This window comes from Gardnerella sp. DNF01180P, from assembly GCF_049244205.1.
GTDB lineage: Bacteria > Actinomycetota > Actinomycetes > Actinomycetales > Bifidobacteriaceae > Bifidobacterium > Bifidobacterium swidsinskii.
In genome coordinates, this window is record NZ_CP058386.1 from 1,499,456 (window position 1) to 1,557,126 (window position 57,671).

Genomic DNA, 57,671 nt, shown 5'->3' on the forward strand with positions numbered 1-57,671 from the left:
GCATGCTTACGCAATTGCCTAATACCTACTGCAAGCACACGACCTGGATGCTTACGAATAATATTCGCATACGTTAAAGGATCCTTTTGACCATCATCGCCAATAAGCACAAAACGCATACCCGGAAAATCATCCATAAGCTGAGTTGCAAATTCTAATTTATGCTGCGGTCCGTTTGGGATAAAAGTTTTAGGACGTGGATCCAAATCACGAAGAAGAAGAGGACCCTCAGGAAACTTTTCGCGATCAATAAAGTGACGAATTGAAGCCTCAACATTCCACGGAGAAGTAGAAAGATAGAAAAATGGAATATCGTCACGTAAACGCTCTAAAGACTGGAAAAACTCAGACATTCCAGTAACTGGCGAACGATGAGCAGGATTCATAATAAGCAAGTTATAAGCAGCACGAATTGGCGAAGGCGCTTGAGTTACCATAATAGTGTCGTCAACGTCCGAAATAACACCAACAGGAACATTTGCGTCAATAGCAAACAAGCTCGCTTTTACAGGCTCACGGTCACTAACAGAATACGAAACAACGTGACGACCAGGCTCTAAAGCGCGCTCAGTAATTAAATCTAAATACCCTGCACGGTCAGAAATACAATACTCTGCACTACCATCGCGCGAACCTTCAGGCTTATCGTATATTTCAGAATCGCCAATTTGAGCTGTTTCTACAGGAATACCGTCAATAGACAAAGCCACGCGCACACGCACAGCAGGAACAACAAGCATCGCGTAAATTCCGCGTTTTAGAGCAGAATGATGACCAAGCTTTGGAGCATACACAGTTCTGCAAATCAAGCGAGCATATCTATGCGTTCCATACCCAATATATGGCTCAACACTTGGAAACCAGCCAAGACGACGAGCAACACGACCAGCAAGACGCATCCACATGCCGACAATAGACGTAACGAGCCTGCGACCAAAACGCACAAGCAATGGCTTATTGTCAATACACTCAGCTTTAGACGGAGTGTCAAACAATGTTGCAGTAACATGCACAGGAATTGGCGCGCTGCTAATTCGTCTAGACGCAGCTAACTTCGGAGTAGATTGTGGACTTTGCACACACTCAAGATTAGAACGCGCAGAAAGCAAAAGTTCTTCGGCGCGTTCATCTTTGTTAAGTGAGTTACCCACAGATTCGCTCATTCGCGTACCGGACCATCTGGAGTCGTGCCAACAATTTGTACAATAGTGCCACGTGGGCAATTTTCAAAAATCCAACGAGCATCCTGCTCATACATGTTTATGCAACCATGAGAGCCGTGATTTGCAGCATCGCCAGTTGCAATACCCTTATAATTCCAAGAAGCAGTGTGGAAGCCTTCTCCACCATGGTAATAGCTAACCCAACGCACTCCAGGAGAGAAGTAAGGAGAGCCATCGCCGTTCCTACCGCGCATATCTTGTGAAGCATAACGCAAGTAAATAAAGAATGTGCCGGAAGCTGAATCATCAGCACCGCGCTTACCTGTGCAAACAGGGAATGTTTTTACAAGTTCATCATTCTTATAAACAGAAGCCGTTTGGGTTGTTTTGTCAACAACAATGCGCATTTCAACAAGCTTCTTTTCAACGGTAAACTTAGTGATTTTCGCAGGAACAGCCATCTTGAAATCATTGCCATTGCGCAAAGATTCTACAGCCTTTTTCGCAACACTATTGGAATAGTTAATTTCAACACCATTAGAACCTTTAAGCGTTGTGAAAATAAACCTACCTTCTTTATCAATTGCATCTTCTTGATTAATTTTTTGCTGATTAAGTTCTTTTGGAAGAACTTGAGACAAATAATAATCTGCTTTATCTGCATCAATTGTGTAAGAAAGCTTACGGCGAGTCGTATCTGCTTTTATACTGATCCAAGACGCAATCGCTTCTTTTGGAACCGTAAAATCTTTACCGTCACCGTTATTAAACGTGATTTTTTTCTCAAGAAGTTTATTTAAATCATTTACAAGTTTCTGCGCTGCATCAAGCTTAATAGGAGCGTCAGTGCGTCGAGATGTAACAGAAACTTTTACTGTTTTACCAGGGTAAGCAATTAACTTTTTTACTGCTTCACGAACAGACATAGTTTCTATAGTGCGACCAGGTATGCCATCCTCTACCTTGTAAGATTCAGAATCCTTGTCGAAAACTGCACTATAAGGTACAGCACGATCCTTCTCACGAATAAACTTATGCAATAAGTACGAATCCAAAGCAGAATCATCACGTACAGCTTTCAAGCTCACAGTTTGATGAACCCAAGGCATAATACGAGTAAATAAATTATCTCGCTTAGCATTCATAATAGCTTTTACAGTTGCGTTCTTATCAATCTTGACACCAAGCTGACTCAAATCTGCATCAATACTATTTCCTTGATCGTCACTAATTTCTAATTCGCTATGATCCACAGCATTCTGAACAGTCTTGCTTACAGAATCTTCCTGATAGCCAGTGAGATTGCGCGTAATAGAAGCATCACCAAAATCAACACCTGGAGCAACTCGATTGTTGAAATACAAATGAAGTGCAAAAAATGCTGCTGCTAACAAAATAACAAAAATAAGAAGCGAATACATCAACGCCATTGCGGAACGATTCGTACGATGTTTCTTTGCTTTCGGCTCTACTACTCTAAATGAATCGGTTGCAGTTGAATCGGCAGGAGTTGCATTTGCATACATGCCATAAGATGCAGCATTATTACCAAACACATTCTTCTTATTACCGGCAATATCTTCAACGATATCGTCAACAATGTCTCCAGAAGTATCTTCTTCATCGGCGACTTCGTCTAAATTATCAGCAAGAGTTCCCTCATAATTAACAGAATTATCAGCTATTTGATCTTCTACATGACTTTGAGGAACCTGCATAAAAGCAACAGTATCGTCACTAGCATCATCAGGCATATTACTAGGTGTAATATTGAGGGATTCATCTCCCTCAAAATTTTGCTGTAATTCAGCCATATTCAAAACCTCTGCTCAATAGTTGTATGCGACAGATACGCTTGCACAGTTTACCACTAGCGACGCACGAAATTAGTATTAGCGAAGCAGGAGAGCATAACTGGTTACATAACTAGCTATATAACTAACTAAATATTTAGTACAGAATTAATGCGAATAATACACGTGAAAAACGAGCAAAGAACAAGCAAAAGCAGCAAAATGCACAATTAACTAGCAACTAGCCGACACCTGATGAGTAACTAATAAACATCTAATACAAGCAATAAACGGTATTTATAAAAACAATACATACTATACAAATGTGTAAAAAACGTAAATATTCGCAATATGCCGCAAAATTTAGTATTGTAGAAAAAATAATGTGCAAGAATAGGAGGTATGCCAACTATGCCTATTCAAGCGACTATTGCTCTTATGATGATTGTATTCGCGCTTGTACTCGCTCCATTCGTCATCATGATTGTTTCGCGCGCTTTAAAACGTCATCATTTGGCAGAAAAACTTGCTCAACGACATGGCGACTCAGTGCATTACGCATTCATACTTAATCCTTCAAAACCACAAGCGAAATCGTATCGCGAAAGTATTAAAAATTATTGCAAAGAACGCAATTTAACCTACGAAATTATTGATACACAGTTAGATAAAGATGGACGCGAATGCGCTTTAGAAGCACTTTCAAACGGAGCTAACGTAGTAGTAGCAGTAGGCGGAGATGGCACGGTTCGTACTGTTGCGAGCGCAGTAAGCGGTAAAGGTCACGCGATGGGAATTATTCCTATTGGAACTGGCAATCTTTTTGCTAGAAATATGGGAATTCCAGTAAACGACGTGGATGCTGCGTTGCGTGTTGCAACTTCTCACGGCTCTAGGCAGGTTGACGTTGGGCGCGTAACGATTCTCGACAATCCAGAAGAAGATCATGGACACGCATTCTTAATTATTGCAGGCATTGGTTTTGACGCGTTAATGATTGACGACACTGATCCAAACTTAAAAAAGAATATTAGTTGGCTTGCTTATTTTGTCTCTGGCGTAAAGCATTTGTTTATGCCAAAATATCGCGCAACCGTTACCTTACAGCGTTCGAATGGCGACGAAAGCGTGCTAAAAGGATTGACTTTCCGCACACTTATGGCTGGAAATTGCGGTCAGATTCCTATGTTTTCGCTTATGCCAGAAGCAGCATATGACGATGGTGTGCTTGATTTTGAGATTATTGACACTTCGGGCGGTTTAATTGGTTGGGCTAATTTGTTCCGAGGAGTAATACACCAAACGCTAACAGGGCGCGCGCTCCAGCAGGATTCGCTTTCTGCAGGCTCAAGAATTGACCAAACGCAAGGTTTTAGCGCAGAAGTGCAATTAGAAAAATCTGCTCCAGTGCAAGTAGACGGCGACATTTTGGGCTATACGAAACATTTGCGCTTCACTGTTGACAAGCAAGCATTGTGCGTAAGAGTGCCAAAAAATAAATAAAATACAAGCACCGTGGCAAAATAAAAAATTATGGTAGCAAAAAATGCGGGAATGCCCGCCACCCCAGAAGATCTAGTCGACGTCGACGCTTTGGTTGGCGCTTACTATGATGAAGTTCCAAATTCCAACATTCCAGAACAGCGCGTGATTTTCGGCACGTCCGGTCACCGTGGTTCTGCTTTGAAAACTTCGTTTAACGAAGCTCATATTGTGGCTATTACGCAAGCTATTGCTGAATATCGCAAGAAAGCTGGCGTAACTGGCCCTCTTTATATTGGTCGCGATACGCACGCTCTTTCTGAGCCTGCTCAAAAAACCGCTATTGAGGTTTTGGTTGCTAACGGAGTTCACGTTCGCGTGGATTCTCGCGGCGATTTCGTGCCAACTCCTGTTGTTTCTCAAGCTATTTTGACGCATAATCGCGCAGCCGACGGCACTCAGCGTTTTAGCGGCGACGGCTTGGCTGACGGCATTGTCGTCACTCCTTCACACAACCCACCAACCGACGGTGGTTTTAAGTACGATCCTGTAACAGGCGGTCCTGCCCCTGCAGATGTAACTAACGCAATTGCAGCTCGAGCAAATGAATTGCTCGACAACTACAAGTCTGTAAAGCGCGTACCTTTCGAGGAAGCAATCAAGTCTGATTTGGTTGAAGGATTCGATTACCGCGAACACTACGTTAGCGATTTGGCTAATGTAATCGATTTTGATGTGATTCGCTCTAGCGGCGTACGTTTGGGAATTGACCCACTCGGCGGCGCAAGTGTAAACTACTGGCCACTTATGAACGAAAAGTATGGCTTGAACATCGGCGTTGTGCGTCCAGAAGTTGATCCAACTTGGCGATTCATGACTATTGACCACGATGGCAAGATTCGTATGGATCCAAGCTCCCCTTACGCAATGAAGGGCTTAGTTGATCAGCTTAACGCTGGCGCTTGGGATAAGTACGATTTGGTTGGCGGCACCGATCCAGATGCTGACCGTCACGGTATTGTGTGCCCGAACTGGGGCGTTATGAACCCGAACCATTACATCGCGGTGTGCGTGGAGTACTTGTTCGGCGGTGCTCGCCCGGATTGGCCAAAGAATACTGCTATCGGCAAGACGCTTGTGTCTTCTTCCTTGATTGACCGCGTAGCTGCTTCTATTAACGCAAAGCTTGTGGAAGTTCCAGTTGGATTCAAGTGGTTCGTTGACCCACTCTTTAGCGGCGAAGTTGCTTTCGGCGGCGAGGAAAGCTCCGGCATGAGCTTCTTGCGCAAAGATGGTCGCGTGTGGACCACCGATAAGGATGGCTTGATTCCTGATTTGCTCGCTGCGGAAATTACTGCAAAGACTGGCAAGAACCCAGCTCAGCTTCACCAGGATCAGGTTGCTCGCTTTGGCGAAAGCTGGTATAAGCGCGTCGATACCCCAACAACACTTGAGCAAAAGCAGAAGTTTGCAGCTTTGAGCGGCAACGACGTTGAAGCAACTAAGCTTGCTGGTGAGGATATTACCGCAAAGCTTACGGAAGCTCCTGGAAACGGCGCAAAGATTGGTGGCTTGAAGGTGACGACGAAGAACAACTGGTTCGCTGCTCGCCCATCTGGTACCGAGAATATTTACAAGGTTTACGCAGAATCCTTCGTTTCTCCAGAAGCACTTGACAAGGTGCTTGAGGAAGCTACTGCTGTAGTCGACAAGGCTTTAGCGTAACGTAATAATCTTGCGTAAATAAAGAAATCTACTAATTGCGCTGGTTGCAATCTGCAGCCGGCGCATTTTTGAAAGGTTTTGTCATGATTGTTGTTTCAACAGACGGTTCCGCGCTCGGAAACCCGAATGGTTCAATGGGTTGGGCGTGGGCAGATCACATTGACGAGTCTGGTAGCTCTAACGAACATCATCACACAGGCAATGCAGATGCTGGAGGCGCAACTAATGGCACAAATCAAATTGGCGAATTATGCGCGGTTTTAGAAGCTTTACGAGCACATCCTGGAAGAGAGCCGCTCACAATCGAAAGTGATTCACAATACGCTATTAACTGCGCAACTACGTGGATTCACGGATGGAAAAAGAACGGTTGGAAAAACTCTAAAAATGAACCTGTTAAAAATGCCGAGCTGATTCGAGCAATCGACGCGGAAATTACTAAGCGCGAAGGCGCCGTAAAATTCGTGTGGGTTAAGGGTCACGCAGGAAACGAAGGAAACGAAAAAGTTGATACATTAGCGCGCGGATATGCGGAAGATTGCCGAAATGGTTTGAAGGACGGATACTTGCCTTTAGAAGGCTGGAAGTCGCTTCTTGCTTCTGAATATGCAAAAGGTACGAATGTGCCAAGTGATGCGAAAATGCTTTTAGACGGCAAAATTTCTCATGCAAAATACCATCTTGAACGCACAGTTGGCGAAGATATTAATCCTGATTTTTCTGCACAAAATAGTAAAAACACTAGTGATCTAACTGAATCTGCAAATGAATCAGCGCGCGAACAAGCGCGTGAAACAAAGCGTGAAACGTTAGAAAATAGCGAAAAAGATGCACTATCAATAGAAAATGAACAAGATGCACACCAGCAAGATGCACACCAGCAAGATGCACACCAGCAAGACGCTATAACTATTGTTCAAGAAGTTCCAAAAACAAAGCAAAATGTTACGCAAACTGCATCTAAACCAGTTCAAGGATTAAGTGTTTCTGGCGTGCTGCAATTTACTCCACCACCAAACACAAGCCCAAGTTTTAACGGCGAGGCGCGCTTTATTTCCGGCACAATCAACGTAAACGGCTACGTAGAACCAGACGGCACCTTGCATTTATCTCCAACCGCCTTCTACCTTTCATAGGTTACTTTGGAATTTGCTCGGCGTTGAGCTCCAAACGTAGTAGATCGCTCGCGCGGTCTAGGCGCGCTCGCTACTGAGCTTGCGTTGAAAGCACACCGTGCTTTCAACTTGAGCAAGCTCACGCTCCGAGTTGCTTTCGCGCGTTACACTTTGAGCGCGAAAGCAGGTCGTCACGCCCGCGTTTGGAGGGTGCGAGCGCCCAGCTCCGTTCAAAAAATCTGCACGCAGACTAATATGGAAATGTACGAAAACGAGGCACGCATAAAAGCATAAGCGCCTCTCCCGCAAATGCGATGGAAGTTCATCGACGAACTCGGGAATAACAAAACATAAGAAAGCAGGAATAATGGATAAAGCACAACAAGACGCGCTTAAAAAAGCAGCCGGCATTGAAGCCGCAAAGATTGTAAAGAATGGAATGATGGTTGGTCTTGGCACCGGCTCTACAGTGCGCTTCTTGGTTGACGAGCTTGGTCGCAGAGTTAAGGAAGAAGGCTTGAGCTTCACAGGAGTCACCACTTCTCGTCGCACACAAGAGCAAGCAGAAGGCTACGGCATTAAGATTCTCGACATTAACGAAGTGGATCACATTGACGTTACAATCGACGGCTCCGACGAAGTTGACAAGAATTTCAACGGAATTAAAGGCGGCGGCGCAGCTCTTCTTTGGGAAAAGATTGTGGCTATTAATTCCGATAGCATTGTGTGGATTGTTGACGCAAGCAAGGTAGTCGACACGATTGGCAAGTTCCCACTTCCTGTTGAGGTGATTCCATTCGGCTCCGCGCAAGTGATTCGTAAGTTCGAAAAGCGCGGATATAAGCCAGTTTTGCGTCTTGATGCAGACGGCAAAGAAGTTCGCACCGACGAGAACAACTTCGTGGTTGATTTGCATATGGAGCGCATTGAGCATCCACAGGAGTTGGCGAAGGATTTGATTGAAACTGTTGGCGTTGTGGAACACGGCTTGTTCTTGAACATGGTTGACACCGTGATCGTCGGCGATCCTAACGGCCCTCGCACGCTTACCAACCCAAATAAGTAGCGAAACTAAGCGAAAAGTAGAGTCCGTAAACACGGGCTCTATTTTTTTGTATATAAAAAAGCGCCGGGAAAACCGACGCTTCAAAAAAGTCTTACGTGCCTAAACGTTCAGACACGCATCAACGCATAGCAAGAAAATTACTTGCGCTGGTGACGAGTCTTACGCAGCAGTTTGCGGTGCTTCTTCTTGCTCATCCGCTTGCGGCGCTTCTTGATGACAGAACCCATCTGAAGCCTCCATTCCTATGTAAAGTGTGCAACTTGCCTAATGTTACACCGTTTTAACGACTTTGTGGAGTGATATTACAAAGAACATCATTTTTTACAACAATTTACATTGGGAATCTGTGATAAAAACGCTCTACTGCTTGCTTTGCGCCGTTCACTTCAAAAACAGCGGTATCGTTCTGCCACAATGCACTAGCCTGTGATTTATCATTTTCATCATTTCGCAACACATAGCTACCGGAAGTCTTGCCAGAAACTTGAATTTTTCCACTTGCGATATCAGAACCCTTAAGTCCATCAACTAACGCCTCATACTGTTTGTTTGCAGAATCGCGATTCGACCATTGAGCAACAGTTACAGACACTTCCCCATCTGGCTGACCAGTTGAGTACTTAACAGAATATTCCTCCAAAGGCGACGATTCAGTCCAAGTTGCACTAGGTATAGCGTCAACACGAGCGAAATCAAGTACGCTATCTGGCATAGCCTTAAGCAATGCCGTAGAAGATGCTGGCAAAGGTTTCGATGGTATAGAAGGCGTTTTAGGCATTACCATATGATTTTTGCTCGCAACGTTTTCGTGATTTAATGCCCAACCTGGCCACATAAATGCTGAAATTAGAGCCAAAACCACAATTACTGCAGCTGAAGTCAACACAACTAATAACTTGCTGTGTGATGAATTATTGACACTTGAGGAATTCATATTCAACGCACCCATCTTTGAAGCATTCATACTTGAAGCATTCGATTTCGACATACTTGCATTATGTCACATCGCGATGACGCTTTTAGTACGCAAAAGCGCTTTACAATCAAAAACAAATACAAAATATGATTGTCTAATAAAGCGTATAGCGTCGAGATATGGCTAGTAAATCTACTCTTCACTATTTATGCTCTGAATGCGGTTGGAGCGGCTCAAAATGGTACGGTCGCTGCCCTGAATGTGGCGAATGGGGCACAGTGAACGAGTTTAGAGAGGCGCGAGTTAGCGGATTATCTCGTACAACACGTACACCGCGCGCAACAACAGCATCACGCGCATATTCACCAGATAACATAACTACTTCTAATCGCAATATCGCACATTCAACTCTCGATTCAGCAACATCCGCGCAACCAATTAGCGAAATTCAAGCAGACGACGCAATGCGCATCCACACTGGTTTTAGCGAATTCGATCGAGTATTAGGCGGAGGACTTGTGCCAGGCTCCGTAACTCTTATAGCAGGAGAGCCAGGTATCGGAAAATCAACACTACTTCTAAAAACTGCAGCTTACGTATCTAAACAATCAAAAGAAAGCAACACTCCCCCTGTATTGTATATTTCCGGCGAGGAATCAGCAGCACAAGTTAAATTGCGCGCGTCTAGAATTAACGCTGTAAACGATTATTTATTACTTGCAACAACAGGCGATCTTGACACTGTACTAGATCTTATTGAAACGCATCACCCTACGCTTGCTATTGTCGATTCTGCACAAACGATTTCCGCACAAGAAGTAGATGGCATTACAGGCGGTTCTACACAAGTTAGAGAAGTTGCGAGCGCACTTATAGACGTTGCTAAAACTAACAATATTCCGATACTTTTAGTTGGGCACGTTACAAAAGATGGTTCAATAGCAGGACCGCGGACGCTTGAGCATTTAGTTGACACAGTATGTCAATTTGAGGGCGACACACAAACAGCACTACGCATGCTAAGAGCCGTAAAGAATCGCTTTGGACCTACAGACGAAGTTGGCTGCTTCGACATGAGCGGTGAAGGAATTGAGGAAGTGCCAGATCCTTCCGGACTGTTTTTGTCTTCTACAGAAAACGATAATCAAGGTAAAAATGCGCAAGATGGCACAAACGACGGAACTTGCGTCACTTTTACACTTGAAGGACACAGAAGCCTGCCGATTGAAATACAAGCACTTGTAACGCAATCAGCCCTGCCCACTCCTCGCCGTGCAGTTTCTGGTGTTGATTCTAACCGTCTTGCAATGCTTACAGCAGTTTTGTATCGTCACGGACGCGTTAATTTACTTGCAAAAGATTTGTACGTATCTACTATTGCAGGAGCGTTGGCAAAAGAGCCGTCTTGCGACTTGGCAATCGTAGCAGCTTTAGCTAGCGCTGCTGCCGGGAAAGCAGTAACTCCTAAAACTTGCGCAATTGGTGAAATGAGCTTAACTGGTCAAGTTCGCCCAGTGCCAAGAATAGAGCCGCGATTGCGTGAGGCTGCACGAATAGGATACAAGCGCGCAATAGTTTGCCATATGCGGAAAAACGTTAATATTCCAGGATTAGAAATCATTGAAGTTAACACAGTGCGAGAAGCGTTAAAAGCACTTGGGCTATAAGCTAAGCAAATGCCCAAGTGCTACTACTTTAAAGAATTTCGCTTGTGCTGCACACTGTTATAAGCGGCGTAAAAAGCTCCATAGTTTTAAGAGCTAGCTTATGATTTTCTGGCGTGCTTCCTGCACAAGCATCTTCTGCGATACGCACAGCAACGCCATTATCTGCTGCAGCTAAAGCGGTTGTTAGTACGCAACAATCTGTTGCGACTCCGCAAATTGTTATTTTGTGACATTCGCCTAATGCAGCTTTAAGCTTCGTACCCCACTTTCCAAAAGTTTCGCAAGTAACTACAGTGTGACCTTCCGCAAGTTCTGCTGTTTCTGGAGTGAAGTCATACATTGGGTCGTCAGGTTTTACGAGGAATTGTGGCCAATCTTTAAAATAGTCAACCCAAGCGTTTTCTGGCTTAAGCGGTGCTACATAGCGCGTGTAAATTACTCGATTACCGTAGGCTTTTGCAAGTTTTGTAAAAGCTTCGGTTGTTGAATCGTAAGTGTGATCTGCGCACGCCCAAGTCGACCACTCACTTTCGCAAAAAACGCGCTGCCTGTCGATTACCACTAACCATTCGTCTTCTTTAATCATTTGAATATCCTTTCATACGAATATCCTTTTTTATTTTTATTTTTATTCTGCAATTTCGCTTGTTGACAAATCTACTTCACTTGTTGGCAAATCCGCTTCCTGCTTAGCAATATCTTTGCGCTGGAAAATTAAAGAGCCGATTAAGCCGATTAGTAACGCAACTATTACGCCCAGGTTTGCACCAGCCCAGCTACTTGATTTTCCGCCAACAAGCCAAAGCAAATAACCTTGCCATGTAAGCCATTTCGCTGCAGAGTTTACGACCAAACCCCATCCAACAATCGTTCCAACGCAAAGAATCGCAAAAGCTTTAACATTCCAAGCACCGTAGCGACCTTCCGGCTTATACAAGTCCTCAGTGCAATAATCTTTTTTGCGAACAAGCACATCCGTAGTAAACATTCCAGCCCAAACAGCCATCGGCACTCCCAAAGTCGTTAAGAAGCCTTGGAATGGTCCAATAAATGTGTCGGAGAAGAACGTGACATAAACAACGCCAAGAGTAGTTAGAATTGCAGTAATAATTGCTGCAACAGTTCGAGGAATACGTATTCCAAAAGATAGCAGCGCGAGACCATTTGAATAATTGTCCATAATTGCTCCAGACATAAGTCCTAGAACCGCTACAATCGTATACGGAATCAAATACCACGCTGGCAAGATTGCAGCAATTGCTCCAATCGGGTCGTTTCCAACGTTTTGAGCTAATTTCATATTAGAAGCTGCGAGTAGAAGACCGTAGAAAATTAGGAACACGTTTGCAATTGACGCTCCAAAAGTAGTCCAAAAAACGATTCCGCTATTTGAAGATTTTCTAGGCAAGTATCTAGAGTAATCAGCCGCAACATTAACCCAGCCTATGCCGAAGCCAGTCATAACGAAGAAGCAGCAACCGAGCATTGCAGGAAGAGATCCGTTTGGAATTTGACCAATCGCAGCAAAGTTTATGTGTCCCCAACCTAGTACGAAGAATCCAAGAGTGATTATTCCCGTTACAATTGTTATAACTTGCTGGCACTTCATAATTAAGTCGTAGCCGTAAATTCCAACAATTACAATTAATCCAACTACGATGATTGTGCTCACGATTTTAACACTCGTGCCACTACCCCAGCCGATCTTTTCTGCGGCTGTTGCCATTGCAAGAACGGCAGTTATTGCTAGCGAAATCTCCCATCCGAGCGTTGCAATCCAACTTAGTGCTGCTGGAATGTTTGCTCCACGTACGCCGAACGTTGCGCGAGTCAATACCATTGTTGGAGCGTTTCCGCGTTTGCCGGCTATTGAGATTACCCCAACCAGCAAGAATGATACGATTACGCCGATTATTGTCATTAATGTTGCTTGCCAGAAGGATATTGCAAAACCTAATGCCCACGCTCCGTACGACATGGCAAATACTGAAATATTTGCTGCAAACCACGGCCAGAATAAGCTTGCCGGCGTTCCTTTACGCTCGCTTTCACTGATTGTGTCTATGCCTTGTTCCTCAATGCTTAAGGAACTTTGGGTTTGTTGAGCTTTAGCTTCATCTACTTTAACTTTACTCATTGTTTCACCTAGTTTCTTTTTTAGGTTGATTTGCTTGTCTTTGCACAACGTAAGAAAAGTTAACAAATGTTGGTGTTAATAAACATTTGTTTTAATAAAATCTTCTATCTCCTTTTTCGTAGGGCACGTTGCAGGCCCGTATTTGGTAACAGCAATGGCTGCCGCAGCGTTCGCATACAAAACTGCTTGCTTAAGCGTCATTTTGTAGCCTATGCAAGCCGCAAGTACGCCAGTATGCGCATCTCCAGCTCCATTTGTATCTACTGCTTTTACTTGAAAACCTTTAATATGCTCGGCTTCTTTGCCTAAATCACACACCCAAGCTCCGCAAGATCCTGCATGAACGATGAGCGGAGCTTTTAACACACGCTGTAAACGCTCGATTTTGTATTTTGTAAGTTGATTATTAGTTGCGCAAATAGCATCTTCACTAGCACCTTCGCTAGCTACTTCGCTAACACCGTCACTAGCACATTCGTTGCATTTAGCATCATTCCAAGCGTTAAGCCTTTTTGCTAAAATCTCAGCTTCTCTAGCATTACACAACCAAATTGGCGCGTAGTCAATCAAGGCTTTTAAATCTTCATCTGAAATATTTGCAATCATTGGAGACGCATCAAAAATCGCTGTAAACCGGCGCTTGTGTTTATCAAAAGAACTCTCTAAAGCACTACTACCTAAACCGCACAAACCGCTTGTTCTTAGCATAAACCGCAAAAGCGCGCGCTTTATAGGACTTACAAACGTGTATCCGCTAATGTACACAACATCTTGCGGATTTGGGTTTACTAAGTCAAAAGCATGCTCGTCACCACTAGTTTCCGCACCTTTAGTAGATATAAAAGTTCGCTCTGCGCTTTTATCCGTAAGAGCTATGCAAAATCCTGAATCAAGCATGGAATTTTTTGTGCCAATATGCGAAATATGTGCTTCGTTTAAAGCTTTAGAAATAATATTTGCAAAATATCCTTCACCCAAAACGCCAGCCCATTGCGCTTTAGCTCCCATTTGACTTGCAGCAAATAGCATGTTGTAACTTGCACCAGCGCTCATACTATACGAGTTTGCAAATATGTCTTCACCTGGTTTAGGAACGGAATTAACTTTCATAGTTACATCTACGATAATTTGACCAAGTGAGATTACTTGCGGCACGACCAAACTTGCTTTTTCATTCAAGCTTATGTTTGATTTGTACATTGCAATCGCCTCTAAAAGCTACTATGCAGCATATTCTCTACTTTTCTCAATCTTCTAATTTTTTCTCATTAAGCACAAAGCATACACCATCTTTTCTACGTCGTAGCAGTGTTCAATTCGCAAATTCTCTAAAACGCGTTCTCGTATTTTTTCATCGAACACTTGCAACCCATACTGTGAGCCCAACATCGCAGAACACATTGCAGCAATCGTATCGGTATCTCCGCCAATCGATGCTGCAAAACACGCAGCTTTGGTTGGTTCATTTGCAAAGCGAGTTGCAATTGCGAAAGCTGCAGCTACGGATTCATTAGCTTCAACACTTGTACCACAATCATTTTGCAACATTTCAGCAAAATCATCGTCACTTGCAGATAAGCAACTCAACTCCTCAGCTTTTTTAGTGAAAAATTCGACCCTACTTATAACGCTTGCTTTTGCGCTCCAATTACCATATTTTGGAAGCGATTTTACGAATTTTATTGCTTCTTTAAGCGGATTTTCACAACCTTCAATACCTAAACTTACTGCCACAGCAACGAGTGTTGTAGATTCAATTCCTTGAGTCGTATTGTGAGTAATTAAGCATGATTTTCTGGCTGCCTTAGCAAGCGATTCACCTGGTTTGAAAGCAATGCCAATTGGTGTCGCGCGCATTGCACCACCATTAGTTGTGCCAAATTTGCCTGTTTCTTCAGGACTTACTCCATTTACAAGCGCTTTTAAAGCTGACTTAGTTGACGGTCCTAACAAATCCAAAGAACCTTTTTCGCGCATTACATCTTCCCAATCTAGAAGATTTTGCGCATACTTGTTGTTGTCAATATTGCCATTATCTGCGATTATGCGTTCAGCAAGTAAAAAAGCTTGCTCCGTATCATCTGTTACAGAACCTGCTTTCATATTTGGCGCGATTGGCTGCTGACTTACAGCATCCATTAACCTTGTAATTGGACCGCCATAAAAACGGCGTATGCTTTGAGCACTCATACTCTGAGTTGGCATTCCAAGCGCATCGCCTATAGCAAGACCAACAATAGCTCCAAACGCGCGATTATATGTTTCACTTTGCTCAAGATTGATTGATGCGTTTATCATAAGTATATTTTATGCTTTAGCAAACACAATTTTAAAAGCATTTGGACTATAAGCTAAACGCAGCTAGCAAAAATAATCGCAACTAAAAACCACTAAGCGCAAATATCAAAATCAGACTTCAGCTTCAGCATCTGTAATCTCGCGCACTTGCTCAACATTAGCTTTGAGCATATCTTTTAGCGCGTCAACTGAGTCAAAAGCCTGTTGCGGACGCAAGAAACTAGCAAACTCAATGCAAACGCGATGCCCGTACAAGTCTTTCCAATCGTCGAACAATCCGTAAGCTTCAACAGTGCGCTCTGCATCTTCTTCGCCATCTTTATTAAATGTTGGCTTAGTTCCAATAGAAATCGCAGCAGGCCAACGCCACGGAGAATGAACGCCTAAATGAAGCTCATCACGACGCAAAACACTCACATCTGGAACAGCATTTTTCGATGGTCTGACATCGTTCTTATTGTCAGCATCTAAATCAACAACCCAGCCTGCATACACGCCATCAACTGGCACATAGCCTTCAATTTTTTCGCCAAGATTTACTGTTGGGAATCCAATCTCGCGCCCACGCTCGTCTCCATGAACTACTGTTCCTTCAACGCGATGCGGCTGATCCAAAATTTCACGCGCTTCTTTGACTCGACCAGTAGCCAACATCCAGCGCACATTTGTAGAACTCCAAGCACGCACTTTCTTATTTGGCATGCTCTTACTCCAAGCACGATATTCAGCTTTATTCATGCCCTCAGAAGGATCTTTAGGGTCTCCAGGCTCCTGTGGAACCTCACGAACAATAGGATCAGGCACGCGAACGTCGTCTGGACCCAAATCCTCTACTTCAATAAGCTCAAAAACTCCAGTTGCCTGAGACAACTCGCGAATTGCTTTAATATCACCAGCACAACGAGCACCAAGTGCAGCATCAGAGCCAAGAACTAATGCTCGCATACCAAGCTTTCCAACGAGCTGACCTAAGAAGAAACGGTACGATTTTGCAGCAAAAGCAAGGCTGTAGCGCACAATCACAACATGATCAACATCCAACTGTGACATCACACGCAAACGTTGACGCACGCTTGTAAGAGCATCCGGATCGTCCGGAAGTTTAGAATTAACGTCGCCAAAATCATCGTATAAATCAGGATTAGCATGCACTACGCTTGGACGCGGGTCAAACATGATCACTACTGAAAACGCTCCATGACGATGCGCAAGATCCACAGTACGACGAATAACCTCGCGATGCCCTTTGTGCATACCGTCGAATACGCCAATGGTAACAACCGCTTTACGCTCCGCACTTAACGTTGGCCAATTAATCATGCCGTTGGCATCTGGTCGAATGTCGATGACCTTCATGATATCCTTACTATCCGCGTTCAAGCATTACTCAAGCAAACTACGCAAATTACGCAATTCGTTATTTTAAATACTTATCTAGTTTACCAGTCTTCTCGCTTGCCGGAAATACCACAATTGGTTTGATTTGATTACTTTTTATATTTTTTGTCAATTCAACTACTGCAACAACGTCACATTCCGCAGTATTTGCGTTTGGAACGTACGCTATTGCAGGATAATTTTCGTAATTTATGGCAGATTTAAGCTCAATCCAGCGTCCAAAACGCAAGTCTTTAGCTTGATTTTCATCAATGCTTAAAGTTGGAAGCGAATGCGAAGCTGCATCCATCATATTTAAGCAAATTTTAGGAAGCATATTATTTGCGTCAAAATCGTCACCAGGAACTGCTTTTGAGCGATGCTGCAATACTCCATTGCGATCAGTAAATTCTCGCATTTGAGCGCGGAGTTTAAGAACACGCGAATCAGTAACTGAAAAATCACCAACGCTCGTGCGACGAAGCTGAGTAAGATGCCCACCAACTCCCAGTAAGCGACCTAAATCGCGAGCTAAAGCGCGAATATATGTTCCACTACTGCAAGAAACTTTTGCGGATATATCGCATACGAGTTTCCCACTCACTCCCCTAGTAATTCGAGGATTACTTACTGAAAAATCACTAACAAATATCTCTCGAGGAGCAATCTCTACTGATTTTCCTTCGCGCGCTAAATCATAAGCTCGTTGACCATTAATTTTAATAGCAGAAAAAGCAGTAGGAGCTTGCATAATTTTGCCTACTAAATTTTCGCTAACAACTTGCTTAATTCGCTCAAAAGACAGTGACTTTTCAAAAGACGTGTCGTCATTATCGACATGAACCCCCGGACCTATATTTAATGCATTATCCGGAAGAATCTCACCTTCTGCGTCATCAGTAGTAGTTGCTTCTCCTAAGCGGATTACTGCTTCATAGGTTTTATTGTGCCCCAACATGTAATTTAAAAGTCGCGTTGCATTGCCAAAACCTATGATTAGCAATCCTGTTGCCATAGGATCAAGCGTTCCTGCGTGCCCAACTCGCTTTGTATGCAACAAATGACGAGCGCATGCAACAATATCGTGACTTGTAACACCTTGCGGCTTATCTACAAGCAGTAATCCCGAATCTGGTATGCACATAAGTTAAATCTAACTACTATACGATTCACATTGAGTTTGCTTTGAGATCTAATTGTTGTCAGACGATTCAGACATGTCTTCAAAGTCGCCCTCTTCAAAGTCGTCGCCCTCTTCGAAATCATCGTCAGATTCTTCAACTTCGCGTGGCTTCTTATACGGATCGACATCACCAGCATACTTAGCATTTTCACGCAACTTAGCTAATTCTTCATCACGATGACGAGCTGCAACAAGAATATCCTCAATTTCGTGCGCTTCAGACGGCACTTCGTCATAAATGAATTGCAATTGAGGAGTCAAACGCAATCCAGCTTTTGCACCGACCAAAGAGCGCAGTCGACCGTGAGCCTGCTGCAAAGCTTGTGCTGCACGCTGACGCTCGCCCTGCTCTTTGCCTTCGTGACCAAGTTGAGTCCAGTAAACCTTTGCAATTTGCAAATCGTTCGTAACACGCACTTCCGTAATAGTCACACTTGCCAAACGCTTATCATGCAAATGCGATTCCATATTAGAAGCGATTACGCGCTGAATTAATGCTGCAATACGTGCAGCTCTAGGATTCGTTCCTGCCATAATTACTTGCGCTCAATCTGCTTCATTTCAAAGGTTTCGATTATATCGCCAAGCTCAATGTCATTAAAGCTGCCGAGATTAATACCAGCTTCGTAACCTTCGCTAACGGATTGCACGTCATCCTTAAACCTACGCAAGCTGGAAATCTCCAAGTCGTTGACTGTAGCAACGCCGTCGCGCAAAATACGGCACTTCGTACCGCGCTTGACTTCGCCATCTTGAACCATAACACCAGCAATATTGCCGAACTTGGAAGAACGGAAGATTTCGCGAATCTCAGAGTGAGAAGTGACAACCTCTTCAAATTCTGGCTTAAGCATACCCTTCAAAGCAGCTTCGATATCTTCGATTGCCTTGTAAATAACCGAGTAGTACTTAACCTCCACACCTTCGCGTTCAGCCAAATCAGCAACCTGACGGTTTGGACGCACGTTGAAGCCAATAATCACAGCCTTATCGACAGTTGCCAAGTTCACATCATTCTGAGTAATTGCACCAACACCGCGGTGAATAACCTGGATGCCAACTTCCTCAGAGACCTCAATCTTCATCAAGGAATCTTCCAAAGCTTCAACAGAACCAGAAGAATCGCCCTTAATAACGATGTTCAGCATGTCAACTTCAGACTTAGCGAACTGTTCCTTAAGGCTTTCAAGAGACACAACCTTGCGGCGCTTAGCAAGCTGAGCTGCACGCTCTGTAGCTGCACGCTTTTCAGCAATTTGACGAGCAGAACGGTCGTCCGAAGTAACCAAGAACAAGTCGCCAGCGGTTGGAACAGAAGTCAAACCAAGCACCTGAACAGGAGTGGAAGGAGCCGCATCCTGCAAATGCTTGCCGTTCTCGTCAAGCATAGCGCGCACACGACCATAAGAAGTGCCAGCAACGATAGAATCACCAACGTGAAGAGTACCTTGCTGCACAAGAACAGTAGCAACAGCACCACGACCCTTATCGAGTCGAGCTTCGATAGTTGCACCGCGAGCATCCATATTTGGATTTGCTTTAGGATCAAGCTCAGCGTCAGCAGTCAACAACACAGCTTCAAGAAGCTTATCGACGTTCGTGCCCTGCTTTGCAGAAATATCCACAAACATGGTGTCTCCACCGTAATCTTCAGCAACTAAACCGTATTCTGTAAGCTGACCGCGAACCTTATCTGGGTTGGCACCTTCAACATCAATCTTGTTCACAGCCACAACAATTGGCACATGAGCAGCTTGAGCGTGGTTAATAGCTTCAACAGTCTGAGGCATTACGCCGTCGTCTGCTGCAACAACAAGAATTGCAACGTCTGTAAGCTCAGCACCGCGAGCACGCATAGCAGTAAACGCTTCGTGGCCTGGAGTATCGAGGAACGTAATCTTACGAGGCTTTCCTTCAAGATTTACAGTTACTTGATAAGCACCGATACGCTGAGTAATGCCACCTGCTTCGCGATCGATAACATTCGACTTACGGATGGTATCAAGCAAGCGAGTTTTACCGTGATCGACGTGACCCATAACAGTAACAACAGGCGGACGAGATTGCAAATCGTCATCTTCTTGCAGCTCTTCTTCGTCCAAATCGATGTCAAACTGCTGCAAAAGCTCTTTATCTTCTTCTTCAGCAGAAACAATGCTGATATTCCAGCCGATTTCTTCACCCAAAATTTGGAATGTTGATTCATCCAAAGATTGTGTAGATGTTGCCATTTCTCCCAAGTGGAAGAGCACAGTTACCAAAGCTGCTGGATTTACATCAATCTTTTCCGCCAAATCAGAAAGAGTTGCGCCTTGACGCAAGCGAATCGTAGCGCCGTTACCAGAAGGAATACGCACGCCGCCAATCACTGGTGCTTTAAGCTCTTCGTATTCACGACGTTTCGCTAAACGATTCTTACGAGCCTTAGAAGATTTACCACCTTGACGACCGAATGCGCCTGCAGCTCCTGCACGACCGCGACCGCCGCCACGCGATGGACCACCATTAGGTGCGCCTGCTGCAGCAGCCTGGAAGCTAGCTCCTTGAGATGCAAAACGAGATTCTGCAGATGGGCGAGAAGATGCACCAGAGCCAGCACCTGCGCCACCTTGACCACGACGCTGACCCGACCACTGCGATGAGCGTGCGCCACCTTGACCAGAGCGGCCACCACGCGAGCGGCCACCGCGTTCTGCACGTTCACCACGCGAACCTTGAGGTCCAGAGCCAGCTTGACCTGGACGACCACCGCGGCCATTTTCAGCACCAGGACGAGACATCGGATGAGGACGTGGAATATCTCCAGGTGTAGGAGCACGCATACCCTGCTTACGGCTAAACGGATTATTACCAGGACGTGGAGCAGATGCGCCTGCACCTTGTGCATTCTGGTGCGGACGAGGGCGAGGAGGCATCTGTGAACGATCTGAGTGAGATTGACCTTGAGCTTGCTGTCGCGATTCGCCGCGATTATCATTGCGACGATCATTTTTTCTATTTTCGCCGGCAGCAGCATTAGAACGCGAAGGATTGTTTGAACGAGTATGATTTGCACCCGGCTTTGGAACAAAATGAGAAGCTGTGTTGTGCACAGGCTGGTTAGCAGAAGAGCCAGCTACAGAATCACTGTGTGACGAATCTTTAGCTTGAGGTTTAGTCTGCGGCTTAGCTTGAGGCTTAGCTTTTGGCGCAGCAGGCTTACTTGCACTAGATGCCTTTTCGGACTTATTTCCGTCAGATGCTAACGCTGTTTGCAAACGACGAACTACTGGAGCCTCAACTGTTGAAGAAGCAGACTTAACAAATTCGCCCATGCTCTTCAAACGCTCCAACACGGTTTTACTGTCTACACCAAATTCTTTGGCCAGTTCATACACGCGCTTTTTAACCACTCAGTGTTCTCCTCTGTCTGTGGCAGCGCTAGTACACGCGACCACTTTACATTATTGCGAGCTTATTATTTATTATCGTGCGATATATCATCGTGCGACCATGATCTTATACCTCGTCTCCCGCCGGACGATGGCGATTGCCTTTCGCCCAGATTCCAGCTTTTAGCATACTCGAAACGTTGGATTGACTCGAGTGTCGCTAAATGCCACGCGAGAGACTACTTTATTTGCACACCACTAGCAAAATAAACAATCAAGAAGTGCTAAACATTGCGAAAATATCAATCTAAAAATATTTAGCACTTCTCAATTAACAATCTATTCAGCAGCAGATGCGTTATTATTCAAATCAGCTGAAGCAGGCTGAGCATTTTGTGCTTGAGCTGCAGCAACCTTCTTAGCATGCTCTTCCGCAGACTCAATACCAATCTTCCAACCAGTCAACTTTGCAGCCAAACGAGCGTTCTGACCTTCTTTACCAATAGCAAGAGAAAGCTGAGCATCATGAATAAAAGCAACTGCAGTTTGATTCTTTTCACTCACTACTTGCACTTGTGTAGCAGTAGCAGGCGAAAGAGCAGCAGCAACAAACTTTGCTGGATCAGACGACCAATCGACAATATCAATCTTCTCTTGACCCAAGTTTTCCATTACAGCACGCACGCGTGAACCGCCAGGACCAATTAAAGCACCCTTTGGATTCACACCTTCAGTATTAGCTCTAACAGCAATCTTTGTGCGAGCTCCGGCTTCACGTGCAATCGACATAATAGAAACTGCTCCAGAAACAAGTTCCGGCACTTCTCGCTCAAAAAGACGACGAACTAATTCAGGATGTGAACGTGAAACAACAATTTCCGGACCACGCAGACCACGAGCAACATTTACAACATATACGCGAATACGCTCACCATGGCGGTAACGTTCACCTGGAACCTGCTCGCGACGCGGCAAAATAGCTTCAACATCTCCAACAGCAACGTGGATATTAGTGTTATCTTTTGCGTCTTGTTGAATAATGCCGTTAATAAGCTTTCCTTTTTGACCAGAAAACGCACCAAACACGCGATCATCTTCAGCTTTACGGAAAATTTGACTAATAACTTGACGAGCCGTTGCAGCAGCTAAACGACCAAAATCATGAGGAGTATCGTCATACTCCTCTCCCAGCGTTGGAGCTGGATACGGGTTATCTTCAGTAGGTTTACCAGGAATTTCATCCCTAGCCCACACAGTGAACGAACCTGCACGTTCGTCCAATTCAACTCGCACATGCTTTGCAGGATGAGCGGTTTTCATATACGCAAGACGCAAGGCCTCGGCGAGCGCCTCGTCCAGCTCCTCGGCATTAATCCCCTGCTGTGCCGCAAGCTGATGCATTCCCGCCAAATCCAATTCCATCGCGCACGTCCTCTCGTTATAACGCATTAATTTATGATTATTAATTGTAACTATTAAAGCACACTTATTTTTTCTTCTAACGACAGTTAGCTTTAATTGTTGCAGACTTAGAACAAATACCAAATTAATAAATCGATATTGGTCACAGTCAGTGGCTATTTTAGTAGATTATGCAGACACTTTATGTTTTGTTAAATGACATGCGCAAACAAGTAAAACGCAGTATTGCCAGAGCACTCGTGCTTCTTATATGCGTTTTAATATCTCCACTGCTAACAGCCTGTGGAACATTACAAAACATTCACGTCGAGCATACAGTTCACACAGCAGCTCCAGAAAATGCATGTGCTAAAGCATACAGACTTGCGCAAAAAAAGCAGCGTGAAATCAAAAAGAACCAAAACAACACATCCATTAAGAATTTTGAAACCGCAGCAAAATATTGGAAAACTGTCGCTCAGCAATGCCCAGGAAGATTAAGTGAAAGCATTATATACAGCACGCAAGCTCAATGGGAAATGCTTTCGAAGAAAAATAGTAACGAAAATTCAAATAATGTAAGCAATAAAAGCGGAAACGAAAGCTCAGAAAATACAAAAACTACAACAGCGCAACAAATGGAGCACGATTCATACGCGAATCTTATAGAAGTAATAAATCATTACAAAAACTTCAAATGGACACATCAACCCTTAGCTCAAGCTGCAGAAGCTGAAGACAAACTTGCTTTTATTTTACAAACACTAGCAGCGAGAAAAGAGCAAAATATAACATTGGAATACAGCGATATGGCGTCGACAAACGCTCAAACTCTTATGCGAGTTGCAGGAGAAGGAACAGACTTGCGCAAAAAAGTTTACGATATTCCTCAAGAGGCGTTAGAAAGCGGAAAAACACATGATTCAGCAAGCGGAAAAGATCTGTCGATTACCGCTATAGCTTATATGGATTGCGCTAGAGAAGAGCTAGCTGCTTTTAATCAAATAATAACTATTACGTCAAAAAATAATAATGCATCCGAGAATAACGTTACTACAAAAAGCGATGATAACGATTCTGTAATACGCGCTCAACAAACTCTTAAAAATGCAACTGTGCAATTAATCACATCTAGACTGCTAAGAGCTTATGAACTTGGGTATCCTACTGATACGAAGCTTATTTTGAAGTAAAACTTAACCTTGGGGCTTTTAGCCTATAGGGCATTCCCCTTTACACACAAAATAGGACTTAACCACAAACGCGAGATAAGTTGCGCACATTTGGAGCAATTTCCAAAACAAAACACTCCAAACGCGAGGAGACTCTCTCACAAATGGAGTGTCACACAACCTCAAACACTCCAAACGCGAGAGAAAGTTCGCACGGATTACGATCGCTTACGAAGTTCGGCGAATTAAAAAGCCTAAAGCAAAAACAACCACACTAATCTGCCCTGCCTGCGTCAATCGAGACGCAGGCAGACCTCGCTTTCACTGAAAGTGCACTGCACTTTCAGTTTTGAGAAAGCTCGGCAGAATAAAAAAGCTTCAAGCGCGAAATACGGCAACACAAACCTAACACACTACGTTAAACACACTAGCCCACACTTTCTGCGTCTTTATTGACGCAGAAAGACCTCGCTTGCGTTGGAAGCACACTGTGCTTCCAACCTGAGCAAGCTCGGCGAATTAAAAAGCCTAAAGCAATTTTACATGCTTTAGGCTTGGTTAATTCGCGGATGAAGCGAGATTCCGACATAACACCTTATTAGCCTTACTAAACATTGGGTTTGCGACTTTATGAAAGTGCTTCACCCTGCTAAACACCCCGTTTATAATATTTTTTAATGCTTCAAAACGCTAAATAATACCATTCGTAACACCTGCTATAAGCGCTTGTAATGGCCATTATACAGCCTTACCACGCTAATTTATATGCTCATATGTTAAGGCTCTTAAGTATCAAGTATCAGCACACGAGATAAAGCCACTACATGACGCACCCTCGTACTGTTTGCGAGCGCAAAACGTGCGGTTGTGGTTGTGTGTGTTTTCTTTTTTGTGTACCCCAACGCCACCAACGCAACAACGTGTTGGAAATATTAGGGTTTGTGCTTCCCCACACGTGAACCCCACTGTCCCCAACGTTTTTTATTTTTGTATTGTTGCGCTCGCAATGTTGTGTGTGTTGTGTTTATATGAGTGCAGCCAAACACTTTGGCTTTGTGCGTTCGTGTTTGGCTGCTATTTCCTGTTACCTTTTTATTTTGTTAGGTAATATCTTTTTTCTTTTAATCGTACACGCTTAGCTTTTATTAAATCTGCGAGCGCATCATCGAGCGCCGGTCTTACTGGTTGGTCTAGGCATCTTGTTAATCCGCCTTTTGTTTCGCCTTGACCGTTGCTCTTTTCTAGTTTTCTTATTATTGACCTTTCAACATTGTTGATTATGCCTTCCTTGTTTTCGTCGCCTTTGGCTTCATATTCTTGCTTGTATGTTTCAGCGTTTTTAGTTTGCACGTAGGTATTTAACCCATTTTGCAATGTTGTAATACTTTGGCGAACGAGCCATTCAGCTTGCTGAATGTTTTTAGCTGTCACATTCAATAGGTTTGATTTATCCTCTTGCAAGAATAAGGCTATAAGGCCTGCTAGCTTCAGCACAAGTAATTGAGTATGCGAAACATTCTCACCCTTAAGCCTTTGCTTTGCATTTTCATCTACAGCCACATAAACGCCTTCAGGATAGTTAAGCTCATGCAGCTTATAACTGTATTGCCCGCTTTCCATTACTAGCGTTGTTTCAGGCTTCCCCGACCTTAGTAGACTATTTAAGTCCATCTCCGAGGCGGCATATTGCTTGAATAATGTGTGGTCAAAAGATAACCATTGTTCAGGCGCTATTTTCTCAGGCCTTCTATCAGGCGCATTAGAGTCTAGCACATCAGTCCATAAGCACCGTTGTGGCAAACCCGTGCCACCGTGACTGGTAATATCACGTATATTGGCCGGCTGCACACCAATGACGATTACGGCACGATACCCGTACTCTGGCACTTGTAACGTGTTACTCTCGCTCTTGGTAGTACAACCTATCTTAGACGTGCCATCAAGCAAGTTAACAAGCACTGGCACAATAGTAGAGCCAACACGGCTTGCATTGCCTGCAAACTCTCGAACCTCTCTAATATCAAAAAACGCGTTTTGAGTTTTATACTTGAGACGCGGTTTTTTGCGCTCGCATTTTTCTTTATCGTCACCATTGCGAGTATATGTCTCATCTTCTTCGTAGTGAACATACACGCTCGGTATAGCTTCCCCCGACGCTGTTTGGCCAACCCAAACAGTATCAGGTAATGGAACGAGCGTTTTAGCCACGGTCATAGCCAAACCCTTACCGCCACCAGATTGCGCTATCGTAATAGCAGCAAAATTCAGGCTAGCTGGACTATCACCCGTAAACGAAGGCACAACAATGTTAGGCGGTATTTCTGCGCAAACACTAGCTAAAGTACAAACCAATGCGGCGTGCGGCGACGTTCTGCACGCTCTAGCGTACTGATAAAGATTTTTAATAGTACTACTAGAGTCTAAAAACTCTTGCTCGCTTTCAAAAGGCTTCACGCCTAATGGCCTAAGGTCAAAAACAGGGGTAATCATTTAGTCACCTCCATGCCTTGAGGCTTCATTAGATTACGCCAACAGTCTTTCTCACATTCTGCAAGTATTTGCTCTGGTGAACTTTCATTATGTAATGGCGCGATTTCATACAAGTGTTCACGTAGTTTAGCAGCGTGCTGGCGTGGACTGTTTTCAAGAAACCATGCTCTTGACATTGGCAAACAGACGATTTCGCCAAACCTAGACATGCTATCAGGCGTATTAAGTCTTATAGCACCATTTTGTATTTTGCCGCTAAAATCTATAGTAACTATCGCGCTAGGGCACGCCATGGCAAGAATAATAATGCCTGCGAGCGCGTCAACGTCCGAGCCTTTAGCAGATATTACAGGTTTTCTACAGCCTTCCGTAACCGATGATATGGCTGCGAGCGCAAACATTCTACAGCGTCTTTCCACGTCGGAGCCTATAGCTAAATTGAATGGCTCATAAATTGCGCGCGCGATGCCATCAGTAAAGCAGTCTAGTTGCTGTTCTGTAGTCATTTTTGCAAAGTTGTATTCGCATGGTGAAGGGGTATAATTGGAACTGTTGTCCCGACCCCCTTCGATATTGTTTGCGATGAAGGGGGTCTCTTTCATTTTTCTTCCCCCTTTACCAACTTAACGAGGCTGTCATAGTCGATTAAGATTTTTCGTCCCGTTGGCCTAGAGGCTTTTAACTTCCCTTGGTAGACTAATTTGAGCACGCTTCTACGGTCTTTGTAGCCTAGCATTTCCATTGCGGTTACTACAGACACGCTCAATGGGGTCGTAGATGTAGTGTGACCTACATATAATTTACTTACGGTGCCCATGTTGGCACCCCCTTTCTACCCCACCATTTGGGGGTGGAATTATGAAACCCAAAAGTGAAACGCCTTGATTTTGCAATGTTTAAGACGCTTCACATCAGGTTTCAATTGTTATGTTTCATGACACCCATTTGGGCGTCAAGGTGGTATGGAAGAGCTGCACCCTATAGTGTGGTTGCCGCCACGCTATGTAGTAGGGTGTGGCTCTTTTTGCCACTAAATGTAGATTATAGTACAAGCGTTCTACTCTATGAAGAGACTTTTCAGAACGAACAATTTCTATTCGATTTAATTCGCGATAATTGCCAATAACTATAGTAATTAAGTGTGTCGTTTCACAAAAAAGACGTTACAACACACCGACAAAACGGCTTAAAATAGCCATTTCTTGAAAAATTAAGTTCGAACCTAAATAGTTATCCACAAATTAGCGATTTTTTATATAAAACTGCGCTCGCAAACATGGTGACAACCGTAAATAATGCCTTGAATATGCAGCCTATAATGGCCATACACGCGCTAACATATCACACAGCATCAAACCCACACGCCACCATTACAAGACGGGGGGAAAGGGTATTGCTGTGGCGCTCGCAAAAAGCGCTGCCTAACTCTCTCAAATGCGCGCCATGTTCAAAAGATTTGGCACACACTAGATTATTGAACATTATTAAGCATGTGCCACAACATAAAATGCGACTACTATCATGCCCAAACCCTAGTAAAATCAGCCCATACGCACGCAAACAATAGCTAGTAGTATGCAAAGTAGTAAGCCATTGAATAAACGTCGAATATGGCACGAAAACAATGCATATAGGGGGTATACCCCCACCCCCTCATGGAAAGCCACCCCGGCGATAGGTCTAATATCTCCCTTCGTCCTCTATTCGTAACACCCTTATCGTAACAAAAAGCTATTCGTAACAATACGCCAATAAAAGCCACTACCCTCGTACCGTTTGCGAGCGCAAAACGTGCGGTTTATGAGATTGTTGGGGGTAGTGGGGAAAGTGTGGGGTGTAATGAAACCCTAATGTTTCCAACGGTTGGGGTGTTGGGGGTGTTGGTGTGAGTATTAGAGTGTTAGGTTATTCGATTGAGTTTATGAAAGCGTCTTTTGTTTCCTCTTTTATGCCGTCTGATAGTGAGTCTAATGCTTGTTTTCTTTGCTCTTTGCTCATGCCTCTTAATGCTTGAATGCGAGCGCTCATCTCCATGCTTACGAGGAACACATATAAGCCATTAGCAGCCTCATTATCATTACTGTTAGGCTTCGTGCTTTCCACGCTCTCCATGCTCTTTACGCTCTTGCTAGAAGCTGTTTTTATAGGCTCTGAGTTTAATCCTTCACTTAATTGTTCGCTTATTTTCTCGCTTGCTTTTTCGAGTGCGCCTCTTGTTGTTGAGTCTGCATAAAAACGTGCTGTTGTACGAGCATCAGAATGGCGTACTTGTTTAGCAACAACATTCAATGATTCACCACTTTCGAGCATGGTAATAACACGAGCGTGGCGGCCATCATGAGGCCAATACTCTTCCAAGCCTGCTACTTGCTTACGAGCCGGGTTGTGGTATCTACAACGAAAATTAGACGGCCTTATAAAATTATTGTTGTTCTCCGTAGTAAATATGAACGCGTCCGCCTCTTTACTCGTATACTCTTTTAATTGCTTTTCAAACAATGGTTTTAATGATTCAGGAATGATAACACTAGCTTCACTGCTCTTAGTCTTGGTACTACCCATTACTACTACTGTTTTGCCGCGCTCATCTTTCTCATCTTTCAACGAATGGCGCACATGAATAACAGACGCACCCACTTCATCATTCAATTCAATATCACGCCTCTGTAATGCCAATATCTCACCTATACGAAACCCCAAACCAAAAGCAACCCACTCAATCAACCCAAGACGCTCAGGCATGTAAGAAACAAGCTCTCTAATCTGCTCAACTGTAGGAACTACCGTTTCATGCCTCTTTTTAGGACGTGCAACATCCTTCAAACGGCACGGGCTTTTATCAATAAGCGTATTACCCTCATCATCAAGCGCATCATTAGCAGCCGAACCCATAATCTCAGATAACAGTTTATAAGCGTTCACACGAGCCGTATTATCAGGCTCACCATCAAACCAATTCTTAACATTTATGTAAGTAATAGCCCTTACTTGAATACCACCAAAGAAAGGCAATAAATGATTATCCAATAATTCAAAATACTTGTTCTTAGTAGACTTACCAAGCCTCTCATTACCCTCAACAAAACTAGTCGCATACTCACTAAACAGAATACTATTGCGCTCGCGTCTTACCTCACGCTCTTTTACCGGCAACCATTCGCCACTATGAACCAACTTTTCCTCTGAAGAAAGCCAATCTTGTGCCTCTTGCAATGTCCTAGCACCATTCGGCTTATACTGTCGCTTTGCAGAATTAGGCCATTTGTCGAGTTCTTCGATAGGTGTTAAATACGAAACCTCATAATAATGCTCACTAGGCTTATGCTTTTTCTTCCACCATGAAGGGGTTTTAATCTGACCAAAGGCGCTTTTTCTAGCCATGAGTGTTGTCCCTTGCTTCGTCCCATGATAAATAAAACTACCTTCAATATAATTCTTGCATCAGATATTCACCCCTTTATACACCCTGCTTATAATCAAAAATAATGGTACTTAATGATACAAAATGCAAAACAGAAAAACACTGAGAACAAGCCAAAAACGTTGATATATCAAGGGTTTTCGGCATGAAAAAAGGGCTTCTAGCGATTTGCTAGAAACCCTATTCGCGGATGAAGCGAGATTCGAACTCGCGGAGGATTTTACCCTCACACGCTTTCGAGGCGTGCTCCTTAGACCGCTCGGACATTCATCCACTTACGATTCGCGCAACAAAATCGCGCGCAAACGCAACTTTTCAATTGTAAACCATGGCGCGAATATAAATTTATGGCGAGTTGAAACGCTATAACTCAGCAGAATCACGGCGAGCGCGAATTTTTTCAGCGCGAGAAGCAAGCTCCTCATCAGGAGGATAAGCTACATATTCCAATGTCAATCCATGAGGATCAATTGGACCCGTCGAGCCTTCACGAAGAGGAACATTGATCTTTTCCTCAAACCAATCAAAAGAACGCTTCCCACAACCAATTTGCACACAAGCTTGCACAAGAGAACGCACCATATTGTGCGCAAAAGCATCAGCGACAATAGTAAATTCAAGCAAACCCTGCTCAACAGGCGGCACGCATCCAGTTTTAAGCTTAACGCGCACGTCATTAGCACGCGTTCCCACGCGTTCCCAACAGACACTTTTTACATCGCGAATAGTAGTGCCTCCAGGATTAGGGCGCGCAAAAGATCCAAAATCGTGAAGGCCAATCATAAGCCTCGCAGCCTGGTTCATTGCATCAACATCCAAAACATCATCAAGTTTCAAAACAAAACCGCGCATACGAGGGTCATAATCACAATAATCAGAAGCGTCGCAAATACGATACACATACGTGCGCTCTAACGCAGAAAAGCGTGCATCAAAACCAATGGGCGCAACGCTAACCTTATGCAACGAAATATCTTGTGGCAAAACATGCTTAAGCCTGTACTCGAGCGCGCAAACACCGTCCAATCCGGTATGACCTACGCATCGCAATAAAGTTTCTTCACAAACATCAAGATGACAAACCTGATGCGATGCATGCACGCCCGTATCCGTACGACCAGCAACAGTAAGACGCAACGATTCAGTAGGATCATTTTTCGGAACGCGCAAAACCATATGCAATGCTGCTTCAATATCACCTTGAACAGTGCGCAAAACCGGCTGCTTAGCCCAACCATAAAATCCGCCGCCGTCATAAGCCAAATCCAAGCGAAGTCGCATTTAAAAAAACCTTCCATTCGTCGTAACTAAATAATTCCGCAATTAAATTCCGTTTACAGTTGCTTCCGCTTAGTATTACTTTCCATCTACAGTTACTCATAAAGCTTGCTTCACCACAGTTACTTCACGCCTACGCCAGCAACAGCAGCAATAATTCCGCGTATAAGCTCATAAGACTTCGCATCCAAGTGCGTTGCCATTCCAAGTAATTTTGGCACAAGCTCAGACCAATGAGAACCCAATAAATCAAAAGTAGGATAACCTAAACTCGACAAAACGTTATACACACTATCAATCCTGCGTTTTCGTTCCTCAACAGGCAAATCAAACATCCAAGAATTCATAGCTTTTGCGATTGCAGCAGCGCGAGCAGTAACTTCATCTCGATAGTCAAAATCACCATCCTCAACATGCCAATACATGCCAAAATGTTGCATTAAACCAACAGAATCAGCCCTAGCTACTTTATATGGCAATCCATTATCCATAAGAAGCCCAATAATCGAAGATTGCGGCACAACTTTCTCTATTCGACTTGCCACGCACGAAAAAACGCTAGTATCTACTACATCATTTGCAAAACCCGGCCCATCCATTGAATAAATTTTAGATACAAGATTGCCAAGTTTTTCATTTTCCGCATCCAATCGCATAGTAGCATAGGACGCCATATTCCCACCTTTTGAATGACCTGTGACAATAATATTCGGGCTGTTATTGCGCTTGTTATTATTATCGCGCTTATTATTGTTATCGCAATTGTCACGCTTCGAATTAGTTGATTTTGCGAAAAACGAGGAAATTTTTTGTAATAAACTAGCTTTTTTTGCAATATATTTACTATATCTTTGTGTTACAGAAATTAAATATTCTGCTGCTGACTCCTGAGCTGGAATTGGGCAGCGAAAGGCCATATTAAAATCTTCTTTCCACCCAACAAGCGTATTATCAGTTCCTCTAAAAGCAACAACAATAGTATTCGGATTATCAATTCCTTCACAAGAACTAAGGTCAAAAGTAACACCAGCAAACTGCTGTTCACAAGATTCATGAGCATTCGATTTATCAAATCGTTCAAGAATTTCCCCTACTTTAATACCTCTGTAGCGCGGATTAGCTGCAACTGCAAAAAGTAACTCTTGACGAAACTTATCAACCTTAGCTACTCCAGAAGAAAACATCGACGAAAAATCTTCAAAACGTAGCAGATCGTAAATAGGCGTAGTCGAAATAACTTTTGACTCACTGTTATATAGCGGAATAGATTTTGGCATATTTATGTATGAAAGCTCACACAAAATCAAAGCATCAACAGAATTAAAACTTCTTTGAGCAAAAGTACGAAAATCGCTTCTTACTTGATCCAAAATATTCGGCATAACTTAATAATAATACAAACAAAAAACGAGCCGAGGAAATCCTCGACTCGTTTTAGCAATTCTTCAAGAAGCGATTAAACGCTTGCTTTAAGATTCACTTTACCGATGCGTAAAGCTGGAATGCAAACTACTCGGCAGCTTCTTCTTTAGCTGCAACCTTGGTAGCTGCTTCAGCTTCCTTCACAACAGCCTTCTTTGGGCTTACTGGCTCAGTTACGAGCTCAATAATTGCCTGAGGAGCGGTATCACCACGACGTGGAGCAATCTTCACGATACGTGTGTAACCACCTTCACGCTGCTTCATCTGCTCAGCAATCTGAGTGAAAAGCACGTGAACCACGGACTTGTTGCGAATTACACGCAACACACGACGACGCGAATGCAAATCGCCACGCTTAGCGAACGAAATCAAACGCTCAGCAAGCGGACGAAGACGCTTTGCCTTTGGCAACGTCGTTACGATACGACCGTGCTGGAAGAGGCTGGTCGCCATATTGGCCAGCATCAGGCGCTCATGAGCCGGGCTAGAAGCCAGACGAGGGCCTTGTTTCGGTGTAGGCATTATTACTCCTTATTGTCGCATCGTTCAGGTGGGCATCAACCCGAACATCCAAACGTTACGACGATTGCAGGCGGAACTTACTCGTCTTCAGGCGAGAAGAAAGTGCCACCTTCGAGATTATTGGCGTCGAAGCCAATCGGTGAAGCCTTCAAAGACAGACCCATTGCCTGCAACTTCTCTTTAACTTCATCGATGGATTTCATGCCGAAATTACGAATATCGAGCAAATCCTGCTCAGTGTGAACTACCAGTTCGCCGACTGTATGAATACCCTCACGTTTCAAGCAATTATAGCTACGCTGAGTAAAATTCATATCTTCAATCGGTATAGCCAACTGAGAATCAGCTTCATCATGAGTTGGCGCTGGACCAACTTCAACACCTTCAGCATCAACGTTAAGCTCACGGCAAAGACCGAAAAGCTCAACTAAAGTCGAGCCTGCAGATGCAACTGCATCACGCGGTGTAATAGCTGGCTTGGTTTCCACATCCAGGATGAGCTTATCGAAGTCCGTGCGCTGTTCCACGCGGGTAGCTTCGACCTTATAGCTCACCTTCAAAACTGGTGAGTAGATCGAATCCACAGGAATGCGGCCGATTTCGCTGTTCTCCTGCTTGTTCATCTGAGCTGGCACGTAGCCGCGACCGCGTTCAACAGTAAACTCAATTTCAAGTTCACCATCTTCTGCGAGTGTAGCAATATGCAAGTCAGGATTAGCAATAGTAACACCGGCTGGAGGAGTAATATCTCCAGCAGTGGCCTCACCTTTACCATTCTTGCGCAAATACATCACTACAGGCTCGTCGTACTCACTCGTGAGCACGATGCCCTTGATGTTCAGCAGAATTTCAGTGACATCTTCTTCAACACCTGGCAGAGTCGTAAACTCATGCAAAGCTCCAGAGATGCGAACCGAAGTAACGGCAGCACCTGGAATAGAGCTTAACAAGGTACGACGCAGCGAATTGCCGAGAGTGTAGCCAAAACCTGGTTCCAGCGGCTCAATAGTAAAGCGAGAACGCTGGGGATTCAGTGATTCCTCGGTAAGTGTCGGACGCTGTGCGATAAGCACTTTGGTATCCTTTCAGCTTCTGGTCGGTGGTGCACTCGCCGCCCATAAGCGGGTTGGATGGATGGATTCGTAAGAGTGCTCAGACGCGGCGACGCTTTGGTGGGCGTACGCCGTTATGCGCTTGTGGGGTAACGTCGGTAATAGAACCAACTTCGAGACCCGCGGACTGGAGGGAACGGATAGCGGTTTCACGACCGGAACCTGGACCCTTAACAAACACGTCGACCTTCTTGAGGCCATGCTCCATTGCCTTGCGTGCAGCAGACTCAGCAGCCATACCTGCAGCGTAAGGAGTCGACTTACGGGAACCCTTAAAGCCGACATCACCGCCGGAAGCCCAAGAAAGGACTGCACCGGATGGATCGGTAATGGAGATAATCGTGTTATTGAATGTTGATTTAATATGCGCCTGCCCAACCGGCACCGACTTGCGGTCCCGGCGACGCGGCTTGCGCGAGGCTTGCTTTGCAGCTGCCATTGACCCTCGTTTCCTAATGACGAATGAGTTGGTATGTCTAGACGATGGAAATATATCCGTGGCCTAGAGCCGACCACCGACTACTATCGGGTGGCCTTCTTCTTCCCGGCGACAGTACGCTTCGGACCCTTGCGAGTACGAGCATTAGTCTTAGTACGCTGACCACGCACAGGAAGACCCTTGCGATGACGCTGGCCTTGATAGCAGTTGATCTGAATCTTACGACGGATGTCAGCGTCAATCTCACGACGCAAATCGCCTTCAATCTTGTAATTGGCCTCAAGATAATCACGCAAGGTGATCAGCTGTTCATCCGTAAGATCCTTGACGCGAGTGTCCGGATTAACACCGGTCGCGGCAAGCGTTTCCTTAGCGCGAGTACGACCAACACCAAAAATGTAGGTGAGGGCAATCTCAATGCGCTTCTCATTGGGAATATCTACTCCGGCAAGACGTGCCATTGTAATTCCTTTACTGTTACGCAGGTCGTGCACCAAGTCTTCCGCACTAATAGAAATTAAGTGCGGCCTGGGCCTGCGCACCCAGGGTTCAGCTTAGGCTGTGACTTAGCGCCTTATTCTTTGTATTCCGCGATGGAAATCTGCTCAGCCCTGACGCTGCTTATGACGTGGGTTAATGCAGATCACCATGACGCGGCCGTGACGGCGGATCACGCGGCAGTTTTCGCAGATCCTCTTCACGCTAGGGCTGACCTTCATGGTTTTCCTTTGCTTGTACCTTACTTATAACGGTACGTAATACGCCCACGATTTAGATCGTAAGGGCTCATTTCTAGCACTACACGATCTTGAGGAAGAATGCGAATATAATTTTTACGCATCTTACCAGAAATCGTAGCTAAAACAATGTGCTCATTCTCAAGCTGAACGCGAAACATCGCATTTGGTAGTGCTTCTACTACCGTGCCTTCGACTTCAATCACACCGTCTTTTGCCATGAGCCTCGTTCCGTTCCTTGGGCATACTACTTTGCGCATCCGAAGACACGCCAATCTTTTATAATACAGTAAATGCGTCCCATTCAACACTCGGCGTGTCGAACAGAACGCATTTTACTTTTTAAATTTAAAAACGCACTACTTAATTAAGTGATTCAACAATGCGATTATTGATTTCCTTAATATCTCCAACGCCATCTACTTCAACCAACTGACCGCGGCTATCATAGATATCAAGCAATGGAGCTGTTTCCTTCTCATACGTTTCTAAACGCTTAGCAATTACTTCTGGAGTATCGTCAGAACGACCTTGCTCCACTGCACGCTTTTGCATGCGTTCGAGCAAAACATCGCGCTCAGCCTCGAGAGCCACAACGTGATCGAGAGGAGTGCCAAGCTCTTCCAACATACGATCCAAAGCTTGAACCTGAGAAGCGTTGCGAGGATAACCGTCGAGAATCCAGCCGCTCTTTGCATCGTCCTGAGCAAGACGATCCTTAACAATGCTGTTAGTCAGCTCATCTGGAACCAACTCGCCCTTGTCAAGATATCCCTGAACCTGTTTTCCAAGCTCAGTATGATTCTTAAGGTTATAGCGGAAAATATCACCAGTAGAAATCGCTGGAATGCCATAATGCTCACTTAACAAAGCGGCCTGAGTGCCTTTTCCAACGCCCTGTGGACCCATAATTAGTAATCGCATATTCATCTCCTTAGCTCACTAACTGTAGTTACTTAGATACTTGCTTTTGCTCATCATGCTTGAACAAGAAACCAGCATACTGGAATTGTTCAGTCTGAGCCTTTGCTTGACGCAACGTATCCAAACCAACGCCAGCAATAATCAAAATTGTTGTACCACCAAATGGCAATTTTGTATTCAAATGCAAAGCCATAATCAAAACGGTAGGAATCAATGCAACAAAGAGCAAATAAATAGCACCGACAGTATTCAACCTATTCATAACATAGCTAAGATAATGACTTGTAGCACTACCAGCGCGAATGCCTGGTATGAAGCCACCATACTCTTTCATGTTATCTGCAGTCTCATCAGGATTAAAAGTAATCTCTGTGTAGAAGAAGCAGAAGAACACAATCATTACTGTGTAAAACGCAATATACCAAGCAGAAGTGGAATTAGCCAAATTAGCTTCAATCCAATTCACCCAAGCCTTGCTCTTATCTCCAAACTGAGCAATAAGGGTAGGAACAGCAAGAATTGACGAAGCAAAGATTGGTGGAATAACACCACTCATATTTACCTTTAATGGCAAATAAGTCGAAGAGCCGCCATACATTTTTCGGCCAATCATGCGACGCGTATACTGCACAGGAATACGACGCTGAGCAAGCTCAACAAAGTCAACAAATATGAGGATAACAATCAAAACGCCACCAACAATAGCGAACTTATTCCAATCGCCATTAGAACCGTTGGTTCCCCAACCAATCTCCCAAAGCTTTGGTAAGAAGCCAGAGCAAATAGACATAAAGATTAAGACAGACATGCCTTGACCGATACCCTTATCGGTAATGAGTTCTGCCATCCACATAATAAGACCAGTGCCGCCAGTCATGATCAAAACCATGACAATAAGGCTCCACATGCTTCCGTCTGGAATAATATTATTTCCGCACTGATAATTAAACAAAGCACCCGTACGTGCTGTTACCAAAATCGTAGTAGATTGCAAAATTGCCAATCCAATAGTTAGGTAACGCGTGTACTGCGTAAGCTTTGTTTCTCCAGACTGACCTTCCTTATGAAGAGCTTCGAAGCGAGGAATAACCACGCGCAAAAGCTGAATCACAATGGAAGCAGTGATGTAAGGCATAACACCCAAAGCAAAAATAGAAAGCTGCAACAGCGAGCCACCTGAGAACAAGTTAACTAACCCAATAAAGTTCTCGCTCGATGAAGCTAATTTAACAGTGCAAGCGTGCACAACTTTATAGTCCACACCCGGAATCGGAATAAATGAACCAATACGATAAATAATTATCATAGCGAAGACGAAGAGGATCTTGTTCCTCAACTCCTTCGTCCTGAAGGCCTGGATTAACGTTTTCACCTGGGTCTTCCTCCCTTTTTTCGCGCACTCCTAGGCGCAACAGTGCAAAAAACAAACTCTGAGACGATAGTTTAACCCACGGTACCTACTGAAATAGGTTATTGTGAGTTTTGGTGATAAAAATAGTCCCTCTAGACAATGCTAGAGGGACTATCACAGATTTATAACTGCATCAAGCTTTAAGTAGCCTTTAACTACTCTTCGCTGATGGAGCCGCCGGCAGCCTCAACCTTTGCCTTAGCAGAAGCAGAAGCCTTCATACCCTTAAGAGTCAAAGCAACAGTCAATTCACCATCGCCAAGAACCTTTACAGGATAGCCATCACGTACAGCGCCCTTAGTAATAAGGTCAGCTACAGTAACCTCGCCACCCTTTGGGAAAAGGTCAGCAAGATCTGCAACGTTGACGACTTGGAATTCCTTCTTGAAAGGACTCTTGAAGCCACGCAACTTAGGCAAGCGCATGTACAGTGGGAGCTGACCACCTTCGAAGCCAGGACGAACCTGATAACGCTTCTTTGTGCCCTTATCACCACGACCTGAGGTCTTACCCTTAGAGCCTTCACCACGACCTACACGGATGCGATCCTTCTTAGCTCCTGGAGCTGGACGCAACGTGTGCATATGCAGCATTGGTTCTTCGTTAGCCATAATCAGTCGACCTCCTCGACGCTCACCAAGTGACGAACGGCCATAACCAAGCCACGATTGACGGGGGTGTCCTCGCGAACTACGCTGTGACCAATCTTATGAAGGCCGAGCGTATGAACATTCGCGCGCTGGCGCTCAGTTGTATGAACTAAACCATGCACCAGAGTGATCTTCAAATTTGACATCACTCACCATCCTTTGCTTCAGATGCCTTGGCGGCCTGAGCTTCTTCGCGAGCCTTGCGAGCTTCGGCAATGCCAGCAGCACGCTCACGGAGCAAAGCATCAGGAGCGACTTCCTCAAGAGAAAGACCACGACGAGCAGAAATCTCTTCTGGCTCTTCGAGCTTCTTCAAAGCGTCCACAGTAGCACGCACTACGTTTACAGCAGTTGCAGAGCCCATGGACTTGGTGAGGATGTCCGTGATGCCGGCGCATTCCATAACAGCGCGTACAGCACCACCAGCAATTACACCAGTACCTGGAGCAGCTGGACGGAGCAACACAGTACCAGCAGCATCGTGACCGAGCACTGGATGAGTGACGGTGCCACGAATGCGTGGAACAGTGAACATATGCTTCTTAGCGTCAAGCTGACCCTTAGCAATAGCAGCTGGAACTTCGCGAGACTTGCCGTAACCAACACCAACAGTGCCCTTACCGTCGCCAACAACAACAAGTGCTGCAAAGCTAAAGGTACGACCACCCTTGTGGGTCTTGGAAACACGGTTAATAGTAACTACGCGATCCAGAAGCTCTTCGCCACGGTTTTCTTCACGACGATTACGACGTTCGCCGCGTTTACCCTCGCCCTTGTTACGGCGAGAACGACGATCATCGTTACGCTCCTCAGCGGATGCCTGAGTGTTCTGAGTTTCTTCAGCCACTTGGGTTTCCTTTTCGTTGTCGCTCACAGTGCCAGACCTCCCTGACGGGCGCCTTCAGCCACTGCTGCGACGCGACCATGATATTTGTTACCGCCACGGTCGAAGACTACAGCGGTGATACCCGCTTCCTTCGCCTTAGCCGCTACTAATTCGCCAACCTTGGTTGCAGCTTCAGTCTTCGTGCCAGTGAAACCAGCGAAGTCAGCAGTCAAAGTGGAAGCACTTACCAAAGTAATTCCCTTGGTATCATCCACAATCTGAGCAACCATATGACGGTTAGAACGGGAAACAACTAAACGAGGACGTTCAGATGTGCCGGCAATGTGCTTACGAAGACGGGCGTGACGACGCAAACGTGCGACTTTGGTACCCTTACCGAAAATCTTAACGCTCATATCACTTACCAGCCTTTCCAGCCTTGCGCAGGATACGTTCATCGGTGTACTTAATACCCTTACCCTTGTAAGGTTCTGGAGCACGAAGCTTACGAATGTTAGCAGCAACCTGACCAACAGTCTGCTTATCGGTGCCCTTTACGATTACCTGGTTAGGATTTGGCAACTCGAACTCAATACCTGCCGGTGGTTGAACGGTAATAGTGTGAGAATAACCGAGCGAGAACTCAATGCCCTTGCCCTTCATCACTGCACGATAACCGGTACCGACAATATCCAAAGTCTTGGTGTAGCCTTCATGTACACCCTTCACCATAGAAGCAACAATTGCGCGAGCCAAACCATGCTTTGCACGAGTTGGACGCAAATCGTCAACTGGAGTCAGAACAATCTGATTGTCAGCGACTGCTGCGGTGATTCCCTCTGGAATTTCATAAGAATCAGAACCCTTAGCGCCTTTGACGCTGAAGGACTGACCTTCAATCTTTACTTCCACGCCTGCAGGAATGTCGACGGGGAGCTTACCAATATGCGATGCCATCTTCAGCTCTCCTTTCTCACCATACGTAGGCGACGATTTCGCCGCCAATGCCTCGATCGAGGCATTCCTTCTGAGTCAACAATCCCGAGCTGGTCGAGATAATAGCAATACCGAGGCCACCAAGAGGCATTGGCAAAGCATCAGACTTTGCGTAACGACGCAAGCCTGGCTTAGAAATGCGCTTGATGCCTTGGATAGAACGCTGGCCATTGGAGCCATACTTCAACGTAATTTCCAACGTCTGTCCAACCTTAGCTTCCTTAGCAGCGAAGTCCTTAATATAGCCTTCGTGCTTCAGAATCTCGGCGATATTCGCCTTGAATTTGGAGTACGGCATTTCCACGGTATCGTGCTTTGCCGCGCTCGCATTACGCAGACGTGTCAACATGTCTGCGATTGGATCTGTCATTGTCATGTGGGCTAACGCCCTTTCTCGCCGTGGTTTCCACCGCCTCTATATGAGAACTTTGTCTTCAAGCAGTGGACCTTCAGCGTCGATATTTACCAACTGGACTTCGTAACACCCGGCAACTCACCGCGATGAGCCTTCTCACGAAGGCAGATGCGGCACAGACCGAACTTGCGATACACGGAGTGAGGACGACCACAAACCTGGCAACGCGTATAAGCGCGTACCTTGAACTTCGGCTTGGCGGCCGCCTTGTTTTTCAGAGCGGTTTTTGCCATTTCAGTTCTCCTTGAATGGGAAACCGAGGTGCTTAAGCAAAGACTTGGCCTCCACATCGTCCTTGGTGGTAGTCACCACGGTGATGTCCATACCACGCTGATGATCAATCGAGTCAGGATCAATCTCATGGAACATAGACTGTTCCGTAAGACCAAAGTTGTAATTACCCTGACCGTCAAACTGGTTGCCATTGATACCACGGAAATCGCGGATACGAGGCAAAGCCAGAGTGAGCAAACGATCCAAGAATTCCCACATACGATCGCCACGAAGAGTTACGTAAGCACCGATAGCCTGACCTTCGCGCAAATGGAACTGAGCGACAGACTTCTTTGCCTTAGTTACCTTTGGCTTCTGGCCGGCAATCAAAGTGAGATCCTTAATCGCACCTTCAATGAGCTTAGAATCACGAGCTGCAGCGCCGACACCCATAGAGACGACAACCTTCTGCACGCGAGCCACCTGCATAGGATTAGTGTGGCCGAATTCTTTCTCCAAGGCTGGTACGATTTCATCCTTGTATTGTTGCTTTAAGCGCGGAGTTGCCGGCAACTCAACTGTAGTATCGGTCATGCCAGCTCCTTTCCGGACTTCTTGGCGACACGCACGCGCACGGTCTTAACCTTGCCGTCACGAGCCTCTTGCTTAACAATCACGCCAACGCGTGTAGGCTGCTTGGTCTCTGGATCAATAACCATCACATTAGAGCGATGGATTGGAGCCTCAACCGAAACAATGCCCGCCTGCTGACCCTGCTGGGTGGCGCGAACGTGCTTCTTAACGATCTGAACGCCTTCTACAATCAAACGGTCATCGGCTAGTACACGAACTACTTTGCCTTCCTTACCGCGATCCTTGCCGCGAATGACCTTCACCTGGTCGCCGGACTTAATCTTGGCTACCATATCAGATCACCTCCGGAGCAAGGGACACAATCTTCATGAAGCGCTGATCACGCAATTCACGACCGACTGGTCCGAAGATACGAGTGCCTTTTGGTTCACGACCGGAGCCGAGAATTACGGCGGCGTTCTCATCGAACTTAATATAGGAACCATCGACACGGCGATGCTCCTTGACAGTACGGACGACGACAGCCTTAACTACGTCGCCTTTCTTGACCGACCCGCCAGGGATCGCGTCCTTGACGGAGGCGACGATGATGTCGCCGATGCCGGCATAGCGTCGCTTCGATCCACCGAGCACGCGGATGGCAAGTAACTCCTTAGCACCCGTGTTGTCGGCGACATGAAGCCGCGTTTCCTGCTGAATCATTGATTCTCCTTAGCCGAGCTGGTTCTCCCCACTCACCTGTGTCTACACATTAGCAGACACAGGTGAAGCGCGGAGCCTTGCCGAACTTGTTTACTTGGCGCGCTCGATAATCGAGTCGAGACGCCAACGCTTGGTCTTGCTCAGTGGCCGAGTTTCCATAATACTCACGAGGTCGCCAATATGTGCCTCATTGTGTTCATCATGGGCTTTGACCTTGCGGGTGGAGCGAACGACTTTACCGTAAAGCGGGTGTGTCGAACGCTGCTCCAGCTCAACGGCGATTGTCTTGTCCATGGCCTCGGACACGACGTAGCCGCGACGAACCTTGCGGAAGTTGCGCTCTTGGTTCTCAGCCATGCTTACTTCTCCTTGACCTCAGTGGCGCCAGGCTCTTGGCTGATGCCGAGTTCACGCTCACGCAGGATAGTATACATCCTGGCAATGTCGTGCTTGACCGCCTTGAGGCGAGCGCTGTTTTCGAGTTGACCAGTTGCTGCCTGGAAGCGCAAGTTAAATAGCTCTTCCTTAGACTTCTTCAAGAAGCCTTCAATCTCAGCATTTGTCTTCTCGTTCAAATTCTTGATGGTGTAGTCTGCAGTTCCGACTGGCATCAGATGTCACCGCCTTCACGCGCAATAACACGGCATTTCATTGGGAGCTTATCGATAGCGCGGCGCAAAGCCTCGCGAGCGATGTCCTCAGAAACACCACCGATCTCGAACATTACGCGTCCTGGGTGGATGTTGGCAATCCAGAATTCTGGAGCACCCTTACCGGAACCCATTCGCGCACCAAGCGGGTGCTTGGTTAATGGACGATCTGGGAAGATCGTAATCCACACACGACCGCCACGCTTAATGTAGCGAGTCATTGCGATACGAGCTGCCTCGATCTGTCGGTTAGTGATGTAAGCCGGAGCCAGCGCCTGAATACCAAAATCGCCGAAAGCGATCTCGGTGCCACCCTTAGACATGCCGCTACGGGTAGGACGGTGCTGCTTACGATATTTAGTCCTCTTTGGGATAAGCATCTGCTCACTCCTTCGTTTCCGTTGCGGCAGGAGCTTCAGCAGCTGCAGCTTCAGCTGGCTTTTCAGCCTGTGCTTCAGCAGCCTTCTGCTGGTTAGCAGGACGTGCGCCACGACGTGGACGACGATCGCCACCACGACGACCTTCACGCTTACCCTGCTGAGCCTGCTGCTCTTCGAACTCACGCTCGGTCATATCACCCTTGTAGATCCAGACCTTTACGCCGATACGACCGTATGTGGTCTTAGCTTCAAAGAAGCCGTAATCAATCAAGGCACGAAGGGTCTGCAGTGGAACGCGACCCTCGCGATAGAACTCAGAGCGGCTCATTTCGGCACCACCAAGGCGACCGGAGAGCTTGATACGGATACCCTTGGCACCTGCACGCATTGCATCTTGCTGTGCCTTACGCATAGCACGACGGAATGTAACACGGTTTGTCAACTGCTCCGCAATTCCCTGAGCAACCAACTGAGCGTCAAGTGCAGCGTTCTTCACTTCGAAGATGTTGAGCTGTACTTGCTTGCCTGTGAGCTTCTCGAGCTTTGCGCGAACACGCTCAGCTTCAGCGCCACGACGACCGATGATAATACCCGGACGAGCAGTGTGAATATCTACACGAACGCGATCACGAGTGCGCTCGATAACGATACGAGATACGCCAGCACGCTCGAGGTCATGGCTCATTTCCTTGCGAATCTTGTCATCCTCAAGGACGAAGTCACGATAACGCTCGCCAGCTTTGTTGGAGTCAGAGAACCACTTAGAGCGATGATTCTCGGTGATGCCCAGGCGATAGCCGAAAGGATTGATCTTCTGACCCATCTTTAGCGGGCTCCTTCCTTAAGCGAGACGATAACAGTGATATGGCTTGTGCGCTTGTTAATGCGCGCAGCGCGACCCTGTGCACGAGCACGGAAACGCTTAAGCGTTACACCCTCGTCCACATAGGTTTCCTTGATGACCAAGTCCTGCTCACGGAATGGTTCACCGGCTTTTTCAGCCTTAACGCGAGCGTTAGCAATCGCGCTTTCAAGAACCTTGCGCACCGGCAATGATGCGTCCTGAGGAGCAAACTTCAAAATGGTAATAGCTTCGCTTGCACGCTTGCCTCGGATGAGGTCGACCATGCGGCGAGCCTTGCGCGGCGTCACGCGAACGTGACGAGCGATTGCTTTAGCTTCCATGTGTCCTAACTCTCCTTTAGCGGCGTGCCTTTTTGTCGTCCTTCACATGACCCTTAAAGGTCTTGGTCGGGGCGAACTCACCGAGCTTATGACCAACCATGGCTTCGGTAACGAATACCGGCACATGCTTGCGGCCATCATGTACGGCAAAGGTGTGTCCAATGAAATCAGGAGTGATCATCGAACGACGCGACCAAGTCTTAATGACATTGTGCGTACCCTTGTCGTTTTGCTCGTCGACTTTCTTCTGCAAGTGGGCGTCGACGAAAGGGCCCTTCTTGATGCTACGAGTCATCTATTCGACACTCCCTTACTTGCGGTTCTTACCATTCGGGCGACGACGAACAATCATCTTGTTCGAAGCCTTCTTTGGACGACGTGTACGAACCTCGCCCTTGCCCCATGGAGAAACTGGTGGCTTACCACCACGGGTGCGACCACCATGTGGATGGTCCACAGGGTTCATGGATTCGCCTCGGGTGATTGGTCTACGACCAAGCCAACGTGCGCGACCTGCCTTACCAAGCTCGATATTGGCGTGATCGGAATTACCTACTTCGCCAACAGTAGCGCGGCAACGAGCGTCCACGTTACGAATTTCGCCAGATGGCATACGCAACTGCGCATAAGCACCATCCTTAGCGACGAGCTGAACAGCAGCACCAGCGGAACGAGCAATCTTCGCACCACCAAGTGGACGAAGCTCAATTGCGTGAACCACGGTACCAGTTGGGATATTCTTCAGAGGCAGGTTGTTGCCTGGCTTAATATCAGCCTGAGCGCCGGTCTCAATAACATCACCCTGGGCAACGCCTTCAGGAGCGATAATGTAACGCTTCTCACCGTCTGCGTAATGCAACAAAGCGATGCGAGCGGAACGGTTAGGGTCATACTCAATATGAGCGACCTTTGCTGGCACGCCATCCTTGTCCCAACGCTTGAAGTCGATGAGACGATACTGACGCTTGTGACCACCGCCGCGATGGCGAGAAGTCATGCGGCCGTAAGAGTTACGACCACCAGTCTTGCTGAGTTTGCGTACCAGCGACTTTTCAGGCGTAGAACGCGTGATCTCGGCAAAATCCGAAACCGAAGCGTTGCGACGGCCTGCAGTCGTCGGCTTATAAACGCGGATAGCCATAATATAGTATTCCTTTACTTTTCTCGGCTAGCCTTCAGTTACCAAAGATGTCAATCGTTTGACCTTCAGCCACGGTGACAATAGCACGCTTCTGGTTCACACGACGGCCGAAACCGGTGCGAGAGCGCTTCAACTTGCCAGCGCGGTTCAAAGTGTTAACGTTTGTCACCTTGACCTTGAAGATTTCTTCGATAGCCTGCTTGATCTGAACCTTGTTAGCATCTGGAGCCACTACGAAAGTGTACTGACCACGATCAGAAGCTGCGTAACTTTTTTCAGAAACAACTGGCTTAAGAATTACGTCATGTGCTGGGTTATGGACTGCGACCATTTAAATCAGGCCTCCTTAACGACAGGCTCGGTCTTAGCAGCAACGAAGGCTTCGAAGCCTTCCTTGGAGAAGACGACGTACTGAGCTGTAACAACATCGTAAGTGTTGAGCTGATCAGCGAAGATCACGTGAACAGTTGGAATGTTGCGTACAGACATCCACTCATTGATGTTCTCACGAGAAAGAACAACAGTAGTGAATTGGTTATTGGTCACAGGAGTAAGTGCTGCAACAGCTGTCTTGGTGGATGGAACATCCTTAATACCAAAGTCAACTACAGCAATACGTCCAGCATTTGCACGATCCGAAAGAACGTAGCGAAGAGCAGCTGCCTTCATCTTCTTCGGGGTACGCTGATCGTACTTACGAGGAACTGGACCGTGAACAACGCCACCATGTACCCACTGAGGAGCACGAATGGAACCCTGGCGAGCACGACCGGTGCCCTTCTGCTTCCATGGCTTCTTACCGCCGCCGGAAACATTAGCACGATTCTTCACAGCATGGGTGCCCTGACGAGCAGCAGCAAGCTGAGCGATTACGACCTGATGAACCAGTGGACCGTGAGCTAAAACGTCTTCGTTGGAGATGCCGAAAATTTCAGCAGGAGCTTCAACGGTTCCGTTTGCATTGCCCTTAGTATCAGTGACGTTCAGAGTTACGTTTGCCATAATTATCAGGCTCCCTTCACTGCCGAACGGACGAGAACGATTGCGCCCTTAGGACCTGGAACAGCGCCCTTAATAGCGAGAATGCCGTTCTCGACATCCGAAGAAACGATGGTGAGGTTAAGCGCGGTGGAAGTCACATGACCCATGCGACCAGCCATACGCTTGCCCTTCAAAATGCGGCTTGGAGTTGCGCAAGCGCCCACAGAACCTGGGCGACGTTCGTTCTTGTGCGAGCCGTGAGTACGACGATAGGACTTGAAGCCCCAACGCTTGATAGTGCCAGCAAAACCCTTACCCTTGGTAGTGCCAGTGACATCTACTTCAGAACCCTCAGCGAACAATTCAGCAGTCAATTCCTGACCTGGCTGATAATCTGCCGCGTTCTCGGTGCGCACCTCAGCGAGGTGACGACGAGGAGTTACACCAGCCTTTGCAAAATGACCAGCCAATGGCTTAGTCACCTTGGTAGGATCAATCTGGCCGTAACCGAGCTGTACTGCGCAATAACCGTCAGACTCTACAGTCTTTACAGCGGTAACTACGTTAGTAGCAACTTCAACCAGAGTTACGGGGACGAAGAAGCCGTTTTCATCCCAAACCTGCGACATACCCAGCTTGCGGCCGAGCAATGCAGTGCGATTCTTATTCTGCGACATTACTTTCTCCCCCTTCCTACAGCTTGATCTCGATGTTTACATCCGCAGGCAGGTCAATGTGCATCAAAGAATCCACAGCCTTTGGCGTTGGATCTACGATGTCAATGAGACGCTTATGAGTGCGCATCTCGAAATGCTCGCGAGAATCCTTGTATTTATGAGGAGAACGGATAACAACAAACACGTTCTTCTCGGTCGGCAGAGGAACCGGACCCACCACTGTGGCGCCCGCGTTCGTCACCGTCTCGACGATTTTCTTCGCCGATTGGTCGATGACCTCATGGTCATAGGACTTAAGCCTGATGCGGATTTTCTGTCCCGCCATTGCCGTCCGCCCTTTCTAGCGATTCGTTTACTGTTTACCAACCTGAATTCAAGGGCACCGGCGAGAATAAACCCCTAGGGTAATTCCACATCAGTGCGCGGCATCAGAAACCTATTCATACAAAAAAAATTTCGATTCAAAGTTTTTGCTTCCGCGCTCGCTTTTTTTAATTACAATATGCGAGCCTTAAAACAGGCAACTAAGTAATTAAACCATCAACCTTCGATTATTAAAAACCGGGCGTGTCGGCTATTTTCCAACAAAAAATGGCAGAAACTACAATTATAGTTGAGCTTCTGCCATTATTAACTAGATATGCAAATAATTACGCCGCTTCACGCTCCAAGCGCATGCGATGGCCTTCTTCTTGAGAAACACCATAATATGCAGCAATAGCAATATCCTTCATATCTTCAATTTGTGGAATGCGAGGATTTGCAGGCGCACACTGATCTTCGTAAGCACGCATGCCAATATTGTCAAGTATCGACCAGTAGTACTCTTCGTCTACGCCACAAGCCTTAAACGAAGCGTCCATGCCAAGCTTTTCATTTCGATACTCTTCAACAGCACGAGCAAGATTTTCAACGCCTTCTTCAGGAGTTTTACCAGGATCTACACCAAGATTCTTAGCGATCTCCTGATACCTCTCAAGAGCAATATAGCGGTTGTACTTTGGCCAGCTAGTTGGCTCTTGCGGAATTTGACCGTTATAACGAATAACGTAAGGCAGCAAAATTGCGTTCGTATGACCGTGTACAACGTGGCACAAAGCACCAATAGTATGAGCCATAGCGTGGCACATTCCTAAGAATGCAGAACCAAACGCCATTCCAGCCATAGTAGCTGCATTATGCATTTTTTCTTTTGCTTCAATCTTGCGCTGAGAATCTTCACAATTCACAGAATCGTTGAGATTTTCCCAAATAAGTTTCGAAGCGTGCAAAGCCATAGCATCCGTAAAATCATTTGCGTAAACAGAAACATAAGCTTCCATAGCATGAGTTAAAGCATCAAAACCAGAATCGCACGCCAATCGACGCGGCTGAGTACGAGCCAAAACAGGATCGACTATTGCGACCGTTGGAGTCAAAGCGTAATCCGTAATAGGATACTTGTATCCAGTCTTGTGATCTGTAATAACAGCGTAAGGCGTAACTTCAGAACCAGTTCCGGAAGAAGTTGGTATGCAAATAAGCTTAGCTTTGCTACCAAGAGACGGAATCTTAAATGCGCGCTTTCGAATATCGAAGAACTTTTCTCGCAAATCAGCGAAAGAAATCTCCGGATGCTCATACATAAGCCACATAATCTTAGAAGCATCCATTGGAGAACCGCCACCAACAGCAATAATTGTGTCTGGCTGGAATTCGTCACGCATCATTGCTGCGCCACGCTCAACTGTTTCAACGCTTGGCTCAGGCTCAACGTAATCAATAATACGGAAGCTAACGCGATTATCTCGAGCACGAAGCTGATCAACAATCTTATCGACTACGCCAAGTTGCTCCATAACTTTATCGCACACAATAACTGCGCGCTCAACGCCATACATATCCCTCAAATAACGAATAGCATTCGGCTCAAAATAAGTTTTAGCCGGAATCTTGAACCATTGCATATTATTATTCCTTCGTGCAATACGCTTAATATTAAGAAGATTTATAGCTTGTACGTTGCCAGAAACGGAATTTCCACCATAAGATCCGCATCCAAGAGTAAGCGAAGGAGCAATCGCGTTGTAAATGTCTCCAACGCCACCAAGAGATCCAGGAGAATTCCAAACAATTCTGCAAGCATGCATACGAACACCATATTCGCGCACAAGATCTTGATTATTTGTGTGAATTACAGCAGTGTGACCAGCTCCATGCACAAGCATCTGTTCACACATCTTGAAGCCTTGTTCCTTATTTTCTGCGCGAAGCATTGCGTGTACAGGAGCGAGCTTTTCCATAGTAAGCGGCTCCATTTCGCCAACTTCTTTGCACTCTGCAACCAAAATCACAGCATCTTCTGGAATTTCAAATCCAGCTTCGTGCGCAATATATTGCGGAGACTTACCAGGAACAACAGAATTAAGTTTTGGCGTATTTCCAGAATATGCAGTGCATCCAAACATATATTGTTCAAGCTTAGCTTTTTCGTCAGCGTTAACAAAATATGCTTTCCTGCGCTTCAATTCGCGAAGCAATGGCTCATATACATCCTTATGCGCAATAATTGCTTGCTCTGTTGCACAAATCATTCCGTAATCAAAATGCTTTGAAAGAATCAAATCATTTGCAGCACGCACAATATCAACATCACTATCGACATATGCAGGAGCATTTCCAGCACCAACACCAAGAGCAGGTTTTCCTGAAGAATACGCCGCCTTAACCATTCCAGGACCGCCTGTTGCAAGAATAGTTGCGATCTTTGGATGTTTCATCAATGCACCAGTAGCTTCAATTGAAGGATGCTCAATCCACTGAATGCAATCTTTTGGCGCGCCTGCAGCCACAGCAGCATCGCGAACAATTCGAGCTGCTTCAGAAGAGCACTTTTGCGCGAAAGGATGGAATCCAAAAATAATTGGGCAACGAGTCTTAAGTGCAATAAGCGACTTAAAAATAGCTGTAGAAGTTGGGTTTGTAACTGGAGTGACGCCTGCAACAATACCAACCGGTTCAGCTATTTCGTCAATTCCGAGAACATCGTCCTCGCGAATAATACCAACTGTTTTTTGACCTGCTAGATAATGCGTAATATGTTCGCATGCAAAGATATTTTTTGTAGCTTTATCTTCTACTAAACCACGACCTGTTTCATCAACAGCCATCTTTGCAAGAACCAAATGTTTATTCAACGCTGCCACTGAAGCTTTAGCAACAATATGATCAATTTGCTGCTGATTAAGCTTCTCAAACTCATTCAAAGCGACAGTTGCTTTTTCAACAAGTTTATCAACTTCATTTTGAGCAGCTAACGCAATGTCATCAGCACTAGCAGTTTTGCCAGTTTCGGCTTGGTGTTGTGCCTCAACCATGAGTATCCTCCTCGATAGTTCCACCAGCGGTATCAATAGACTTATGAACAAACTAATTTAGTATTCACCGCTAAATATGTGATACAAGTCACAATTTAGTCTCTTTGCTGTACTTTCGCATCTTTGAAGCGAGTTGCGCTATTTATGAGCGAGCTTTATCCTCTATTGTTCGTTATTTGTTCTTTTTTGTAATGATTTATGTTCGATTAATAGATAAATTTTTCTAGAATGTCAATTTTGACAGATAATTACACACTATTTATAACATTTACTCAACAAATTTAATAAATAATAAAAAATACAAAAATGGCTCCCAGCAAAACCAGGAGCCATTTGTAAATATAAATTCGCGAAACTTAACGCTTCGAGAACTGAGGTGCACGACGTGCCTTGTGCAAACCAGCCTTCTTGCGTTCCACAACGCGAGCGTCACGAGTCAAGAAGCCAGCCTTCTTCAAAGCAACACGGTTTGCATCGCGATCGATAGTATTCAATGCACGAGCAACACCCAAACGAATAGCACCAGCTTGACCAGTGGTACCACCACCGTCAACGAGGACTACAACATCAAACTTGCCTTCAAGCTTGAGCAACACGATTGGTGAATTCACTTCGCGTTGCAACAAACGAGATGGGAAGTACTCCTCCAAAGTGCGACCATTAATAGTCCACTTACCGGAGCCAGGAACCAAACGCACGCGAGCAACAGCTTCCTTACGACGACCAGTGCCGTAGCCTGGCTCGATGGCGGAAGTACCAGTGCCTGCACCAGCATTGGTTTCAGTGGTGTAGCTAGTCAGTTCTTCTTCGTTCTCAAGAACCGCGGAGTTGTTATTTTCTGCCATATCTATTCTCCTTGATCTCACTTAGCCTGCTGAGAGACCTGAGCGATCTCGAAGACCTGTGGCTTCTGCGAAGTGTGCGGATGCTCAGCTCCGGTGAACACACGAAGACGGTCAAGCTGCACCTTAGCAAGACGATTCTTTGGAAGCATACCCTTAACGGCAGCCATGATAATACGCTTTGGATTCCTTTCCAAAAGCTCTGCATAGCTATCACGACGAAGGCCGCCCGGACGACCAGAGTGGGAATACAGTTCCTTGCTCAACTTATTGCCAGTCAAAGCAATCTTTTCAGCGTTAATAATAATAACGTGATTGCCAGAATCAGCATGAGGAGCAAACGTTGGCTTATTCTTACCACGCAGCAAGATTGCTACCTGAGAGGCCAAACGACCAAGTACCACGTCAGTGGCATCGATGATGTACCAGTCATGAGTTAAATCTGCTGGTTTCGGTGTGAAAGTCTTCACAATCGTACCTTTTCTCTATTGTGTTTCGAGCGTATATCTTCTTGGTTTATAGAAAATATTTTACTCATAATCCGTGGGCTCCCTGAAAGTCCTCGATGGCGAGTGGGAAAAGCGCTTTGAAGGACCCCTTAGGGAAACACAACAATCTGCAAGTATATCGCCAAGTGGCGACTACTTGCAAGTGTCTATTTTATATAAGGCTGAGACGAATACAAAACAAATTGCTAAACAAATTGTCAAACAAAATAAATCACAAAATGTTATGCATTCATAATCGCAGAAAGCGACTGCACTCGAGGCAAATCAAACATATTATCCAAGGACACAGGATTGCCTTCACCATCAGCTAATGGAATACGCCAATTCGGATACTCGTCATTCGTTCCAGGCTGATTTTGCACACGACACTCTCCAACTGCATCGACCAAAGAAGCAGCCAACAATCTGGAAGGAGCAGCCTTCAAAGCGCGGTACAATGCTTCAACAATCTCCTGAGTATGAGCATCCTCATCCTCAAGCAACTGAGCATCCAAATAACCACCTTTGACCAACATTCGCATCATAGCGCGATGCTCTGCCTCAGCTCCAGCGCGGAATTCTTCAACAGAACCAGTAAGCAAGTGCAAGCGCTCACGAATATTAACTTGCTCATAGCGCAAATAGCCGGCAGCAGGAGGCAAATCATGCGTATTTACAGATGCAAGCGTCATTTCGCGCCACTTGTCTGGAGTACGGAATTCGCCGTCACGCTCTTCGAACCATTCAACCGTGCAACCAAGCACAGCCTTCTTGCGCAACACTTCCAAAGCATTTGCGGGCAAAACACCCAAATCTTCGCCAACAACTACACCGTGAGCACGAGCGGCTTCAATTGCCAAAATGCCAAGCATAATATCAGCATCGTAGTAAACATAAGCACCGCCACTTGGAGCTGAACCTTCTGGAATCCACCATAAGCGGAAAAGTCCAAGAATATGGTCAATGCGAACAGCACCTGCTGAAGCAAACATTCCATGAACCATATCTCGGTATGTTTTAAAACCAGTCCGCTCAAGCTCAAATGGGTGCAAAGGTGGCTGAGACCAATCTTGACCTTGCTGATTGAAGTAATCAGGTGGAGCGCCAACAGTAGCTCCGTTAGCAAATCTCTCCGGATTCCACCAAACTTCAGATCCTGCAGGATGCACGCCAACAGCCATATCAGACATAATGCCGATTTTCATACCAGCTTTACGTGCAGCAACTTGAGCATCATGCAATTGCGTAAAAGCAACCCACTCAAGCCAACGATAAAACTCAAGAGTATCTGGGAAACGATTAGCTAATTCGCGAACTTGATCAGAATCCTTAGTAAGAGTTTTCTCCCAGCAATCGTCACCCTTTGGAGCACCCCACTTGTCGTAGCACAAGCACCAAGTGGCATAAGATTCAAGCCTGTCACCCATCTCATGCTTAAACTCATTAAAAATGCGAGCGCGATCTTCAGACATACCAGCCTTGAAAATCAGCCACAATGCACGCATTTTTACACGCCACATGGAATCACGGTCTATTATTTGCGCGTCATTGTTAAGCGGCTCAACCTGTCCATGAAGCTTTTCAATTTCTTTGCGAGTTTTATCGTTTAACGTTTCGTACTCAGGAATACTTTCTGGGCTAATATACGTTACGTTTACCATTCCTCGAGCAACCGGCAGGTATGGGGATGGAGTAAGCGGAGTTATAGGCTCACCTGCATGCATTGGGTTTATTAACACAAAGTCAGCGCCAGTTTTTTGCTTAGCTTCAGTAAGAAGAGTCGCCAAATCAGCAAAATCACCAACACCCCAAGACTTTGAAGAACGGATTGAGTAAAGTTGTGCCATCCATCCCCAAAGCTGTTCTCCATTGGGCTCTAAGGAATTCAGCGTATCAATGCTTTCTGGAGCACTAATAAGTGTTGCTTCTTCTTGTCTCTCACCAACTGTCACACGCAATGTGTGATAACCCATTGGCACATCTTCAGGAATTTTTATAAGAGATGTTGCAACAAATTTTCCATTTACAGGGTATGCAACATCATTTTCGTTAGGAACAATAGTTAAATCGCCTTTATATTGTTCACCATTTTCCAATGTCAATGTTGCAACTGGGTATTCTAATATTCCCGTATTAACTGTAACTTCATCACATTTGCCAACAGTGTGCAAAACTGTTGGAGCAACAATACGACCGTGTCGATACGCTAAAACGTCGTTTGTAGATCTTTCTATTGTCTCATTTGTGGAAGCGTCTACGCCTAATGCGCTTAAGACAGAAACTAATACGTTATCTTGAATCTCGTGTTTTTGATTATCCGAACCAATAAAACTCACGCCAACGCCCATTAATTCAGCAAGACGGTGTAATGGCTTCATTGCTACTTCTTCATCTGTTGTATTATCCATACGCTCCATTATTCGCGTTAGCAACGACTGCGCGCCGCTGATGATACATCTTCAGATTTATCGTTGCATAGTTCTTGCAGCACATTTTGTGGAACACCAGGATTTAGCGCAACAGCTCTTCGTACCATGGAAGCTAATACAATTGGAGCGTTTTCTTCTGCACTAACACCAAGGGAGGCGAGATATTTCAATGTTTCAGCACTTATGCCATCCGATTGCGCACCCTCTAAACGCATTTTCCAAGAAGCTTTTGGATTGCATAATGCAGCATTTCGAACTGCGTTACATGAATCTTTAGTAAGTCTTCCAACTAACCAATTTTTAGCATTTTTATTTTCAGCAACAGCCAAACGTACTTTATCAGCAGAATCTTCAGAAAGTTTCACTAATATGTTTGGGAAAGGCATTTCTGTAGCTAAATAAATACGGTCTTCTTCTGGAGTATTGATATTACCTGCAACTGCTTCAAGCAAGGAGGTGGCTCTAGAAAATGCCGCTTGGTCTGATCGATCCGGTAATTCTCTCCTAGCAAATTCATGAAGCTCAGCTGAATCTTCGCTATGTCGTAAATGCTCATATACAGCAGTTAAAGGTTCATAAGATGAATCGTCAATAGTGTTTGTTTTTTCATTAGTCTTTTCCATGAAATCACCTTTAACGCTTAGTATCTATCAGCTTATTACTTAGAGTACCATCTGCTTTCGGCACAACGTTTCCAGAAAAAGCATTCTGAACCATATCAAGAAATTCTTGTGATTTTAAAGTTGGAATAGCAATATTAAGGGAAATTTCAGCACCATAAATTTCGTTGTCAATTATGCCTTCCATTTGGCTTACAATATGCTGCAACATTCGCAATTGTTGATATTGCAACTTGCAAGTAAAACGAGTGCACGTAATAATATCAACTATTTGCGCAGATTCTACTGCCATACTTGCTGCACGCGCATAAGCTCTGGTTAGGCCACCAGCTCCAAGCAAAATACCACCAAAATATCGCGTTACTGTTACTACACAATCTGTTAAATTTGACGATCTAAGTACATCTAATATTGGTTTTCCTGCTGTTCCAGTTGGCTCACCATCGTCACTCATGCGCTCATGCAATTGAGCTTTCGACGAGCCACAAATTGCAGCATACGCAACATGGCGAGCTTTAGGATTCTTAAAACGCACTGATTGCATAAATTCCGCAGCATCGTCAAGATTATCAATATGACAAATGCATCCAATAAACTCTGATTTTTTCTCTACGAAAGAAGCCTCGAAAGGCTGCGATTGCAATTGACGAACAGTGTGCAGAATATTATGCGAATTAGTCACTAGATACTACCCAATACTACGCTTTTTCGTAACGCAATAACCTGTCAATGATACCAGAAATATCTTCCATTGCTGCATCGGCACCTTCTTCGGTACCAATTTTTACAGATTCATGTATTTCTTTATTGACATGTTCCCTTGCCACTATCACTGCTAAAGAATGTAAAGCAGCAGTTGCAGCGGAAAGCTGCATAAGAACATCTTGACACTTCGCATCGTTTTCAATCATAGTATTGACTGCTGCAAGCTGACCTTGTACTCGATGCATGCGTACTATCAGTTTTTCTTTATCAATATCATAATTTTTCATCGTTACTCCGATTTATCAATTACACAACCACATAAAGGTTATAACATCATATATAAATTAATACAATAAATCGTTGTATCTATATTATGCATCATCGTATTATTTATTGCAAAATGACGCGTTAATCTACTTCAAAAAATCTCAATAGACTAACGCGCCAAATATTCTACATTAAAAATGCGCTATTTCACTAACCGACGCCTCATTGGAGGAATCCCGCCATGTCGAGCTCCACCAGACATTCTCCCATGCTTAGGAACTATAGATGAAAAACGACCTAACGATAAACCTGAAGCAAAGGTTAACGTAATAACAGCCAGAAGTATCACAGTTACTGAAGAAGCACCAGTAACAGCAAGCGATGTTGGAATTGTATTACTTCGATTAACATAATTCTTATTAGCATTTTCGTTGCTATTTGTGCTGTCGTGTTGATTGGAAGCATTATCATTCACATCATTTTTCGAATCAGTTGAATCATCACTGCCAGCCGTTTCATCACTGCCAGTTTTACTATGATTTTCTTCTACATTTTCTTTGTTTTCTTTATTATTCTCCTCATTTTCATCATTCTTAGAACGATCCTCGCCGCCGGAAACTTGCACAGTCTCTCCTTCTACACCCAATGCGTGAGTTGCTAAAGGATTACCCTGAGCATCGTAAACTTCAGCTTTCCAATAAACAGTTCCTTCATGATCTAATGTAATATCTGCAGAACTTACAGAAATAGAAGACTTTTTACTTTCTTCAGCTTGTTTATTTGTAATATTTACGCGAGATTGAGGCATTTTTTTCTCAATTTCAGCAGATATTACAGTTTCCTTAGTCTCTTTAGTTTCCTTAGCTTCCTTAGCTTTCTTAATCTCCTTAGTTTCAGAATCACTGCCATTCTTAGCATCGCCATTCTTAGCGTCACCATTCTTAGCATCGCTACATTTAGCTCCACTAGAATCACTCTTATTCCCCTTACCATCTTCATACTCGTATGCACTAAACACTACGTAACTTCCTTTTGGCAACGTGCCAGTAATACGAGCATTATCGTGGAACTTTTCACCAGCCTTAACTTTTTCATCGCTTACTCTAGTTGTAACAGATACAGGGGTAGTTAAAACATCCGGTTCAACTAAGGCACGACTCCACAATCCGTCATACGCGGATTTATGAGCTAAAGCGCGTGAAGAACCAGGAAAATCATAAACAAACACATACCATCCTGACTCACTATTTTTATTAGCGCGAATATGCACATTATTTTCCAAAACTTTCGGCTCAGTAGTAGACCTATCAGTTCCAGCAATAGGTCTAAGCGTAATATTTCCGTTGCCAATCTTGTACACGCCATTAACTGCAGGAACATCCCACTTAGCAATCAAACGATGATGACTATCTTCTTTTGGCTCTTGATAAGACGGCTCGCCTTTAGATCCCGGCATATAATTTTCGTTGTCTTTTTTAGTAGGATTTTCGCTACCTGCACCAGCCCACCAAACGCGAATATGCGCTTTTTTATCTTCATTAAAGCCGTAACTGTTATTTCCCTTAAAAGATCCGTAAGTTTCAGGAAGACCTCTTACAGTAATCTCATTAACAATTTCCGTATTAAGCCCAACAGTTTGCTGCTTAGCAACAATATCTGAGCTCACAGTTGCTTGATGAACAGCCGTAGTGTCTGTAGAACCAAATAGCTGCACAACATCATCTTTCAGAAACTCTCGGTCAGATTTATTCTGAGAATCGCGAGAAATAATCCAAACCCATGTGCCAAACAAACCTGCTTCTAAATCATTTACTTTATAAGCTTCTGCTTTATCAAGATCAGATGCTGTAATATCGCCATTAGCGCGTTTTGCTACTGCAGTTATAGTTTCGCCAGAATTAGAGAAATTAGCTTTAGCCGCAGCAACTTGGC

The 57,671-nt window shown here is 45.2% G+C and carries 60 protein-coding genes, 1 tRNA gene and 2 pseudogenes (2 of these 63 running past the window's edge); 6 read left to right on the top strand and 57 right to left on the bottom strand.

What is annotated here, in order from left to right; translation table 11 throughout:
- On the bottom strand, positions 1–1,163 hold the 5' portion of the coding sequence (locus HXT40_RS06050) for an App1 family protein (protein ID WP_064622129.1). The gene continues 322 nt to the left of window position 1, outside the view; 1,163 of the gene's 1,485 nt are visible here — the first part of the coding sequence; it begins with the start codon at positions 1,161–1,163; its stop codon lies off the left edge, out of view.
- Positions 1,160–2,977: a L,D-transpeptidase gene (locus HXT40_RS06055; RefSeq protein ID WP_116431919.1), complete on the bottom strand. Its 1,818-nt coding sequence runs from the start codon at positions 2,975–2,977 to the stop codon at positions 1,160–1,162. The genes HXT40_RS06050 and HXT40_RS06055 overlap by 4 nt, the downstream gene beginning before the upstream one ends.
- Positions 2,978–3,358: 381 nt before the next feature.
- On the opposite strand from HXT40_RS06055, the gene HXT40_RS06060 reads away from it, so the two are divergent.
- The 4 genes from HXT40_RS06060 to rpiA all read left to right on the top strand — a co-directional run bounded on the left by HXT40_RS06060 (position 3,359) and on the right by rpiA (position 8,344).
- Positions 3,359–4,459 (top strand): diacylglycerol/lipid kinase family protein, encoded by a 1,101-nt coding sequence (locus HXT40_RS06060; protein WP_103013802.1) that lies wholly within the window; start codon positions 3,359–3,361, stop codon positions 4,457–4,459.
- 30 nt (positions 4,460–4,489) lie between these two features.
- On the top strand, positions 4,490–6,163 hold the full coding sequence (gene pgm, locus HXT40_RS06065) for a phosphoglucomutase (alpha-D-glucose-1,6-bisphosphate-dependent) (RefSeq protein ID WP_004125604.1): 1,674 nt from the start codon (positions 4,490–4,492) through the stop codon (positions 6,161–6,163).
- Between the two features lie 35 nt (positions 6,164–6,198).
- Entirely contained in the window at positions 6,199–7,299 is a 1,101-nt protein-coding gene (locus HXT40_RS06070) for a ribonuclease H family protein (RefSeq protein WP_421777232.1), read from the top strand.
- A gap of 346 nt (positions 7,300–7,645) precedes the next feature.
- Entirely contained in the window at positions 7,646–8,344 is a 699-nt protein-coding gene (gene rpiA / locus HXT40_RS06075; RefSeq protein WP_116440352.1) for a ribose-5-phosphate isomerase RpiA, read from the top strand.
- Positions 8,345–8,481: 137 nt separating this feature from the next.
- Here the strand turns inward: rpiA and HXT40_RS06080 are convergent, their stop codons facing one another.
- The gene (locus tag HXT40_RS06080) at positions 8,482–8,571 is read right to left on the bottom strand and encodes a 30S ribosomal protein bS22 (protein WP_004268639.1); all 90 of its coding nucleotides are present in this window, start codon (positions 8,569–8,571) and stop codon (positions 8,482–8,484) included.
- A gap of 104 nt (positions 8,572–8,675) precedes the next feature.
- Complete coding sequence (locus tag HXT40_RS06085; RefSeq protein WP_004109607.1) at positions 8,676–9,332, bottom strand: hypothetical protein; 657 nt, start codon at positions 9,330–9,332, stop codon at positions 8,676–8,678.
- Positions 9,333–9,439: 107 nt separating this feature from the next.
- Between HXT40_RS06085 and radA the strand changes: the two genes are divergently transcribed.
- The gene (gene radA, locus HXT40_RS06090; protein WP_416090964.1) at positions 9,440–10,927 is read left to right on the top strand and encodes a DNA repair protein RadA; all 1,488 of its coding nucleotides are present in this window, start codon (positions 9,440–9,442) and stop codon (positions 10,925–10,927) included.
- Positions 10,928–10,955: 28 nt separating this feature from the next.
- Here radA and HXT40_RS06095 read toward each other — a convergent pair whose 3' ends face one another.
- From HXT40_RS06095 to nusA, 10 genes and pseudogenes are all read right to left on the bottom strand, one after another.
- Positions 10,956–11,513 (bottom strand): cysteine hydrolase, encoded by a 558-nt coding sequence (locus HXT40_RS06095; RefSeq protein ID WP_064621690.1) that lies wholly within the window; start codon positions 11,511–11,513, stop codon positions 10,956–10,958.
- A gap of 42 nt (positions 11,514–11,555) precedes the next feature.
- Entirely contained in the window at positions 11,556–13,064 is a 1,509-nt protein-coding gene (locus tag HXT40_RS06100) for a purine-cytosine permease family protein (protein WP_416090962.1), read from the bottom strand.
- A 75-nt stretch (positions 13,065–13,139) separates the two neighbouring features.
- The gene (locus HXT40_RS06105) at positions 13,140–14,264 is read right to left on the bottom strand and encodes a PfkB family carbohydrate kinase (RefSeq protein ID WP_116773820.1); all 1,125 of its coding nucleotides are present in this window, start codon (positions 14,262–14,264) and stop codon (positions 13,140–13,142) included.
- A gap of 54 nt (positions 14,265–14,318) precedes the next feature.
- A complete protein-coding gene (locus HXT40_RS06110; RefSeq protein WP_421777233.1) occupies positions 14,319–15,362 on the bottom strand; it encodes an ADP-ribosylglycohydrolase family protein in 1,044 nt (347 codons plus the stop codon).
- A 111-nt stretch (positions 15,363–15,473) separates the two neighbouring features.
- Positions 15,474–16,718 (bottom strand): bifunctional riboflavin kinase/FMN adenylyltransferase, encoded by a 1,245-nt coding sequence (gene ribF / locus HXT40_RS06115; RefSeq protein WP_162861115.1) that lies wholly within the window; start codon positions 16,716–16,718, stop codon positions 15,474–15,476.
- 61 nt (positions 16,719–16,779) lie between these two features.
- Positions 16,780–17,883, bottom strand: coding sequence for a tRNA pseudouridine(55) synthase TruB (gene truB, locus HXT40_RS06120; RefSeq protein ID WP_102703349.1), 1,104 nt, complete (start codon positions 17,881–17,883; stop codon positions 16,780–16,782).
- Between the two features lie 48 nt (positions 17,884–17,931).
- Positions 17,932–18,456 carry a 30S ribosome-binding factor RbfA gene (rbfA, locus tag HXT40_RS06125; RefSeq protein WP_103013795.1) on the bottom strand — a complete coding sequence of 175 codons (525 nt, stop codon included), beginning with the start codon at positions 18,454–18,456 and terminating at the stop codon, positions 17,932–17,934.
- Between the two features lie 2 nt (positions 18,457–18,458).
- Positions 18,459–20,990: pseudogene (infB, locus tag HXT40_RS06130) on the bottom strand (translation initiation factor IF-2); the annotation flags it as partial.
- A gap of 176 nt (positions 20,991–21,166) precedes the next feature.
- Positions 21,167–21,314: pseudogene (locus HXT40_RS06135) on the bottom strand (translation initiation factor IF-2 N-terminal domain-containing protein); the annotation flags it as partial.
- Between the two features lie 318 nt (positions 21,315–21,632).
- Positions 21,633–22,715: a transcription termination factor NusA gene (nusA, locus tag HXT40_RS06140; protein WP_004109632.1), complete on the bottom strand. Its 1,083-nt coding sequence runs from the start codon at positions 22,713–22,715 to the stop codon at positions 21,633–21,635.
- A 170-nt stretch (positions 22,716–22,885) separates the two neighbouring features.
- Between nusA and HXT40_RS06145 the strand changes: the two genes are divergently transcribed.
- Complete coding sequence (locus HXT40_RS06145; RefSeq protein ID WP_102703347.1) at positions 22,886–23,887, top strand: hypothetical protein; 1,002 nt, start codon at positions 22,886–22,888, stop codon at positions 23,885–23,887.
- A gap of 1,071 nt (positions 23,888–24,958) precedes the next feature.
- Here the strand turns inward: HXT40_RS06145 and HXT40_RS06150 are convergent.
- The 43 genes from HXT40_RS06150 to HXT40_RS06360 all read right to left on the bottom strand — a co-directional run.
- Complete coding sequence (locus HXT40_RS06150) at positions 24,959–26,356, bottom strand: hypothetical protein (RefSeq protein ID WP_415692887.1); 1,398 nt, start codon at positions 26,354–26,356, stop codon at positions 24,959–24,961.
- The gene (locus tag HXT40_RS06155) at positions 26,353–26,862 is read right to left on the bottom strand and encodes a hypothetical protein (RefSeq protein WP_415692886.1); all 510 of its coding nucleotides are present in this window, start codon (positions 26,860–26,862) and stop codon (positions 26,353–26,355) included. Before HXT40_RS06155 ends, HXT40_RS06150 begins: the two co-directional genes overlap by 4 nt.
- 1,399 nt (positions 26,863–28,261) lie before the next feature.
- Entirely contained in the window at positions 28,262–29,737 is a 1,476-nt protein-coding gene (locus HXT40_RS06160; protein WP_415692885.1) for a tyrosine-type recombinase/integrase, read from the bottom strand.
- Positions 29,738–29,964: 227 nt separating this feature from the next.
- Positions 29,965–30,050, bottom strand: a tRNA-Ser gene (locus HXT40_RS06165).
- 90 nt (positions 30,051–30,140) lie between these two features.
- A complete protein-coding gene (locus tag HXT40_RS06170) occupies positions 30,141–31,058 on the bottom strand; it encodes a tRNA pseudouridine synthase A (protein ID WP_004109639.1) in 918 nt (305 codons plus the stop codon).
- Positions 31,059–31,177: 119 nt separating this feature from the next.
- Entirely contained in the window at positions 31,178–32,437 is a 1,260-nt protein-coding gene (locus HXT40_RS06175; protein ID WP_004109646.1) for an Mbeg1-like protein, read from the bottom strand.
- 127 nt (positions 32,438–32,564) lie between these two features.
- Positions 32,565–32,999 carry a 50S ribosomal protein L17 gene (rplQ, locus tag HXT40_RS06180; protein ID WP_004129014.1) on the bottom strand — a complete coding sequence of 145 codons (435 nt, stop codon included), beginning with the start codon at positions 32,997–32,999 and terminating at the stop codon, positions 32,565–32,567.
- Between the two features lie 77 nt (positions 33,000–33,076).
- Positions 33,077–34,072, bottom strand: a complete 996-nt coding sequence (locus HXT40_RS06185; RefSeq protein ID WP_004574084.1) for a DNA-directed RNA polymerase subunit alpha — start codon at positions 34,070–34,072, stop codon at positions 33,077–33,079.
- Between the two features lie 79 nt (positions 34,073–34,151).
- The gene (rpsK, locus tag HXT40_RS06190; RefSeq protein WP_004105468.1) at positions 34,152–34,550 is read right to left on the bottom strand and encodes a 30S ribosomal protein S11; all 399 of its coding nucleotides are present in this window, start codon (positions 34,548–34,550) and stop codon (positions 34,152–34,154) included.
- A gap of 83 nt (positions 34,551–34,633) precedes the next feature.
- Positions 34,634–35,011 carry a 30S ribosomal protein S13 gene (gene rpsM / locus HXT40_RS06195; RefSeq protein WP_004105472.1) on the bottom strand — a complete coding sequence of 126 codons (378 nt, stop codon included), beginning with the start codon at positions 35,009–35,011 and terminating at the stop codon, positions 34,634–34,636.
- Positions 35,012–35,155: 144 nt separating this feature from the next.
- The gene (gene rpmJ / locus HXT40_RS06200; protein WP_003842636.1) at positions 35,156–35,269 is read right to left on the bottom strand and encodes a 50S ribosomal protein L36; all 114 of its coding nucleotides are present in this window, start codon (positions 35,267–35,269) and stop codon (positions 35,156–35,158) included.
- Between the two features lie 20 nt (positions 35,270–35,289).
- Positions 35,290–35,508 carry a translation initiation factor IF-1 gene (gene infA / locus HXT40_RS06205; RefSeq protein ID WP_004105485.1) on the bottom strand — a complete coding sequence of 73 codons (219 nt, stop codon included), beginning with the start codon at positions 35,506–35,508 and terminating at the stop codon, positions 35,290–35,292.
- A gap of 142 nt (positions 35,509–35,650) precedes the next feature.
- The gene (locus tag HXT40_RS06210) at positions 35,651–36,211 is read right to left on the bottom strand and encodes an adenylate kinase (protein WP_012913828.1); all 561 of its coding nucleotides are present in this window, start codon (positions 36,209–36,211) and stop codon (positions 35,651–35,653) included.
- A 28-nt stretch (positions 36,212–36,239) separates the two neighbouring features.
- Positions 36,240–37,583, bottom strand: coding sequence for a preprotein translocase subunit SecY (secY, locus tag HXT40_RS06215; RefSeq protein ID WP_004574086.1), 1,344 nt, complete (start codon positions 37,581–37,583; stop codon positions 36,240–36,242).
- Between the two features lie 194 nt (positions 37,584–37,777).
- Positions 37,778–38,233 (bottom strand): 50S ribosomal protein L15, encoded by a 456-nt coding sequence (gene rplO / locus HXT40_RS06220; RefSeq protein ID WP_004109667.1) that lies wholly within the window; start codon positions 38,231–38,233, stop codon positions 37,778–37,780.
- 2 nt (positions 38,234–38,235) lie between these two features.
- The gene (gene rpmD / locus HXT40_RS06225; RefSeq protein WP_004105491.1) at positions 38,236–38,418 is read right to left on the bottom strand and encodes a 50S ribosomal protein L30; all 183 of its coding nucleotides are present in this window, start codon (positions 38,416–38,418) and stop codon (positions 38,236–38,238) included.
- The gene (gene rpsE / locus HXT40_RS06230) at positions 38,418–39,146 is read right to left on the bottom strand and encodes a 30S ribosomal protein S5 (protein ID WP_004574087.1); all 729 of its coding nucleotides are present in this window, start codon (positions 39,144–39,146) and stop codon (positions 38,418–38,420) included. The genes rpmD and rpsE overlap by 1 nt, the downstream gene beginning before the upstream one ends.
- Positions 39,143–39,514, bottom strand: coding sequence for a 50S ribosomal protein L18 (rplR, locus tag HXT40_RS06235; protein WP_004109670.1), 372 nt, complete (start codon positions 39,512–39,514; stop codon positions 39,143–39,145). The genes rpsE and rplR overlap by 4 nt, the downstream gene beginning before the upstream one ends.
- Before the next feature lies 1 nt (position 39,515).
- Positions 39,516–40,055, bottom strand: coding sequence for a 50S ribosomal protein L6 (gene rplF / locus HXT40_RS06240; protein WP_004109673.1), 540 nt, complete (start codon positions 40,053–40,055; stop codon positions 39,516–39,518).
- 16 nt (positions 40,056–40,071) lie between these two features.
- Positions 40,072–40,470: a 30S ribosomal protein S8 gene (gene rpsH, locus HXT40_RS06245; protein WP_004105495.1), complete on the bottom strand. Its 399-nt coding sequence runs from the start codon at positions 40,468–40,470 to the stop codon at positions 40,072–40,074.
- Between the two features lie 86 nt (positions 40,471–40,556).
- Positions 40,557–40,742, bottom strand: coding sequence for a type Z 30S ribosomal protein S14 (locus tag HXT40_RS06250; RefSeq protein ID WP_003808046.1), 186 nt, complete (start codon positions 40,740–40,742; stop codon positions 40,557–40,559).
- A 1-nt stretch (position 40,743) separates the two neighbouring features.
- Positions 40,744–41,316, bottom strand: a complete 573-nt coding sequence (rplE, locus tag HXT40_RS06255) for a 50S ribosomal protein L5 (protein ID WP_004109679.1) — start codon at positions 41,314–41,316, stop codon at positions 40,744–40,746.
- A complete protein-coding gene (gene rplX / locus HXT40_RS06260; protein WP_012913827.1) occupies positions 41,313–41,648 on the bottom strand; it encodes a 50S ribosomal protein L24 in 336 nt (111 codons plus the stop codon). The genes rplE and rplX overlap by 4 nt, the downstream gene beginning before the upstream one ends.
- A 1-nt stretch (position 41,649) precedes the next feature.
- Complete coding sequence (gene rplN / locus HXT40_RS06265; protein ID WP_004574089.1) at positions 41,650–42,018, bottom strand: 50S ribosomal protein L14; 369 nt, start codon at positions 42,016–42,018, stop codon at positions 41,650–41,652.
- Positions 42,019–42,108: 90 nt separating this feature from the next.
- On the bottom strand, positions 42,109–42,375 hold the full coding sequence (gene rpsQ, locus HXT40_RS06270; protein ID WP_004114365.1) for a 30S ribosomal protein S17: 267 nt from the start codon (positions 42,373–42,375) through the stop codon (positions 42,109–42,111).
- A 2-nt stretch (positions 42,376–42,377) separates the two neighbouring features.
- Positions 42,378–42,629 (bottom strand): 50S ribosomal protein L29, encoded by a 252-nt coding sequence (rpmC, locus tag HXT40_RS06275; RefSeq protein WP_004105502.1) that lies wholly within the window; start codon positions 42,627–42,629, stop codon positions 42,378–42,380.
- Positions 42,629–43,048, bottom strand: coding sequence for a 50S ribosomal protein L16 (gene rplP, locus HXT40_RS06280; RefSeq protein WP_004109684.1), 420 nt, complete (start codon positions 43,046–43,048; stop codon positions 42,629–42,631). The genes rpmC and rplP overlap by 1 nt, the downstream gene beginning before the upstream one ends.
- Before the next feature lie 4 nt (positions 43,049–43,052).
- Positions 43,053–43,871 (bottom strand): 30S ribosomal protein S3, encoded by an 819-nt coding sequence (gene rpsC, locus HXT40_RS06285; protein ID WP_004574090.1) that lies wholly within the window; start codon positions 43,869–43,871, stop codon positions 43,053–43,055.
- 2 nt (positions 43,872–43,873) lie between these two features.
- On the bottom strand, positions 43,874–44,233 hold the full coding sequence (gene rplV, locus HXT40_RS06290) for a 50S ribosomal protein L22 (protein ID WP_004105510.1): 360 nt from the start codon (positions 44,231–44,233) through the stop codon (positions 43,874–43,876).
- A gap of 16 nt (positions 44,234–44,249) precedes the next feature.
- Complete coding sequence (rpsS, locus tag HXT40_RS06295) at positions 44,250–44,528, bottom strand: 30S ribosomal protein S19 (protein WP_004114357.1); 279 nt, start codon at positions 44,526–44,528, stop codon at positions 44,250–44,252.
- 15 nt (positions 44,529–44,543) lie between these two features.
- Positions 44,544–45,374 (bottom strand): 50S ribosomal protein L2, encoded by an 831-nt coding sequence (gene rplB / locus HXT40_RS06300; protein WP_004574091.1) that lies wholly within the window; start codon positions 45,372–45,374, stop codon positions 44,544–44,546.
- A 34-nt stretch (positions 45,375–45,408) separates the two neighbouring features.
- Entirely contained in the window at positions 45,409–45,705 is a 297-nt protein-coding gene (gene rplW, locus HXT40_RS06305; RefSeq protein ID WP_004105515.1) for a 50S ribosomal protein L23, read from the bottom strand.
- 5 nt (positions 45,706–45,710) lie between these two features.
- Positions 45,711–46,376 (bottom strand): 50S ribosomal protein L4, encoded by a 666-nt coding sequence (gene rplD / locus HXT40_RS06310; RefSeq protein ID WP_012913826.1) that lies wholly within the window; start codon positions 46,374–46,376, stop codon positions 45,711–45,713.
- Positions 46,377–46,381: 5 nt separating this feature from the next.
- Entirely contained in the window at positions 46,382–47,032 is a 651-nt protein-coding gene (rplC, locus tag HXT40_RS06315; RefSeq protein WP_004105519.1) for a 50S ribosomal protein L3, read from the bottom strand.
- A 16-nt stretch (positions 47,033–47,048) separates the two neighbouring features.
- The gene (gene rpsJ, locus HXT40_RS06320; protein ID WP_003808013.1) at positions 47,049–47,357 is read right to left on the bottom strand and encodes a 30S ribosomal protein S10; all 309 of its coding nucleotides are present in this window, start codon (positions 47,355–47,357) and stop codon (positions 47,049–47,051) included.
- 325 nt (positions 47,358–47,682) lie between these two features.
- A complete protein-coding gene (gene adhE / locus HXT40_RS06325) occupies positions 47,683–50,388 on the bottom strand; it encodes a bifunctional acetaldehyde-CoA/alcohol dehydrogenase (RefSeq protein ID WP_410310962.1) in 2,706 nt (901 codons plus the stop codon).
- Positions 50,389–50,744: 356 nt separating this feature from the next.
- The gene (gene rpsI / locus HXT40_RS06330; protein ID WP_410310961.1) at positions 50,745–51,233 is read right to left on the bottom strand and encodes a 30S ribosomal protein S9; all 489 of its coding nucleotides are present in this window, start codon (positions 51,231–51,233) and stop codon (positions 50,745–50,747) included.
- A gap of 17 nt (positions 51,234–51,250) precedes the next feature.
- Positions 51,251–51,700 carry a 50S ribosomal protein L13 gene (gene rplM / locus HXT40_RS06335; protein WP_012913824.1) on the bottom strand — a complete coding sequence of 150 codons (450 nt, stop codon included), beginning with the start codon at positions 51,698–51,700 and terminating at the stop codon, positions 51,251–51,253.
- A gap of 260 nt (positions 51,701–51,960) precedes the next feature.
- On the bottom strand, positions 51,961–54,135 hold the full coding sequence (malQ, locus tag HXT40_RS06340) for a 4-alpha-glucanotransferase (RefSeq protein ID WP_410310228.1): 2,175 nt from the start codon (positions 54,133–54,135) through the stop codon (positions 51,961–51,963).
- An 8-nt stretch (positions 54,136–54,143) separates the two neighbouring features.
- Entirely contained in the window at positions 54,144–54,770 is a 627-nt protein-coding gene (locus HXT40_RS06345; protein WP_004109701.1) for a hypothetical protein, read from the bottom strand.
- A 10-nt stretch (positions 54,771–54,780) separates the two neighbouring features.
- The gene (locus HXT40_RS06350; protein WP_081378919.1) at positions 54,781–55,449 is read right to left on the bottom strand and encodes a YigZ family protein; all 669 of its coding nucleotides are present in this window, start codon (positions 55,447–55,449) and stop codon (positions 54,781–54,783) included.
- Positions 55,450–55,465: 16 nt separating this feature from the next.
- On the bottom strand, positions 55,466–55,759 hold the full coding sequence (locus tag HXT40_RS06355; protein WP_004109707.1) for a metal-sensitive transcriptional regulator: 294 nt from the start codon (positions 55,757–55,759) through the stop codon (positions 55,466–55,468).
- 182 nt (positions 55,760–55,941) lie between these two features.
- On the bottom strand, positions 55,942–57,671 hold the 3' portion of the coding sequence (locus tag HXT40_RS06360; RefSeq protein ID WP_410310960.1) for a peptidase. 1,138 nt of this gene lie beyond the right edge of the window; 1,730 of the gene's 2,868 nt are visible here — the last part of the coding sequence; its start codon lies beyond the right edge, outside the window — the gene reads right to left on this strand; its stop codon occupies positions 55,942–55,944.

What these genes read in the sequence shown, in the direction of transcription:
- rpmJ (WP_003842636.1), bottom strand. Translation starts at nt 35,269, where the DNA reads ATGAAGGTCAGCCCTAGCGTGAAGAGGATCTGCGAAAACTGCCGCGTG.
- rpmC (WP_004105502.1), bottom strand. Translation starts at nt 42,629, where the DNA reads ATGCCAGTCGGAACTGCAGACTACACCATCAAGAATTTGAACGAGAAG.
- infA (WP_004105485.1), bottom strand. Translation starts at nt 35,508, where the DNA reads ATGGCAAAAGACGGTGTGATTGAAGTCGAAGGCACGGTAGTAGAAGCA.
- rplO (WP_004109667.1), bottom strand. Translation starts at nt 38,233, where the DNA reads ATGGCTAACGAAGAACCAATGCTGCATATGCACACGTTGCGTCCAGCT.
- adhE (WP_410310962.1), bottom strand. Translation starts at nt 50,388, where the DNA reads ATGGTTGAGGCACAACACCAAGCCGAAACTGGCAAAACTGCTAGTGCT.
- rpsM (WP_004105472.1), bottom strand. Translation starts at nt 35,011, where the DNA reads ATGGCACGTCTTGCCGGAGTAGATATTCCCAATGAGAAGCGCATTGAG.
- rplP (WP_004109684.1), bottom strand. Translation starts at nt 43,048, where the DNA reads ATGCTTATCCCAAAGAGGACTAAATATCGTAAGCAGCACCGTCCTACC.
- HXT40_RS06170 (WP_004109639.1), bottom strand. Translation starts at nt 31,058, where the DNA reads ATGCGACTTCGCTTGGATTTGGCTTATGACGGCGGCGGATTTTATGGT.
- pgm (WP_004125604.1), top strand. Translation starts at nt 4,490, where the DNA reads ATGGTAGCAAAAAATGCGGGAATGCCCGCCACCCCAGAAGATCTAGTC.
- rplB (WP_004574091.1), bottom strand. Translation starts at nt 45,374, where the DNA reads ATGGCTATCCGCGTTTATAAGCCGACGACTGCAGGCCGTCGCAACGCT.
- HXT40_RS06145 (WP_102703347.1), top strand. Translation starts at nt 22,886, where the DNA reads ATGCAGACACTTTATGTTTTGTTAAATGACATGCGCAAACAAGTAAAA.
- HXT40_RS06250 (WP_003808046.1), bottom strand. Translation starts at nt 40,742, where the DNA reads ATGGCAAAAACCGCTCTGAAAAACAAGGCGGCCGCCAAGCCGAAGTTC.
- HXT40_RS06110 (WP_421777233.1), bottom strand. Translation starts at nt 15,362, where the DNA reads ATGATAAACGCATCAATCAATCTTGAGCAAAGTGAAACATATAATCGC.
- rplX (WP_012913827.1), bottom strand. Translation starts at nt 41,648, where the DNA reads ATGGTAGCCAAGATTAAGTCCGGCGACCAGGTGAAGGTCATTCGCGGC.
- HXT40_RS06060 (WP_103013802.1), top strand. Translation starts at nt 3,359, where the DNA reads ATGCCAACTATGCCTATTCAAGCGACTATTGCTCTTATGATGATTGTA.
- rplF (WP_004109673.1), bottom strand. Translation starts at nt 40,055, where the DNA reads ATGGCATCGCATATTGGTAAGCTCCCCGTCGACATTCCTGCAGGCGTG.
- HXT40_RS06175 (WP_004109646.1), bottom strand. Translation starts at nt 32,437, where the DNA reads ATGCCGAATATTTTGGATCAAGTAAGAAGCGATTTTCGTACTTTTGCT.
- HXT40_RS06150 (WP_415692887.1), bottom strand. Translation starts at nt 26,356, where the DNA reads ATGATTACCCCTGTTTTTGACCTTAGGCCATTAGGCGTGAAGCCTTTT.
- rplD (WP_012913826.1), bottom strand. Translation starts at nt 46,376, where the DNA reads ATGGCAAACGTAACTCTGAACGTCACTGATACTAAGGGCAATGCAAAC.
- rpsI (WP_410310961.1), bottom strand. Translation starts at nt 51,233, where the DNA reads ATGGCAGAAAATAACAACTCCGCGGTTCTTGAGAACGAAGAAGAACTG.
- HXT40_RS06085 (WP_004109607.1), bottom strand. Translation starts at nt 9,332, where the DNA reads ATGTCGAAATCGAATGCTTCAAGTATGAATGCTTCAAAGATGGGTGCG.
- rplR (WP_004109670.1), bottom strand. Translation starts at nt 39,514, where the DNA reads ATGAGCGTTAAGATTTTCGGTAAGGGTACCAAAGTCGCACGTTTGCGT.
- HXT40_RS06080 (WP_004268639.1), bottom strand. Translation starts at nt 8,571, where the DNA reads ATGGGTTCTGTCATCAAGAAGCGCCGCAAGCGGATGAGCAAGAAGAAG.
- HXT40_RS06105 (WP_116773820.1), bottom strand. Translation starts at nt 14,264, where the DNA reads ATGTACAAATCAAACATAAGCTTGAATGAAAAAGCAAGTTTGGTCGTG.
- HXT40_RS06355 (WP_004109707.1), bottom strand. Translation starts at nt 55,759, where the DNA reads ATGAAAAATTATGATATTGATAAAGAAAAACTGATAGTACGCATGCAT.
- HXT40_RS06345 (WP_004109701.1), bottom strand. Translation starts at nt 54,770, where the DNA reads ATGGAAAAGACTAATGAAAAAACAAACACTATTGACGATTCATCTTAT.
- rplN (WP_004574089.1), bottom strand. Translation starts at nt 42,018, where the DNA reads ATGATTCAGCAGGAAACGCGGCTTCATGTCGCCGACAACACGGGTGCT.
- rplQ (WP_004129014.1), bottom strand. Translation starts at nt 32,999, where the DNA reads ATGCCTACACCGAAACAAGGCCCTCGTCTGGCTTCTAGCCCGGCTCAT.
- truB (WP_102703349.1), bottom strand. Translation starts at nt 17,883, where the DNA reads ATGTGCATACCAGATTCGGGATTACTGCTTGTAGATAAGCCGCAAGGT.
- rpsK (WP_004105468.1), bottom strand. Translation starts at nt 34,550, where the DNA reads ATGGCAGCTGCAAAGCAAGCCTCGCGCAAGCCGCGTCGCCGGGACCGC.
- HXT40_RS06160 (WP_415692885.1), bottom strand. Translation starts at nt 29,737, where the DNA reads ATGGCTAGAAAAAGCGCCTTTGGTCAGATTAAAACCCCTTCATGGTGG.
- HXT40_RS06095 (WP_064621690.1), bottom strand. Translation starts at nt 11,513, where the DNA reads ATGATTAAAGAAGACGAATGGTTAGTGGTAATCGACAGGCAGCGCGTT.
- rpmD (WP_004105491.1), bottom strand. Translation starts at nt 38,418, where the DNA reads ATGTCAAATTTGAAGATCACTCTGGTGCATGGTTTAGTTCATACAACT.
- HXT40_RS06055 (WP_116431919.1), bottom strand. Translation starts at nt 2,977, where the DNA reads ATGGCTGAATTACAGCAAAATTTTGAGGGAGATGAATCCCTCAATATT.
- nusA (WP_004109632.1), bottom strand. Translation starts at nt 22,715, where the DNA reads ATGGAATTGGATTTGGCGGGAATGCATCAGCTTGCGGCACAGCAGGGG.
- HXT40_RS06155 (WP_415692886.1), bottom strand. Translation starts at nt 26,862, where the DNA reads ATGACTACAGAACAGCAACTAGACTGCTTTACTGATGGCATCGCGCGC.
- rplV (WP_004105510.1), bottom strand. Translation starts at nt 44,233, where the DNA reads ATGGAAGCTAAAGCAATCGCTCGTCACGTTCGCGTGACGCCGCGCAAG.
- rpsJ (WP_003808013.1), bottom strand. Translation starts at nt 47,357, where the DNA reads ATGGCGGGACAGAAAATCCGCATCAGGCTTAAGTCCTATGACCATGAG.
- rbfA (WP_103013795.1), bottom strand. Translation starts at nt 18,456, where the DNA reads ATGGCAGGAACGAATCCTAGAGCTGCACGTATTGCAGCATTAATTCAG.
- rpiA (WP_116440352.1), top strand. Translation starts at nt 7,646, where the DNA reads ATGGATAAAGCACAACAAGACGCGCTTAAAAAAGCAGCCGGCATTGAA.
- rpsS (WP_004114357.1), bottom strand. Translation starts at nt 44,528, where the DNA reads ATGACTCGTAGCATCAAGAAGGGCCCTTTCGTCGACGCCCACTTGCAG.
- HXT40_RS06100 (WP_416090962.1), bottom strand. Translation starts at nt 13,064, where the DNA reads ATGAGTAAAGTTAAAGTAGATGAAGCTAAAGCTCAACAAACCCAAAGT.
- radA (WP_416090964.1), top strand. Translation starts at nt 9,440, where the DNA reads ATGGCTAGTAAATCTACTCTTCACTATTTATGCTCTGAATGCGGTTGG.
- rplE (WP_004109679.1), bottom strand. Translation starts at nt 41,316, where the DNA reads ATGACCGATACTACAGTTGAGTTGCCGGCAACTCCGCGCTTAAAGCAA.
- rpsC (WP_004574090.1), bottom strand. Translation starts at nt 43,871, where the DNA reads ATGGGTCAGAAGATCAATCCTTTCGGCTATCGCCTGGGCATCACCGAG.
- rpsH (WP_004105495.1), bottom strand. Translation starts at nt 40,470, where the DNA reads ATGACAATGACAGATCCAATCGCAGACATGTTGACACGTCTGCGTAAT.
- malQ (WP_410310228.1), bottom strand. Translation starts at nt 54,135, where the DNA reads ATGGAGCGTATGGATAATACAACAGATGAAGAAGTAGCAATGAAGCCA.
- rplC (WP_004105519.1), bottom strand. Translation starts at nt 47,032, where the DNA reads ATGTCGCAGAATAAGAATCGCACTGCATTGCTCGGCCGCAAGCTGGGT.
- HXT40_RS06210 (WP_012913828.1), bottom strand. Translation starts at nt 36,211, where the DNA reads ATGCGATTACTAATTATGGGTCCACAGGGCGTTGGAAAAGGCACTCAG.
- rpsQ (WP_004114365.1), bottom strand. Translation starts at nt 42,375, where the DNA reads ATGGCTGAGAACCAAGAGCGCAACTTCCGCAAGGTTCGTCGCGGCTAC.
- rplW (WP_004105515.1), bottom strand. Translation starts at nt 45,705, where the DNA reads ATGGTCGCAGTCCATAACCCAGCACATGACGTAATTCTTAAGCCAGTT.
- ribF (WP_162861115.1), bottom strand. Translation starts at nt 16,718, where the DNA reads ATGAAGGTCATCGACATTCGACCAGATGCCAACGGCATGATTAATTGG.